Below are 55,179 nucleotides of genomic sequence, written 5' to 3' on the forward strand. Positions count from 1 at the left end.
GGGGCTCCGCGCCACGGGGTTTGGGGTGGTTGCGGCGGCCGGAAGGCACCGGCCGGGCGTCCCACGCGAACCCCTTACCCCCGGAGATGGCCGGCGGACCGCGCCGCGGACCGCGGCGGCGTGGTGTCAGACGAGGGAAGGGGAGGCGTGGAACTGGCGGGTGAGGTAGTTGGACCAGGTCTGGTGGAAGGCGGTGGCGAGTCGGGAGTGCGGGGCGATGAGGTCGAAGGCGTGGTAGGCGCCGGGGTAGAGGTGGAGTTCGACCGGGACGCCGTGGGCCCGCAGGCGGGCCGCGTAGTCGAGGTCCTCGTCGCGGAAGCAGTCGAGGTCGCCGACGGTGATGAAGGTGGGTGGCAGGGCGCCGAGGTCGGTGGTGCGCGCGGGGGCGGAGTAGGGGCAGACGTCGTCGGTGCCGGCGCGGTCGCCCAGGATCGCCTGCCAGGCGAGCAGGTTGGTCGAGCGGTCCCAGATGCCGATGTCGGTGATCTCGTGGCTCGACGCGGTGCGGTTGCGGTCGTCGAGCATGGGATAGGTAAGTGACTGGAACAGGGGTGTCACGCCGCCGCGGTCGCGGATCAGGAGGGTCGTGGCCGCCGCGACGCCTCCGCCGCCGCTCTGGCCCGCGATGCCGATGCGGGCGCCGTCCAGGCCCAGGGCGTCCGCCTCGCGGCCGAGCCACTGGTAGGCGGTGAAGCCGTCCTCGGCGGCGCCGGGGGCGGGTGTCTCGGGGGCGAGCCGGTAGTCGACCACGGCGACGGCGCAGCCGACGCTCGCGCCGAGCCGGGTGAGCCACGGGTCGTCCTGGGCGGCGAAGCCGAGCACCTGTCCGCCGCCGTGGAACCAGAGCAGGACCGGCAGAGGTCCGGGCGCTCCGGTGGGGCGCAGAAGGCGGATCGGTACGTCGGGGCCGTCCGTCCGGCTCGCGAGGTGCGTCTCGACGGTCACCGACGGGTCGCCGGGTTGGGCGTCGGCGGCGGCCTCGGCCTGGGCGCGGAACGCCGCGCGCGTTGCGGCGAGGTCTGTCAGGTCGAACGCGCCGTTGGGGGTCATGGGGACCGCGTCGAGGGCCAGGCTCAGTTCCTGGTCCATCAGTTGACGGGATGCGGGCATGGTCGTTCCTGCTTTCGGGAGAGGCGTTTCAGGGGCGGAACGAGTCGATGACGACCACACCGGTGGGTCCGTAGGTCTCCAGGGACTCCAGGACCTCGCTCGCCTCGTGGAGGCCGACGGTGCGCGAGACGATGCGGCCGGGGGCGAGGCGGCCGGCGGCGATCATGTTCAGCATCGTGCCGAAGCGCTGGCCCTGCATGCCGAAGGCGCTCAGGAACTCCAGTTCCTTGACCATCATGACGTCGACCGGCAGCGCGACGTCCCCCTGTTCCGCAGCGGTGGTGTGACCGAGCTGGAGGTGGCGGCCCCGGGTGCGCAGGGAGAGGACGGAGTTGCGGCAGGCGGCGGCGATGCCCACCGCGTCGACCGACACGTGTGCACCGCCGCCGGTGAGGGTCTTCACCGCTTCGGCGGGGTCGTCGGTCGCCGCGTTGACGGTGTGGACGGCGCCGAGTGCGCGTGCGGCGTCCAGCTTGTCTTCCGTGATGTCGATCGCGATGACGTTGGCGCCCGTCGCCGCGGCGATCTCGACAGTCGACAGTCCCATGCCGCCCCCGGCGCCGTACACCGCGACCCACTCGCCGCCGCGGACCCGCGCCTGGTCGACGACGCCGTGGAAGGCGGTCATGTAGCGGCAGGCCAGCGCGGCGACGTCGACGAAGTCGACGCCCTCCGGTACCTCGACCAGGTTGACGTCGGCGAAGCGGACCATGACGTACTCGGCGAAGGCGCCCCAGTAGGAGACCCCCGGTACGAGCGAGTCCACGTGCTCGCAGACGTGCTGGTTGCCGCTGCGACACATCTCGCACGCGCCCTCGCCGGGGTTCATCGGGAAGATGACGCGGTCTCCCTCCTTCCACCCCCGCACCTCGCGGCCGACCTCCACGACGGTGCCGGCGAACTCGTGGCCGAGGACGAACGGGGCCTCGACACGCGGTCCGCCCGTCCAGAACTCCCCCGCCCACAGGGCCCAGTCGGTCCGGCAGATCCCGTTCGCCCCGACGCGCACGATCGCGCCGTCCGGCGGGCAGGCGGGTTCCGGCACGTCGCGGATGACGAGCGGCTTGTGGAGTTCCTCGATGACTGCGGCGCGCATGGCGCGGCCTCCTCGTGCTGCGGGGGTGGCGGGAGCGGCGGGCAACCGCCCAAAGTCCACCTGTTCAAGTGGTGGACTTGAAAGCTAGCCGCTTGCCCGGAATCGTGTCAACCACTTAAAGTGGTGGACATGGACGACAGGGACGACAGGACCGGCAGCCGCGAGGGGCGCCAGCGCGCCAAGGCCGACTTCCGCTTCGACGACGCGCGACTGTGCTTCGCCTTCGCGGGCACCCTGGCCGACCGCGGCACGGACGCGCCCTTCGAACGGCTGGCCCGGCCCGAGGACTTCAGCCGCTGGGCCGTCGAGAGCGACTGCACGACAGCGGCGCCGCCCTGCACCGAGGCCGACCTCGGCCGCGCCAGGCGGCTGCGTGAGGCGATCCAGCGGACCGGCCTCGCCCTGGCGGACTCCGCACCGCCCTCGCCCGAGGACGTCGCGCTCGTCAACCGCGCCGCCGCCGAACCCCCCTCGACACCCGAACTCGCCCCCGACGCGACCACCGTGCGCTGGCACGGCGACACGGTCGCGGCGGTGCTCTCGACGGTCGCCCGGGATCTGATCGCCCTCTGCGCGTCGGAGCACCGCACCCGCGTCCGCATCTGCGGGAACCCCGACTGCGGTGTCCCCTTCGTCGACACCTCGCGCGCGGGTGCCCGCCGCTGGTGCTCGATGAAGACCTGTGGCGCGCTCGTCAAGAAGCGCGCCTACCGGGCGAGGCTGCAGACACCCGCCGACGGCGCCCGGTAACGCTTCGCGCCCTGCCGGGGCCGTTCACGACGCGCAGGGAGCCGGGCAGGTGGGTGCTGGGCCCGCCGGGGCGGTGCCGGCCAGGACGTGGACTCCGGGGAGTCCAAGTGGACGAGGCCGCGGAGCAGAGCCGCGGCGATCCGGGGCCGGGAGGGCCGGCCGCTCACACCCGGGTCTGCAGCACCCGGCCCGGCCGGAGCGATCCGTCCGATCGGAGTTCCTCGAACTCCAGGGCCGTTGTGAGGCCCAACTCCTCGTACTCGCGCACCAGGCGGCCGTCCTCACCGGCCCAGCAGTGCGTCCGGAGCAACTGCGCGCCACGCCGGACGGCCTCGGCCCGAGCGTCGGCGACGAGGGTCTCCATGGTGAGCTGCCGACCGCGCCTGCGGCCCGTACCGGCTCCGCCGGGCGGCCGGTGCTCCGCTGTTCGCCGCCCTCCCCCGGGGCTGGCAGCACGACCGACCGCGCCGAACGATGCCGGGCTCCGGCCGGCGCCCGCGCGGCGACCCGGCTCCGCGTTTCGGCACTCGGCGGCCCTGGCCGACAGCAGCCTTCCGCCCGGGGCCGGTGTTCACAACCTGTTCCGATCATGTGAGATGACTACCTGTCAGATCATTTCTGGCGTAGCGTTTTCGCCATGGGGCGGGAGGATCCTTGGCTGGCGCGCATCGAGGACACCCAGGGGCGCGTGCACGGTGCCGGGACGATGCTCGACGGCGAGTACGTGCTGACGTGTGCGCATGTGGTCGAGGAGGCCATCGCCGCCGGGCGTGAAGCCGATCGCGAGGTCCGGGTCCGGATCGCCGGACGTCCCGACGACGCCTACCCGGCGACCGTTGTCGAGAGCTGCTGGCAGCCGCCGTTACCGGACCAGCGCGGGGATGTGGCGATCCTCGCCCTGCGGTCCGTGGTGCCGGGCGCACCGCGCGCGAGGATCCGGCGGACCTGGCAGCACGACGAGATCGTGCGCATCTTCGGCTTCCCGGCGGGTACCGACAACGGCCAACTGGTCAACGCGAGGATCACCTCGTACGACTTCACCGGGGAGCGGGTCCAGCTCGACGCGGTACTGGAGCAGCGCGTCGGCCGCGGGTTCAGCGGTGCGGCGGCGCTCGCCGCGGACGGTCAGATCCTCGGCGTGATCGCGGTCGTCCGGGCACCGCTCGCCGAGAGCAGCTGGATGATCGCGGTCCGGACGCTGTACAGGTACGCGAGCGCGGTGCTCGACGGGCACCTGACGAGCCGGCCCTCGCAGGTACTGCCGGGCGACTGGCCGTCGCCGCAGGTCCCGGAGGTCCTGGACGACCCGGTGCAGCTCGCGCTGACCCGGCACCTGGTCGGCTGGCTGGCGTCCGACGGGCCGGGCGGGGTCTGTGCGATCGGCGGTGGCGGCGCGGTCGCGCTGACGTCCCGCCTGGTGGGCCTGACGGTGCCGGGCTACCGTCGGGCGGCCCCCGACGAAACCGTGAGCGGCGCCCCGCCCGGCACCGTCCCACAGCTGGGCGAGGTGGACGCCGCCGTCGACGCGACCGGGCGGACGACGGAGCAGGTCGCCCAGCAGCTCGCGGAGAGTCTGAGCCTGCTGACCGACCGTGTCAGCGATGACCTCGCCCACCAGCTGGAGGAGTTGGGCTCACCGATAGTTGTCGTGGTGAACGCGGTCGACCTGGCGGCCGACCCCGGAGAGCTGTACTACCGGCTGCTGGAACCGATCGCCGCGCGGGCGTCGAGCATCGGCGTGCGCCTGCTGCTCGCCTACCACGGCGCCCCTCCGCGCTATGTCCGCAGTGCGGTCGCGGCGAGCCTCGGGCAGCCCGCCGCGGCCGTCTCGCCGAGCGGTCGGCACGGCGGAGAGACAGAGCTCGGCGACCGACTCGGACGGCTCGACCGGTTGGTCGAGGAGGTCGACGCGGCCGAGCGCGACGCCCGGGCGTGCCGTGACTACGTCGCGCCGCGGATCCTCGGCGCACCGCCGCCACAGGTCGCCGGCGCGGCCGCGCTCGCGGTCCGTCTGCGGGTGCTGCGGGACACCGGCCCGGCCGCCGCCGGGTCCACCCTCCGGGGATGGCTGCTGGGGGAACTCGGCTCCTGCGAGGAGGCAGCCGCCCGGTCGCTGGTGCGGGCCCGGCGATTGAACGCCGAGTGCACGGCCCTGCTCGCCCGGCGGAACCGGGCCCGGGGGCGGCTGGACGCCTACCGTTCGGAGGCCGCGGCGCGCGGCCTGATCGAGGAACTGGGCGAGTCGTACGAGGCGGCCCGGCGGCTGCTCTACAGCGGTGGATGCGACCTGCCGCTCGCCGAGCTCCGGGTCGAGGAGTACCACCGGGCCGTTCGGCGCGAGATCGACGGGAGGCAGGCATGAACCGGTGCAGCCGTCCTGGCTGTGGTGGCGAACTCGACGCGACCACCTACTGCCGGCGCTGCCTGCTTCCGCCGCCGGTGGCCGCGCCGACGGGCGGTGGCCGGCTGCCGGCCGCAAGCGGCACCGGGGAGCGGGCCCCGGGGCGGTCGGTTGCGGTGAGCACCAACCGCGGCACGGTGCCGTCCGCGCGCCCCGCAGAGCCCGTACAGCCGCCGCGCCCGTTCGGCGACGACCCCTGGTGGGGACTGGGCCTCGTCACACTGCCGACGATCGCCGGACCGGAGCCGAACCGCGCGGTCAGAGCCGCTCCGCGAATCCCGGAGGAGCGCAGGCTCTGCCCCGATCCCGCCTGCCGCCGCCCCGTGGGCACGGGTCTCGACGGCCAGCCGAGCCTGTTGGAGGGGCGCTGCCCGTACGACGGGACGGCCTACTCGTTCGTGCCGAGACTCAGCCGGGGCGACCTGCTGGCGGACCGCTACCGGGTCGAGGGCTGCATCGGGCACGGGGGCTTCGGCTGGGTCTACCTCGCCCACGACGAGCGCCTGAACAACCGTCCGGTGGCGCTCAAAGGCCTGATCGACGCGGCGGACCCCGCGCGGGTCGAGGAGGCCGCCGAGGAGAAGCGGTTCCTGATCGAGCTCAGGCACGACGACATCGTCGACATCTACGACTTCGTGACACACGAGCCGGCAGGCGGGTCCCAGCACGGCTACCACGGCTACCTCGTGATGGAGTACGTACCCGGCTACTCCCTGGAGCGCCCGGAGCTGTTCGGCCGGCTGGAGACCGAGCAGGTCATCGGCTACGTCCTGCGCGTGCTCCGGGCGTTCCAGTACCTCCACGACAGCCGGTACCTGTTCTGCGACCTGAAGCCGAGCAACCTGATGGTGTACGGCTCCCGGATCAAGCTGATCGACCTCGGCGCGGTGCGCGAGGCCGGGGCAGTGGGCAGCGGAGCGTACTCGGAGGAGTACATGGCCCCGGAGCTGATGGTCACCGGGCCCACCGTCGCCACCGACCTCCACACGGTGGGCAGGACCCTGGAGTCGCTCTTCCGGTGGTACACCGCCGACCCGGACAGTGCCCGCTTCACCTCGCTGCGCCGGCTCATCAGCCGCGCCACCCATCACGATCCGCAGCTGCGCTTCGCCTCGGCAGCCGACCTGGCGGGCCAACTGAGCGGCGTGCTGCGCGAGTTGGTATCCCACCGGGACAGTACCCAGTACACCGCGCCGTCGCTGCTCTTCGCCCGCTCCACCACGCTGATCGACCCCGGGCTCGGGACGGTGCCGCCGCTCGACCGGTGGACGAGCACCGCGGCGCTGCGGGCGGCGGTCGAGGGCAGCTGCCGCCCGCTCGCCACCGCGCCGCCCACGCCGGTCATGGCGGCGGCCGGGCTGCCCGAGCCGCTGGTCGACGCCCGCGACTCCGCCGCCGGCTTCCTCCGGGCGTCGGTCAGCACCGATCCTGCGGTCGCCCTCTCCCAACTCGCCTCCTACGCCGATCCCGTCCCGGCCTCCGCCCGTGCTTCCTCGCCCGAGGTCGAGTTGCTGCGCTGCCGACTCCACCTGCGGCTCGACGACATCGGGGCGGCGCGCGCCGCGCTGGACCGGGCGAGGGGCCTGCTGCGGCCCGGGTGGCGGCTCAACTGGCACGAGGGGCTGACAGCCCTGGCCGAGCAGCAGTTCGGCGGCGCGGAGAAGATGTTCACCTCCTGCTGCCAGATGCTGCCGGGCGAGCTCGCGCCGCAGCTCGCACTGGCACTGTGCGCCGAGTACCGAGCGGCGACCGAGGAGGAGCTCGACGCCGCATCGGCGGCCTACCTGGCGGTGTGGCGGACCGACAGCTGGCACGAGAGCGCCGCCTTCGGCCACGCCCGGACGAGGCTCCGGCGCGGCGACCGGGCCGGTGCGGTCTCGGCGTTGCGGCAGATACCCGACACCTCACCGCACCATCGGGCGGCGCGGATCGCCGCGCTGCGGATCCACACAGGGCGGCTCGGCGCGGGCCCCGGGGGCCTGCCCGACCGAGCGGACCTCGCCGAAGCCGAACAGCTGCTGGCCACACTGCCGCTGGACGAACCCGAGCGGCGCCGGCTGGCCGCCCTGATCCTGGAGGCCAGGCTCGACCGCCTGCGCACCCCGCGACCGGGCCGGACCGCCTCCGACGACGGCGTCACGGAGCACGAGCTCCGGTCGGACCTGGAGAGGGAATACCGGGCGTTCGCCCACGGGGCACCCGACGCGAACCGCCACACCGTTCTCGTCGATCTGGCCAACGCCGTGAGGCCGGTCACCACGCGGTGAACCGGCAGTCCTGGACGGATCGTCAATCTTGCCCTACAGACGAGGAACTGGCACATGACCGAAGCACCGAGCGTCACCCTGGAGGCCAACTACGACAAGTACCGATCCCTGGACGAACGCGAGGTGCACGTCTACCTCAGCGTGGTCGCGAGCACCGCAGCCGACCGGCGGGCGAGCCCGCCGAGCGATGCGCAGTTCGCCGAGGTCATCCTGCTGGACCAATCGGGGTCGATGAGCGATCCGCGCACCAAGCTCCAACGTGCCAAGGAGGCGAGTTGCGCCGCCATCGACACCCTGCGCGAGGGAACCCGCTTCGCGGTGGTCGCCGGTACCCACCAGGCAACCATGATCTACCCTCGGGAGTCCTTCCTCGCCCCGGCGAACGCCGTCACCCGTGCGGAGGCGAAGCAGGCCGTCAACCGGATCGCCCCAGGCGCCCAGGGCACGGTCATCGGCGCCTGGCTCGACAAGGCCCGTGAACTGCTCGAACCGCACGGCGATCTGATCTGCCACGCGCTCCTGCTCACCGACGGACGCAACGAGCACCAGGACCGGTCGGCGCGGTCGATGGAGACCGTACTCGCCGACTGCCGTTCCGTGTTCACCTGCGACGCCCGCGGTATCGGCGCGGACTGGGAGCCCGCCGAACTGCGGCGGATCGCCGAGGAGCTCCAGGGCACCGCGGACGCGGTGCCCGACCTGGCCGACCTGGCGCCCGACTTCCGCGCGCTGATCCGCGTCGCCATGGGCCGCACGCTGTCCGACCTGGCCCTGCGCGTGCGCTGCGCACCGGGAGTGTCGGTGTCCGTCCTCGAACAGGCCCACCCGGCGCTGGCCGACCTGGTCGGCCACCGCCTGCCGCTGGCCGGAACAGCGGCGGCCGACTACCCGACCGGCCCCTGGAGCAGCGAGGCACGCCGGTATGTCGCGACCTTCGCCGTGACCGGCGACCGGACGGTCGGCGCCGACGCGGAGACCCTGGCTTCCATCGAAGTGGTCACCGGATCGATCGGCACCGAACTGGCCACACCCGTCAGCCCGGTGGAGGTGATCAGCGCGCGCTGGCTCGACCAGCCGGCCCCGGAGACCGTCCTCGGGGCCGATCGGCGCCGCCACGAGCGGGAGAAGGAGCTGTACGACCTCAGATGGCGGGGCGGGGCACTGTTCCGCCAGGGTGACCGCCACGGGGCGCGCGATGCCTGGGGCCGGGCCGTGGCGCTCGCCACCGAGCTGCGCAACGAGGACGCGCTCCGGCGGCTGGGCAAGGTCGTCCGGGTCGAGGATGCCGTTCGCGGCGTGGTCAGCCTGCTACCGGAGCTTGATCCGGACTACGTCCTGCAGGCCATGATGGGCACGGCCACCAGCACCTCGTACGGCCTCTCGCGCACCCCGACGACGAGGGCCGATCCGGCGCCCGGGTTCCCGTCGGCCCCGGGGCCCGACTGCCCGAGGTGCGGCCGGGTCGCGGTGGTCGGCGCGCGGTACTGCGAGAACCTCGACTGCGACTACGAATTCACCGGCAGCTCACCGGTGACGGGCGGATGACGGCCCCGCCCGCGGTGGCGCCCGAAGCGGTGGCGGACGAACCGGCGACGCCCTCCACGACCGCGCGCACCCTGCGCCGGCTCCGCGGGGCGCTGGTGGCGGGCAGCCTGCTGACCGGGGCGCTGTGCCTGGTGGTGTCCAGCCAGGCACACGGCGGAACCGACGCCGTCGGCGGGCGGGCCGCCCCTGCGGTGCTCCGGGCCGAGGCCGCGTACGGCGCGCTCGCGGATGCCCAACGCGCGGCGGTGCACGGCTTCCGGCAGGGCACCGTGGTCCTCGGCGGACTCGGCGAGCAGTACCGGAACGACATCGCCGCGATCAACCAGAACCTGGCGGAACTGGCCGGGGACACCGTGGCGGGCGCGACGGTCAGCAGCGATCTGCAACTCGTCGAGGGGCTCGTCGTCAACTACAACGCCGAGCTCGAACAGGCCGCCGCCGACTACCGGCAGACCGGTGAGCTCACCCGCGCCCTGCCGGCCCTGTGGTACGCGACCCTGCAGTACCGGGAGGTCTCGAACACGCTGGACCGGCTGCGGACGGAGGAGAACGCCGCGCTGGCCGACCGGCGCGGTTCGGTGTGGCTGGCGCGCACCGCAGATCTGCTGTTCCTGGTGCCGTTCGCGCTGGTGCTGGCGCTCTTCGCGCGGACACAGTCGGTGCTGCGCCGCCGGTTCCGGCGTCGGTTGAGCATCCGGTTGACGACTGCTGTGCTCGCCCTCACCGCGACGGCCCTGTTGTGCGGTCTGTCGCTCCACGTCTCGGACGGACGCCTGCGCTCGGCCCTGGACGGTCCGTTCGCCCGAGCCGTCACCCTGGCACAGGAGCAGGCGAGCCGGTCCGCCGCCCAGGCCGACAGGGACCTGTACGCCATCGTCACGCAGGCCTGCCCGGCCGCCGGGTCCTGCGGGACCCACCTGGCACCGCAGGCGTCCGGACCCGCGACCGCCGAGCCGGGGCGGACAGGTCACCACCAGGCCGAGGCCGAGGCCGCGTTCACCAGTGGTGCCACCGACGCGGAGGCCTACTCCTCCGTCCTCCTGGCACTTCTCGCGCTGCTGACCTCAGTCGCAGCCACGGCGGCCGCTCTCGCGCTGAATCCGCGCATCGACGAGTACCGGTTCGGAGGCCAGTGATGCGGCAGAGGCGACAGGCAGCTCTCCGGCTCCTTCTGGTCCTCACCCTGCTGGCGGCGTCGGCCGCCTGCCTCGGAGGCTCGTCCGGCCGGCGCGTCCTGGTCATCATGACACCCTGGACCGCCGAGGCCGAGAGGAACTCCTTCCAAGCAGTACTCACGGCCTTCAAGGCCGAGACCGGCATCACCGTCCACGCCTCCCCCACCCGGGCGCTCGACCAGGTACTGCGGACCGCCGTACAGAAGCGCGAGGCACCGGACCTCGCTGTCATGGCGAACCCCGGGGCGCTGCGCTCCTACGCGCAGCAGGGCGACCTGGTCCGGCTGGACCGCTTCCAGGACAGGGCACTCGGCAGCGGACTCGTCGATCTGCTGAGGTCCGACTACGGCCCCCCGTGGTCCCGCGCCGGGGAGGCCGTGAACGGCGATCCGTACGCGGTCATGGTCAAAGCCTCCGTCAAGAGCCTCATCTGGTACGCACCCCAGCGGCTCGCCACCCGGCCGCCCGACACCTGGGCCGGCTTGGTGGGCGTCGGCCGGTCGATGGTCCAGCGGGGCGACACGCCCTGGTGCCTGGCCCTGGCCGACCCGCCCAACTCGGGGTGGCCGGGCACCGACTGGATCGAGGACATCCTGCTGCACCAGTCGGGTGCCGACATCTACACGGACTGGGTCGACGGCAAGCTCGACTGGACATCGCCGCAGGTCAGAGAGGCCTGGCAGGCATGGGGCCAGATCTTCACCGCAGAGGGCTCGATCCACGGCGGCCCGCTGACCGCGCTCCTGACCGGCTACGGCGAGGGGGCCTATCCGCTCTTCACCGCATCGCCCGGCTGCTACTTCGAGCACGGCGCCCCCGTCACCCCGGACCCCACCGCAGTGACCAAACCCCTCCCGGGAAAGGACTACGACTTCGTCCCGTTCCCCGAGTTCCGGCCGACACCGACGCCGACGCCGGCGTACGAGGTGTCGGGAGATCTCGTCGCGATGTTCCACGACTCGCCCGAGGCGGAGCGGTTCATGGCCTTCCTCGCGAGCCCGCAGGCCCAGCAGATCTGGCCGGGCCTGCAGCCGGAGTCGGCTTTCTCCGCCAACCGCGCCGTCGCCACGCGGCTGGCGTCCGGTCACGCCACCGGCAGCGTCGCCCGCCGGATCGACGAGTTGCTGACCTCGTCCGCCATCCTCTGCTTCGACGCCTCGGACAGCATGCCCAGCAGCATGGCAGCCGCGTTCAACCGCGCGGTGCTCGACTATCTGAACGACCCGACCCGACTGCCGACGATCCTCGCCGGGCTGGACAAGGTCCGGGCCGACGCCTATCCGCCGTCGACGCAGAGCTCCGTCTGCGCACACTCATCCCCAGGCCAGGAGGCCAAGTGACAACACGTACCGAATTCGCCCTCGCGTCCGGCGGGACGCTGGTGGTCGAGAGCGAGGACACCGGCGCAGGCGTCGCGCCTGCGGGCCGGGGAACTCTGGAGAGAGCGGGCGCCACGGTGCGGGACTCGCTGCACACCGTGGTCAACACGGCATCCGACGTGATCGAAGCGTTCCGTGCCCTGCCACGCCGGCCTGACGAGATCGAGGTCGGGTTCGGCGTCAAGCTGGACGGCAGCGTCGGCGTGATCCTGGCGGGCGGCACCGCCGGCGTCCACTTCAACGTGACGCTCCGCTGGTCCCCCGAGGAACCCGCCGGCGAGGCCGACGAGGAGGAGTGACCGCAGCTGCCCGGTGCGAGTCGCAGGCCCCGGCCCCGCGACTCACACCCGGCATCGCGCGGCCACGGCGGGACGCGTCCGAGCAGGCGGCCGGCGGTCTCCACAACGAACCCCGCCCCGGCCACACCCGCTCGCGCGGTGCATCGCCCCCTCGGTGAGCCCGACTATCCCGCCTGCCGGGCCCGGTGGGCCGCGATCAGATCGCGGTACCAGGCGTAGGACGCCCTCGGGGTTCGCTTCTGCGTCGCAAAGTCGACGTGGACGAGGCCGAAGCGCTGGTGGTAGCCCTCGGCCCACTCGTAGTTGTCGAGGAGGGACCACGTGTAGTAGCCGCGGACGTCGACGCCTTGGGCGAGAGCGGCGGCGAGGGCGTCGAGGTGGCCGGCGAGGTAGTCGATGCGGAAGGTGTCGTCGAGCTCCTCGGTGGTGGAGCAGCCGTTCTCGGTGATGGTGACGGGCGGAAGGGCGGCGCCGTAGCGGTCGCGGAGGCCGGTGAGGAGTTCGCGCAGGCCGTCGGGGACGACGGGCCAGTCGAAGGTGGTGCGGGGGACGCCCTCGATCGGGGCTTCGGCGAAGGGGAGGCCCGGCTCGGTGGGGGCGGCGATGCGGGTGGGGTTGTAGTAGTTGACGCCGAGGCCGTCGAGCGGGGTGGCGGTGATGAGCTTCAGGTCGCCGTCGTGGACGCTGCCGCCGAGGTCGGGGCCGACGCCGTAGGCGGAGAGGTCGGGGTAGCGGCCGAGGAGGAGGGGGTCGGTGAACAGGCGGTTGTGGAGGGCGTCGTAGGCCTCGGCGGCGGCGAGGTCGGCGTCGGCGGACGAGGCGGGCCACACGGGGGTGAGGTTGTTGGCGATCAGGACGTCCAGGCCGCGTTCGCGCAGCGCGGCGGCGGCCAGGCCGTGGGCGAGGAGCTGGTGGTGGGCCACCGGCAGGGCGTCGAGCATCAGGGCACGGCCGGGGGCGTGGATGCCGAGGGCGTAGCCGTAGACCATGTGCACGAAGGGCTCGTTGAGGGTGATCCAGGCGGGGACGCGGTCCCCCAGGCGGTCGGCGACGATCGCGGTGTACTCGGCGAAGCGGTACGCGGTGTCGCGGTTCAGCCAGCCGCCCGCGTCTTCCAGGGTCTGCGGGAGGTCCCAGTGGAAGAGGGTGGGCAGCGGGGTGATGCCGACGGCTAGCAGGGCGTCCACCAGCCGGTCGTAGAAGTCGAGGCCGGCGGGGTTCACCGCGCCCTCGCCGGTGGGCCGGATGCGGGGCCAGGCGACGGAGAAGCGGTAGCCGTCCAGCCCGAGGCCCTTCATCAGGGCGATGTCCTCGGGGTAGCGGTGGTAGTGGTCGCAGGCCACCGCCCCGGTGTGGCCGTCGCGGACGGCGCCGGGGCGGGCGGCGAACGTGTCCCAGACGGACGGCCCGCGCCCGTCCTCGTCCACCGCCCCCTCGATCTGGTACGCAGCGGTGGAGGCTCCCCAGCGGAAGCCCGCCGGGAGGTCGAGTCGGTGCGGCATGGCCGGACTCCCTGCTCACGTGGCGATGAACGCCCATGGACGAACATGAGGGGTACTCATGTTAGTGGTCGGCGGCCGAAACGCCAGACGCGTCCGACGGGCGGCCGGCGACGTCTGGGGTGGGCGTCCGGCCGGTTGGGGTAGAAGGGGCAGGAAGTGGACGAACCGATCCGACCGTGGAGACGTCCGCCCACTCCGGGGAACGGTCACCGAACAGAGGAGGACACGGTCGTGGAGACCTTCACGGGGCGCCCGGGCCGTCGCGCAGTGCTGACCCTCGGTGCGGGCGCGGCGCTCACGGCGGCGATGCCGGCGGGCGGGGCGGCCCGCGCCTCGGGCGGCGGCCGGCCGAGCGGCGACGCGGTGATCAGGAGGCTGGCCGACCTCGAACGGCAGCACGACGCTCGCCTGGGCGTGTTCGCGCAGGACACCGTCACCGGCAGGACCGTCGGCTACCGGGCCGACGAGCTCTTCCCGATCTGCTCGGTGCACAAGACGCTCACCGCCGCCGCGGTCCTCAGGGACCTCGACCGGGACGGCGAGTTCCTGGCCCGGCGGATCCGGTACACCGCGAAGGACGTCACGGACGCGGGGTACGCCCCGATCACGGGCAGGCCCGAGCACCTCGCGAACGGCATGACCGTCGCGGAGTTGTGTGCCGCCGCCATCGCCTACAGCGACAACGCCGCCGACAACCTCCTGCTCCGCGAGCTCGGCGGGCCTTCGGCGATCACCCGCTTCGCCCGGTCCCTCGGCGACGGCGTGACGCGGCTCGACCGGTGGGAGCCCGAGCTGAACTCCGCCGAACCGGGGCGGCCGACGGACACCACCAGCCCGGCCGCCATCGGACGCAGCCACCGGGAACTGGTGCTCGGGAACGCCCTCCCCCCGCAGGACCGACGGCGGCTGACCGCGTGGCTACGGGCCAACACCACCGGCGCCGCCCGCCTCCGCGCCGGACTCCCCGAGGGCTGGTCCCTCGCGGACAAGACCGGCACCGGCGGCTACGGCACCACCAACGACGTCGGCGTCGCCCGGACACCGGACGGCACGCACGTCGTCCTGGCCGTCCTGTCCACCAAGCGGGACGCTGCCGCGCCGGCGGACGAACCACTGGTCGCGCGGGCCGCCGCCGTACTGGCGGCAGCCCTCCGGAGTCCACGGGAAGCCGCGGCCTGACGGAGCGTCATATTTGGTCCGCGCCACGACCGGAGCTTGCGTCACCCCGGGCCTCAGGAGCCGCACCCGAACCGGTACGTCTGCGCACTCCCGCACGGCGGCGAAGCCCTCTACGCTGTGCGGCATGCCTCTGTTCCGACGGGCCAAGAAGTCCGGCGACCTCGGTAACTCCCCTGTGCCTCCTTGGTGTTCCTGGCTCGGCCCGGCCGAGTGGCAGGCGTTCCAGGACGTACTGGCCGACATCTTCCTCGACGGCAGCGACTCCGGTCCGCCGATGAACTTCGGCGACCGGCAGCACCTGCGGCTCGGCGCAGCCGACGAACCGGGCATCGCGCTCGACCTCGCCGAGATCGCCCGGCTCGTCAGCGACCTGCCCCACGACCAGTGGCGCAGCGCCACCGTCGACTACCTCAACGGGCAGCTCTCCCTACGCGACCGTCGCGAAGCCCTCTACCGGGCGGGCTTCGACGAGGTGCGCCACCTGCTCATGCCCAGGCTGGTCCGCGCCGACACCGTCGGCGACCACCACGGGTTGGCGCTCTCCCTGACCGGCGATCTGGCGGCCGTCCTCGTGCTGCGCTTCGCCGACAACCTGTCGGCCGCGGTGCCCCCGGCCCAGTTCGAGTCCTGGAACCTGAGCGCGGAAGAGGTGTGGGACGCCGCTCTGGGGAACCTGCGCACCCACCCGGTCGACCTCGACAACGACGGCAAGCCGAACCCCATGGTGTCCGTGGAGGGTGAGAGCGGCTTCACCTGCACCCACGTCCTGCGCGCGCCCGAGCTGCTGGCCAGGCCCGCGCCCCTCGGCGTCCTCGCCATGGTCCCCCACGAGGAGTTCCTCTTCCTCCAGGCCGTGGACGACACCGACCTCCGTATCCAGCTGATCGCCTTCTCGATGGTGATCCGGCAGAACTGGGACGGCGCCTCCGCCGAGCACCGGTTGTCCCCGGACATCCTGTGGGTGCACGAAGGCGAGATCGAGACGGTGACCGTCGAACCCGCCCCTCCCGGCAGCAACCAGCCGGGCGTCATCAGCGGCTCCGAGCGATTCATCGCGCTGCTCTCCTCGATCCACCCCCCGGACCAGTATCCGGCGGCCTGACCGGCCGGCACGGTCACCGGCACCGGCACCGGCACCGGCACCGGCCGGGTCCCCACAGCGTGCGCCCGGACAGGCACGGGCACACGGGGCGCCGGGCGCCGGGGACGGCCGCCGTGAAGGTCGGCCCTACGGCGCGCCGAGTCCGGGCACCGCGTGCACGCTGGGCCAGACGGTGAACACCTCGTCGGTGCCGGTGACCTCCAGCAGCCGTTGCATCTGCGGGCCGGGCCCGGCGAGGACGAGCCTGGTCCCCGCCTCCTCGGCCTCCTGGCGGATCCGGAGGAGCGCGTTGAGGCAGGTGGAGTCGACGAAGGTGAGCGGGGCGAGGTCGACGACCAGCAGCACCGGACCGGCCGCCACAGCGCTCGACAGCGTCTCGTCGAGCACGTGCCGGCTCTCGTGGTCCACCTCGCCCTCGATCCGGCAGACAAGCGTCTTGACGGCGTGCTCGCTGGTGGTGACCCTCAGGCGCGCGCCACCCGCGCCCCCGGCGTCGGGGTGAGAGGCGGTCGGGCCGGACATCCGGGCTTCCTTCCGGCAGGGGAAGCGGTACGTCTCCGATCATCCCTCCGTCGCCCCCGGACCGGCCACCCCGACGGCGGCGGGGCGGTGGCGGAACGGCGGCGGGCGGCGCCGGGAGGGGGGGCGGGAGGGGGGAGGTACCGGCGCGAAGACGGGCGGCCGAACAGGGTTCCGGGCGCGCGCCCCACGTCCGCGCGGGTGATTGGCCCGACGTGCGCCGGATGCGGCACAGTGGCCCCATGAGCGCGGACACGAGGAGTCACCAGGCCCCCGGGCGGACCGGTGCCGGCCGGCGGCGGCCGGTGCAGCAGCGCAGCCAGGAACGGTACGAACGGATCCTCGACGCCTGCGCCGCCCTGCTCGACGAGGCCGGTGCCGCGGCGCTCACCACCAAGGAGGTGGCCCAGCGGGCCCAGGTGCCGATCGGCACGCTCTACCAGTTCTTCGCGGGCAAGGAGGACCTGCTGGCCGCGCTGGCCGGCCGGAACCTCGACCACTACCTGCACCGCCTCGACACCCGGCTGCGGTCCGGGACGCCCGCCGGGACGGCCGGATTCACCGACCTGGCGGTCGAGGAGTTCGTCGCGATGAAGCGGAGCGTGCCGGGCTTCGGCCAGGTGGACTTCGGGCTGGCCGGGGCGGCGGGGCCGACCGGCGTCCACGACGACCGGCATCTGCTGGACGCCGAGCTGGACAACAACGGCGCCGTCGCGCTGCGTCTCCAGGCGCTCGGTGGCGAGCTGTTCGCCACGACCGACCCGGCGGCACTGACGCTCGGGCTGCGCGTGGCGCTGGAGGCGGCGGACGCGGTGCTCAAGCTGGCCTTCCGCGGCGACCCGGAGGGCGATCCGGCGTTGATCGCCGAGTGCAAGCGGCTGGTCCGCTGCTACCTCGCCGAACACCTCGGCCCGCGCTGAGCGGCCGGCCTCCGGGCCGGACCCGCCGGACCCGCCGGCGGCGACCGGGGGCACCTTTCGGCAGCGTCTCCCTGCGTCGGCGCCCGGAAGCGGCCCCGGAGACGACCCCGGCGTCGGCCCCGGAGACGACCCCGGGCCGCGGTGCGCCGTTGCGGGCGGGCCACCCCCGCAGCACAGTGGAAGGCAGAACGGCCGCCCGTGCGGCCACCGCTACCCGAGGAGCAAGACCATGCACGCAGCGGTAGGTGACCAGCTCCACGTCCACAGCCGAGCGGTGGGTATGGTCGACCAGAAGGGCGAGATCGTCGAAGTGCGCGGTCAGGACGGCCAGCCGCCGTACATGGTCCGCTTCGAGGACGGTCACACCGGCCTGATCTACCCCGGCCCCGACTGCAACATCGAACCCCGCAAGGCGATCCACTGATCCCAGCGGCCGCCGCCCCGCGCCGCAGCGGCCCGGGGCGGTGAGTCGTGCCGTTCGCGTTCCCTCCCGCGCCGCTCACCGCGGCGACGACCACGACCGTCCTCGCGGCGGCCGACCCGGCGTTGCCCGGGCCGCTCGCGGCTCTCGCACCGCTGCTGGAGCAGTACGGTTACCCGGCGGTGGCGCTCTTCGTACTGCTCGACAACTGCGGAATCCCGGCGCCGGGCCAGACCATCCTCGTGCTGGCCTCCGTCTACGCCGGCACCGGGCACCTGAGCTTCGCCGCCGTGGTGGCGATCGCCTTCGCCGCGGCGGTGGTCGGCAACAGCCTGGGTCATCTGATCGGCGCCACCGGCGGACGCGCCTTCGTCCACCGGTGGGGACCGTACGTGCTGCTCACACCGGCGCGGATGGCGCGGGCGGACGGCTTCTTCGCGCGGCACGGCGGCAAGGTGGTCACGGTCGCCCGGTTCATCGACGGGCTGCGGCAGACCAACGGCATCATCGCCGGCACCACCGGGATGCCGTGGCGCCGGTTCCAGCCGTTCAACGTCCTGGGGGCCGCGCTCTGGGTGGGAGTCTGGTCCGCCTTCGGCTACCTGGCCGGCGCCAACATCGGGGCGGTGTACCGGACGGCGGTGCGGTACCAGCTCTGGCTGCTGGCCGGGTTCGGCCTGCTCGTCGCCGCGCTCGTGCTGCACCGGCTGCTCCGTCGACGGGGTCGCCGGGGGCGGAGCGATGACGACGCCGGGGGCGATGTCGGCGACGGCTCCGCACACCCCGAACACTCGGAGGATTGACCGGCCGCTCCGCGGCGCGACCGGTCCCGGCCGGCCTTCCCGTCCCGGTTCGGCCGATTCGGTCTCATTCGGACTCGCCTGGCCCTGATCCGACCGAATGTCGCTCCGAAAGCGAAACGCTCGGGGAGTCGGGAAATCCGGGGGTCGGGGAATCCGGCGGCCGGGAAATCCGGGAGTCGGGAAATCCGGCGGCCGGGGAATCCGGGGGCCGAAATCGAGGATTCCGGAGAGGACGCCCCCGTATCCGCCCGACCCGCCGGCAGCGGTATTCCTCCTCTTGAGGAAGGAGGAACACCGCTGCTCGCCCTTCCGTCCGCCTAACGCAGCGGGAAGACCTCGAACGGGACGGCGAACCGGGTGCCCAGCCGGGTGCCGGCCGACCGCCCGAGACTCTCCAGGAATCCGCGCGCGTCGGCCATCGCGCCGCCCAGCCCAGCCAGGTACGCCTTGTGCGCCTCCAGCGAGGCGACGCCGGCGTCGAAGTGGTCGGTGGTGTCGACCGCGTGCCGCGAGTCCGGGGAGGCCACCGCCCAGACCTGGCGGACGCCCTCCCAGGGTTCGTGGCCCTCGGCGGTCAGCTCACGGAAGACCCACCGGTTGCCCGCGTCCCGCGCCCCGTCCAGGGTGGCCCGGCCGACGGCGATGTGGTCGGCCTGGTTGAGGAAGACGCCGCCGTACGTCTCGCGGAAGTTGCTGGTGATGACGATGTCGGGGCGGTGGCGGCGGACGGCGCGGGCGATGTCGCGGCGCAGCGGCACCCCGTACTCGATCACGCCGTCCCGGTGGCCGAGGAACTCGACGGTGTCGACGCCTACCAGGGCGGCGGAGGCGATCTGCTCGGCCTCGCGCAGCGGGCCGCACCGTTCGGGCTCCAGGGTGTCGATCCCGGCCTCGCCGCTGGTGACCATGACGTAGACGACCTTCTTGCCCTGCGCCGTCCAGCGGGCGACGGCGGCGGCGCCGCCGTACTCCATGTCGTCGGGGTGGGCGACGACGACCAGGGCGGTCTGCCAGTCCTCGACGACGGGCTCGAAGGGCTCGGGTGCCTGCTGCTCGCTCATGGTGGGTGCTGCCTCTCCGTGGTGCAGGTGTGCGCAGGGATGCGTCCGGTGCGGTCGTACGGTCGCACCGGAGGCGACTCTAGAAGATCATCGGACCGCCCGATGGGCGATGACGGCCTCCACGGAGTGGCGGCGCACGGACGGCCGGTGACAGGGCGGCCGGTGACAGGACGGCCGGTGACAGGACGGCCGGTGACGGAGCGACAGCGGACGAGGCCGTCACCGGTGTCGAGGACGACGCGACGGAGAGGGACGGCACGACGGCCTTGCCCCTGACCCGCGCGTCAGGGGTTACCGTCCCCGCACCTCCGCGGCGGACCGACCGCCGCGCGCCGTCCCGTTTCGGAGTCCGCCATGTCCCTCCCCCTGCCCACCACCGCACGCGAGGTCCGGCTCGTCGCCGCGCCCTCCGGCCTCCCCCGCCCCGAGCACTTCGCGCTGGCCGAGACGCCGCTGGCCGCCCCCGGCCCCGGCCAGGTGCTGGTGCGCAACCGGGCCTTCCTGGTCTTCCCCGGCCTGCGCACCCTGATCGGCGGCGAGCTGACGGACACTCCGCTGCCGTCGATCGGGCCGGGTCAGGCGTTGTTCGGTCCGGCGCTGGCCGAGGTCCTGGCCGTGGGCCCGGACCGGCCGGCGGACGGGGCGCTCCGCCCCGGCGACCTGGTCACCCACCTCCAGGGCTGGCGGGACCACGCGGTGGGCGACGCGGCCTCGTTCACCCGTGTGGACGGCGCCGTCCCGGACCCGCTCGCGCTGCTCTCCCCCGCGTCCGCCGGGTACGGCGCGCTGACCCGCTCGGCCGAGGTCCGCGCGGGGGACGTCGTGCTGGTCACGGGCGCGGCGGGAGCGGTCGGCACGGTGGCGGGGCAGGTGGCCCGGCTGCTGGGGGCGGCCCGGGTGATCGGCACCACCGGTTCGGCCGCCAAGGCGAAGCGGCTGACCGAGGAGCTCGGCTACGACGCCGTCCTGGTCCGCGGCGCCGGGCCGTTCGCCGAACAGTTGGCGGCGGCCGCCCCGGAGGGGATCGACGTGCTGCTCGACCTGGTCGGCGGCGAGCAGCTCACGGCCGCCGTCGACGCGGCCCGGCCGGGGGCGCGGTTCGCGCTGGTCGGGGCGCTCTCCGGGCAGATGGCGCCGGACCGCCGCGGCGGCAGCTCGCCGGCCGTGGTCGACAGCTTCCGTCTGTTGTCCCAGGGCGTCACCGTGCGCGGGTTCGCCGGGCTGCAGCACCCGGACCTGGAGGCGGAGTGGCGGCAGCGGCTGGGGGGATGGCTGCGGGCCGGCCAACTCGTCGTGCCCACCACGGTCGTGTCGGGCATCGAACAGGCGCCGTCGGCGTTGCCCCGACTGATCGACGGTGACGGCATCTTCGGCGCGACGATCGTCGAAGTGTAGCCATGGCGTGAGCGGGAGGACGGACGCGCATGAGGATCGGTGACGCCGCGGCGGCGGCGGGCACGACGCCCAGGGCCCTGCGGTTCTACGAACAGCGGGGGCTGCTGCCGCCGCCCGCGCGGACGGCGTCCGGCCAGCGGAGGTACGGGCCGGAGGAGGTGGCCCGGGTGCGGGTGATCCGCGAGCTGCTGGCGCTCGGCCTGACCGTCGAGGACGTGGCCCGCAAGGCTCACCGGCTTGCCCTGCTCGCCGAGGACCCGCCGCGCGGCTGCCCGTCGACCGGCGACCGCGAGCCGGAAACCTTCACCCCGGTGGTGCAGCAGCGGCTGGCCGCGCTGGACGCCGAGATCCGCCGCCTGACCGGGCTGCGCGACAGCCTGGCCCGGCATGCGAGGACGCGCGGCGCGGGTGAGCCGACGCCGGGTCAGGAGGCGGACGGCGCAGCGTAGGGGCGGCGGACGGGGCGCGGGGGGTGATCTCCGAGCCCCGTCCCAGGGCCCGTCCGGAGCGTCCGATCAACTTACAGAGACTTCTCTGCAGACACCTCTATGCAGAGAAGTCTCTGCATCTTAGGATTCCGGCATGCCCACCGAGCGGTCCGGCGATCCCGGCTCCCCCGATGCCCGTCCCCCGGCCCCGTCACGACCCGCGGCAACCCCCTCAGCCCCTGAGGCCCCGCCGGCCCCCGCGGCCCCGCGCCCGCACCGCCGCCTCGACGCCCGCAGCCTGCGCGGACTGGCCCACCCCCTGCGGATGCGCATCTTCGAGCTGCTGAACCTCGACGGCCCCGCCACCGCCACCCTGCTCGCCGAGCGGCTCGGCGAGAACACCGGGACGGTCAGCTGGCACCTGCGCCACCTCGCCGAGCACGGGTTCATCGAGGAGGAGACCGGCCGCGGCACCAAGCGCGAACGGTGGTGGCGGCGGGTCCCCGTCCCCAACCGGCTCGACACCGCCGACTTCCGCGACGACCCGGAGAGCCACGGCCCGCTCTCCGTCTACCTCCAGGGGGTGGTCCGGCGCCTCTTCGACCGGGTCGACGAGTACATCTCCGAGGACTGGCCGGACGAGTGGCGCAACGTCGGCAGCATCTCCGACTGGAGCCACCTGCGCCTCGATCCGGCCCGACTCAAGGCGCTCAACGAGGAGTTGGCCGCCGTCGTCGAACGGTACGCCCCCGACCCGGACGCCGCACCCGACCCGGAGGCGCTGCCCGTCGTCGTCCAGCTCCAGTCCTTCCCCCGCCGTCCGCACGAGGCCGTCGGCGCCGGAGCTGCCGCCGGACCGACCGCCGCCGGACCGACTGCCGCCGGGCCGATCGCCGTCGGACCTGCCGGCGCCGAGGACGGCCCGCGCGACGGGCAGGAGGAAACCCGGTGAGCGGCGCCCGCGGCGGACTCCTCCGCCGGCACCACGACTTCCGGCTGCTCTGGTGCGGCGAGACCGCCGGCAAGTTCGGTGCCTCGGTGACCGGCGTGGCCATGCCGCTGATCGCCGTCACCGAGCTGCACGCCTCCACCTTCGAGATCGGCCTGCTCAGTGCGGCCGCCTGGGCGCCCTGGCTGGTGATCGGCCTGCCGGCCGGGGTCTGGGTCGACCGGTTACCGCGCCGCCCCGTCATGCTGACCGCCGCGGCCGTCTCGCTGCTCCTGTTCGCGGCCGTCCCGGTCGCCGGGCGGTTCGACCTGCTGAGCACCGGCCTGCTGCTCGCCGTCGCGTTGCTCACCGGCACCGCGGCCGTCTTCTTCCAGACCGCCTACACCGCCTACCTGCCCGACCTGCTCGCCCCCGAGGACCAACCCGAGGGCAACGCGAAGCTCCACGGCAGCGCCTCCGCCGCGCAGATCGTCGGCCTGGGCTCCGGCGGCCTGATCGCCCAGCTGGCGGGCGCCGCCAACGGCATGCTCGCCAACGCCGCGACCTTCCTCGTCTCGCTGCTCTGCCTGGGCCGGATCCGGCACCGCGAGACGCCGGCGGCGCGGGCCACCGACCGCGCGCTCGGCCGCGAGGTCGCCGTGGGACTGCGGCTGCTCGCCGGGGACCGCTGGCTGCGCGCCCTGGCCCTGTTCGGCGCCTCCTCCAACCTGGCGCTGATGGGGTACCAGTCGATCCAGGTGGCCTTCCTGGTGCGCGAGGTCGGGCTCGACGCCGGCACGGTGGGCGGCCTCGTCGCCGCCGCCGGGAGCGGCGGCGTCGCCGGGGCGTTCGCCGCCCGCCGGGTCGCCGCCCGGACGGGCACCGCCCGGGCGATGGTCCTCTTCGAACTCGGCCTGCCCGTGCTCGCCCTGCTCATCCCCCTCACCAGCGGCGGCGCGGGCGTCCTCTGCTACGCCGTGGGCGGGTTCAGCGTCTCGGCCGGGGTGGTGGCCGGGAACGTCATCAAGTCCGGCTTCCAACAGAGTTACTGCCCGCCCGAGCTGCTCGGCCGGCTCACCGCCAGCACCGCCGTCCTCAACTTCGGCACCATCCCGCTCGGCGCCGTCCTCGCCGGCGTCCTCGGCACCACCCTCGGGCTGCGCCCGGCGATGTGGATCGCCACGGCCGGGGTGCCCCTCGCGGCGCTGATCCTGCTCCTGTCACCCGTCGGCCGCGTCCGCGACCTCCCCACCGGGCGCCGGACCACCGACGGGGCGACCGCACGGCCGGAGGCCGCCGTCGGGGCCGCCGAGGAACCCGGCCGGCCCGCGCACCCGGCCCCGCCCGCCCGGCCCACCCGTACGGCGAACTGACCGTTCGTCCCACCCACCGGCCGGGGCCGGAGACCGGGCCGGACCACAGGCCGGACGCCGGGCCGGGGGGACAGGCCGGAGACCGGGCCCCGGTCACGCCCACCGGGCCCCGTCCGCCGACGGGCCGTAGGTTGGCTCCATGGCACGGCGCACCAGGGCCGCCCGGCTCACCCCTCCCAGCTGGCTGACCGCGGGACTGCGCCCGCACCCCGCACCCGTGCCCTGGGCGGCGGTGGCCCGCGCCTCGGTCGCGCTCTCCGCCCCGCTCGCCGTCGGCTTCGCGACCGACCGGCCCGAGTACGGCGCGCTGGTCTCGATGGGCGCGCTGTCCGCCGTCATCGGCGACACCGCCGACGCCTACCGGATGCGGGTCTTCAACATCGCCGTGCCGCAGCTCTTCGGCGCGGTCGGGGTGACGCTCGGCACCCTGGTGTACGGCGAGGGCTGGCCGGCGGTCGTGGTGCTGACCGTGGTCGCGCTGGTCTCCGGGATGATCTCCTCGATCGGCGCGGTCGCCTCCGTCTCCGGGCTGCTGCTCCTGCTCAACGCGGTCGTCGGGGCCGGCCTGCCGATGCCGCAGCCCTGGTGGAAGGCCCCGCTGCTGCTGAGTCTCGGCGGGCTGGTGGTGCTGGTCCTCACGCTGTTCGCCTGGCCGCTGCGCGGCGGCGTGCCGGAGCGGGAGGCCGTGGCCGGCACGTACCGGACCGTCGCCGGCTTCCTGCGCGCCGCCGGCACACCGGCGCACGACGAGCGGCGGCAGGCCGTCACCCAGTCGCTCAACGGCTCGTACGACCTGCTGCTCGCCCACCGCACCCGCCGGCACGGCCGCTCCCCCGGGCTGGCCCGGCTGGTCGCGCGGCTCAACGCGGTGATCCCGATCGTGGAGGCGGCCTCCGCCGCCAAGCTCCGCCCGACCCGGCTCGGACCGCTGCCGGAGGCGTACCCGGCGGCGGTCCTGACCCTGGCCGACGCGATCGGACAGGGCTCCGCCGCGGTGCCGGCCGACCTGGGTCTGCCACCGCCGACCGGGCCGTCGGAGCGGGCCCTCGACCAGGCGCTCCAGTACGCGGCGGCCGTCGTCGCCGAACCCGTGCCCGACCCGCGCGGCCCGCACCGCTCCACCCCGCACGGACCGCACCACGCCGCGCCCCACCACGCCGCGCCACCCGCGCCCGACCCGTCCGACGCGGTCCACCCGCCCGACCCGCCCGACCCGCTCGGCCGGCCGGCCGGCCCGCGGGTACGACTCCGGCGCACGGCCCGGGCGGCCCTGCTCTCCGGTGCGTCCTGGCGGTACGGGCTGCGGCTGGCCCTCTGCATCGGCCTCGCCCAGGCGGTGGTCTCGGTCCTGCCCGTACCCCGCTCGTACTGGGTCGCGCTGACCGTCACCTTCGTCCTCAAACCCGACTTCGGCTCGGTGTTCTCGCGGGCCGTGCTCCGCGCGCTCGGTACCGCCGCCGGGCTGCTGATCGCCGCCCCGGTACTCGCCGAGGTGCCCATCGGCTGGTGGGACGTGCCCACCATGGCGCTGCTGGCGACGCTGATCCCGGCCGTCTCCGCGAAGGGCTACGCCTTCCAGACGGCGGCCATCACCCCGGTGATCCTGCTCCTCTCCGACCTGCTGAACCACCAGGGCTTCCGGCTGGTCCTGCCCAGGCTGTACGACTCGCTGATCGGCTGCGCGATCGTCCTGGTGGCGGGCTACCTGTGCTGGCCCGAGTCCTGGCACACCCGGATCGGCGACCGGCTGGCCGACGCGGTCGGGGACACCGCCGCGTACGTGGCGATGGCGTTCGCCGCCGGGCCCGGCCGGGACCAGACGTCCCGGCTGCGCCACCGGCGGCGGCTCTACCGGGACCTCTCGGCGGTGCGCTCCGAGTTCCAGCGCGCGCTCACCGAACCGCCGCCCACGGCGACGCGGGCGGCGGCCTGGTGGCCGCTGGTGATCGCCGTGGAGCGGGTCGTGGAGGCCACCACCGCGACCCGGGTCCGGGTCGAGCACGGCGAACCGGCACCGCCGTCGGCCGGGGTCGGCGCGATCACCCGCGACCTGGACGCGCTCGCCACCGCCCTGCGGACCGGCACCGCGCTGCCCGCGAGCACCGGTCCGGCCGACAGCTCCGAGCCTCCCGGATCGTCCGGGCCGCCCGAGGACGCGGCACCGCAGGATACGGACGACGTGCTCGGCCCGCTGCGCCGCGAGGTCCTGGCGGCCTGCGCGATCGCCTCTCCCGTACTGCGCTGAACACCCGCCCGCCCCCGGCGCCCGCCCGCGCCCGCCCCGGACCGGGCCCGCTCAGCCCAGCCCCACCCGCGCGGCCTGCCGCTCCTGGTGACCCTCGCCGTCCTGGATCCGCCGCCACGGCCGGTCCGCCTCCAGCGCGAACGCCAGCTCCAGCAGGACCCGCTCCCCGCCGTGCGCCGCCGACAGGTGCACCCCGATCGGCAGGCCGTCGGCGGTGGCCCCGGCCGGCAGCGCGAGCCCCGGGCCGCCGGTGACGTTGTTGACCGGCGTGAACGCGACGTACCGGACCAGCCGGGCCATCAGCTCGTCGAACGCCACGTTCGGGCTCAGGTGCCCGATCGGCGGTGCGACGTGCGCCAGCACCGGCGACAGGACCACGTCGTACGCGTCGAACATCGCCGTGTACGCCTGCTCGGCCCGGCGGAGGCGGCGCAGCACGCCCGGGGTCCGCGTGAACTGGCGGTGGAAGCTGCGCCGGAGCCCGGTGGTGAGGCCGTCCAGCTTGCGCGCCTGGAAGCTCGGGTCGAGCGCCAGCTTGCCGGTGGTCGCGATCAGGAAGGCGATGTACCCCCAGTACATGGTGAAGTCGCGGGAGAACTCCTCGCCGAACGGCAGGGTGGCCGGGGTGACCTCGTGGCCCATCGACGCCAGCCGGGCGGCCGTCTCCTCGACCGCCGCCCGGGTCGGCCCGTCGGTGACGGCGAGCGGGGAGTCGACGACCAGGCCGACGCGCAGCGGACGGTCGCCCGGCCCCTCGACCAGGCCGAGCGGGGGCAGTGCGGGGTTGCGGTGGTGGCGTTCGGCGGCGGCGAGGAAGGCGGCGGTGTCGCGGACCGAGCGGGTCAGCACGCCGTCGGTGATCAGGTCGATCGGCAGCAGGCGGCCCTGACCGTTGGCGACCATCCGGCCGCGTGTGGGCTTCAGCCCGACCAGGCCGCAGCAGGCCGCCGGGATCCGGATCGAGCCGCCGCCGTCGTTGGCGTGCGCGATCGGGACGACGCCGGCGGCGACCAGGGCGGCCGAGCCGCCGGAGGAGGCGCCCGGGGAGTGCGAGGGCCTCCACGGGTTGCGCACCGGGCGGGCCTCGGCGAACTCGGTCGAGGCGTTGAGGCCGAACTCCGGCAGCCGGGTCTTGCCCAGCACCGACAGGCCGGTGCTCAGGAACTGCTCGGCGAAGCCGGCGGTGCGGCGGGCGGGCTTGGCCCGGAACGCCGAACTGCCCTGGCCGGTGGGCATGCCGCGCAGGTCGACGTTGTCCTTGAGGTAGCTGGGCACGCCGTGGAGCGGCGCGTCCCGGTCGGCGCCGGCCGCCGTGTGCGGCCGTTCGTACGAGGCGAACGCGACCGGCGCGAGGGCCGCGTCGATCCGCTCGGCGCGCGCGGCTGCAGCGGCCGCCAGCTCCGCCGGGCGGACCTCGCCGGCCCGTATCAGCGCCGCCAGCGCCACCGCGTCGTGCTCGCCCAGCGCGTCGTCCCCGAACGCGTGCACCCGGTCGTCGGCCATCCGGACTCCCCATCCCTACCAGTCGGTAATACCGCGCGAGCTGAGCAGTCTAGGGCTGGCGGGCCCCGTGGGACACCCCCACGAGAGGTGTCCCAGGGGGGTGCCCCACAGGGGGTGTCACGAGCGACTGCCGGGGCAGACGGGGGGAGAAGCCCGAAGGGCGGGGCGGCTTCGCGGCGGCCGACCGGAGATCCGCTCCGGGCACGATCGCGCCGCACCACCCGTTCGGCCCTCCGACTGCCCAGGACCGACAGCCGGCGCCGCCCGGCAGCCCGCGCACCATCGAAAGCTGGTCACCGCATGCTCGACTACGACGACACCGGATTCCGCCGCGACGGCGCGCCGCACCGCATCGTTTCCGGTGCCCTGCACTACTTCCGCGTCCACCCGGACCTCTGGGACGACCGGCTGCGCAGACTGCGTGCCCTCGGTGCGAACACCGTGGACACCTACATCCCCTGGAACTTCCACGAGCTCCCCTCGGGCGAGGTGGACTTCACCGGCTGGCGGGACATCGCCCGGTTCGTCCGGCTGGCGCAGACGCGCGACCTGGACGTCATCCTCCGCCCCGGCCCGTACATCTGCGCCGAGTGGGAGTTCGGCGGTCTGCCGGCCCGGCTGCTCGCCGCCGGCGGGATGCGGCTGCGCAGCTCCGACCCGGCCTTCCTGGCCGAGGTGGACGGCTGGTTCGACGCCCTGGCACCCGAGTTGCTGCCCCTGCTCGCCGGCCGGGGCGGCCCGGTGGTCGCGGTCCAGGTCGAGAACGAGTACGGCAGCTACGGCAACGACGCCGCCTACCTGGCGCACCTGCGGGACGGCCTGGTCACGCGCGGCGTGGACTGCCTGCTGTTCACCACGGACGGCTCCGAGGACTACATGCAGCAGGGCGGCGCGATCCCCGGCCTGCTCGCCACGGCCACCTTCGGCTCCCGGGCCCCCGAGCGGTTCGAGGTGCTCCGCCGCCAGCAGCCCAAGGGCCCGCTCGCCGCGATGGAGTTCTGGATCGGCTGGTTCGACCGGACCGGCGAGCCGCACCACGTCCGGGACGCCGAGGAGTCCGCCCGCTCCCTGGACGAACTGCTCGCCACCGGCGCCTCGGTCAACCTCTACATGGCGCACGGCGGCACCAACTTCGGCTTCTGGGCCGGTGCCAACCACTCGGGCGCGAACCCGTACGACTCCGGGTACGAGCCGACGGTCACCAGCTACGACTACGACGCGCCGATCGGCGAGGCGGGCGAGCTCACGGAGAAGTTCCACGCCCTGCGCGCCGTGATCGGCCGGTACGTGCCACTGCCCGAGGGTGAACTCCCCGAGCTCCCGGCCCGCCTGACGCCACGCCAGCTCGACCGTCCGACCGGCCGGGCCCGCCTGCTGGACTCCCTCGACGCGCTCTCCGCCCCGGTGCGCCGGACCGCGCCCGAGCCGATGGAGAACGTCGGCCAGTCCCTCGGACTGATCCACTACCGCACCCACGTCCCCGGTCCGCGGCCCGCCATGCCGTTGCGCATCGACGGCATCGGCGACCGCGCCCAGGTCTTCGCCGACGGCCGCCCGATCGGCGTCCTGGACCGCAACACCCCGGGCGAGACCGTCCCGCTGGAGACCGGCCCGGCCGGCGTGACCCTGGACATCCTGGTCGAGGCCCTCGGCCGGACCAACTACGGCCCCCAGATGGACGACCGCAAGGGCATCGGCCGCGGCGTCTCGCACGACCGGCAGCGGCTCTTCGGCTGGGAGATCCGCCCGCTGCCGCTCACCGACCTCGACGCCCTGGTCTTCGACGGGACCACCGGGGTGGACGACGGCGACCCCGCCTTCCACCGCTTCGAGACCGACCTCGAAGCCCCGGCCGACGCCTTCGTCGCGCTCCCCGCCTGGGGCCGGGGCCTCCTCTGGCTCAACGGCTTCCTTCTCGGCCGCTACACCCACGAGGGGCCGCAGCGCACCCTCTACGCCCCCGGCCCGCTCTGGCGCGCCGGCCGCAACACCCTGGTCGTCCTCGAATTCGACCGTCACGGCGAGGTCCTGGAGCTCCGCGACCGGCCCGACCTCGGCGACACCACCCGCGCCCCCAGCGCCGACTACTGACCCCCGGCCCCGCCGGGGTCGCCGAGGGTCGGCCGGGTGCGGTCCGCGTCCGGCCGCCCTCGGCCCCGACCTCCAGGCCGACCCGCGGGCCGCGCCGTCGGCCCCGGGGCGGCCGGACGGCGCGGAATCTCCCCGTCCGCCCCGGAATCACTCCACCCCCGCCGTGGTTGACGGAGCGGCAGGCCGGTGATCACGGCCTGCGGTCGCCGTCCGAGGGGGAACCATGTCCAGCAGCACCGGTGTGAGCGGGAGCGTCGCGCCCGGCTTCGAGGAGGTACGGGCGGAGTTCGCCGCCGTCGTCGCCGAGGAGCCGGAGGGCGGCGGCGCACAGCTGGCCGTCCACCTGGACGGACGGCGGGTGGTGGACCTCTGGGCCGGCGAGGGGGTGTCCGGCGATTCGCTGTTCGCCCTCTACTCCTCGGCCAAGGGCGCGGCGCACCTGCTGGTGGCGCTGCTCGTGCAGGAGGGCGTGCTGCACCTCGACGAGGAAGTGGCCCGGGAGTGGCCGGAGTTCGCCGCCGAGGGCAAGGCCGGAATCACCTTGCGGCAGCTGCTGGAACACCGGGCGGGACTGATCGGCGTCGACGGCGGGTTCACCTCCGAGGAGCTGGCGGACGACCGCCGGCTCGCCGAACGGCTGGCGCGCCAGAAGCCGTTCTGGGAGCCCGGTACCGCCTACGGCTACCACGCCTTCGTGATCGGCGCGCTGACCGGCGAGGTGGTCCGCCGACGGACCGGCCGTTCGCTCCAGGAGCTGTTCGAGGAGCGGGTCAGGGCGCCGTTCGGGCTGGACTTCCATCTCGGGCTGCCCGCCGAGCTGGAACCGCGCTACCTGCCGGTGCGGCCGGCCCGTCCGGCCCCGGGGCGGCAGGCCGACGGGCCCGCGCCCGACAGCATCACCGGGATCGCCTTCAACCTGAACGCCGACCCGCCCACCGATCTGGTGGAGTTCGCCAACACCCGCTCGGTCCGCGCCCAGGGCCCGGCCTCCTCCGGCGGGGTGGGCAACGCGCGCGGGCTGGCGGCGATGTACGCGGCGGCGGCGCACGGCCTGGACGGGCGTCCGCCCCTGCTCACGGCCGCGACGATCGCCGAGTTCGGTCCGGTCCGCACCCGCGGCACCGACCTGGTGACGGGCGAGCAGGACCACTTCGGCCTCGGCTTCGAGGCCCAGAGCTCCCGCTACGCGTTCCTCGGGCCGGAGGCCTTCGGGCACAGCGGCGCGGTGGGCGCCCAGTCGTTCGCCGACCCGCGCAGCGGTGTCGCCTACAGCTACACCCGCCGCAGCTTCAGCGCCGGTGGCGGCGGCGGTGCTGCCGAGAACCACCGCCTGGCCGCAGCGGCCGTACGGGCCGCGGCGGTCTCCCGGACCGACGCCGCGCGCAGCGGCACGGCCGGCTGACCTGCGGGCCGGCCGGGGCGAGCGGACGGGCCGGGGCGGACGAGCCGGGGCCGGGGGGCGGCCGGGGCCGGGGCGGGCCGGGCTCCGCGGGCGGTCGGGGTAGATTGCCGGGACTCCCCCGCCCCGTCCCCAGGAGCCCCGCGTGCTCGACACGACCGACGCCGCCCTCGTCCACGAGCTGCAGCGGGACGGCAGGGTCAGCTACCAACGGCTGTCGGAGCTGCTCGGCATCTCGCGCGAGGCGGCCCGGGCCCGGGTGCAGCGGCTGCTCCAGCGGGGCGAGGTGCGGATCGTCGGGATCGTGCCGCCCTCGGTCGCCGGCATCGAGACGGTGGCCCACGTGTCACTGGACGTGGCCGGCCCGGTCCGGGCGGTGGCGGCGATGGCCGCCGGGCGCCGGGCGGCCAGCTTCGTCTCCTGCACGGCCGGCCCGCAGAGCGTGATCACCGAGGTCCGGGTCGCCGACGAGGGCGCGCTGGAGCGTGAGTTCGCGGCGCTCCGGGCGGTTCCCGGCGTCCGGGGGCTGGAGGTGTTCCGGTGCGCCGAGCTGGTCCGGGACGCCTACTCCCCCGTGGTGGCGGGCGTCCGGGCGGGGCCGCCGCCCGAGCTGGACACCACGGACCGGCGGCTGCTCGGGATGCTGCAGCTGGACGGGCGGGCCAGTTTCACCGCGCTGGCCGAGCGGATCGGCCTCTCCCAGCCGGCCACCCGGGCGCGGGTGCTGCGCCTGCTGGAGGTGGGCGCGGTCCATGTGACCGGGCTGGTGGAGTCGCGCGCACTGGGGGTGCGGGAGGCGGCCGGGGTCGGCCTGGGCGTACGGGGGCCGGCCCGGGCGGTGGCGGAGGCAGCCGCCGCGCTGCCGGGGGTGAACTACGTGGCCTCCGGCTACGGCCGGTTCGACGTGGTCTGCGGTCTCGACGCGCCGGACCGGCCCGCGCTGTTCACGGGCCTGGAGGCGGTGCGCGCGCTGCCCGGCGTGACCCGCTCGGAGACGTGGGTGCACCTGGACATCGTGAAGGAGTCCTACACCTACGATCTACCCATCGACCAGGCGATCGGATCGCCCGTGACGCCACTGCGCGAATGATCCGCCGGACATCTCGCAAGTAGCAGGTGAAACGATACCGACACGTCCTTGACGCGTTCTTTTCGCCAACCTTCAATGGCCGGACACCTTCCCCCGCGAGAGAGTCCGGTCCCCGATGGCGTCCTCCCCACCCCCTCCGTCCCAGGTCGCGGCGCTGCCGCGTTCCCTGGGCGTGTTCGGCGGGGTCCTGCTGACCCTGTCCTGCGTCACGCCCGCGTCGTCGCTCTTCATCGTCGTGCCGCCGCTGCTCCAGTCGCAGGGCAGCGGCGCGGTGATCAGCCTGCTGGTCGCCGCGGTGCTCTCGCTCGGGGTCGGCCTCTGCTACGCCGAACTCGGCACTCTGGTGCCCAGCGCGGGCGGCGAGTACTCGATCGTCGGACAGGTGCTCGGCAGGCTGGCCGGCTGGCTGGTCTTCGTGATCTCGATCGTCTCGCTGCTGGTGATCCCACCGATCATCGCGCTCGGCACCGCCGGCTACCTGGGCTCGGTCCTCACCATGGACCCGGCCGTCGCCGGCGCCCTGGTGATGGTCGTGGCGGTCGCCGTCGGCGTCCTGGACATCAAGTCGAACGCGCTGATCACCGGCGTCTTCCTGGGGCTGGAGGTCCTCGCCGCGGCGATCGTCACCGTGCTGGGCCTGACGCACGTCCGCCAGCCGGTGTCGACCCTGGTGCACGCGGTCGTACCGGACGGCCAGGGCGGCACCTCGCCGTTCACCGCGGGCCTGCTGATCTCCGGGCTGGCCGTCGCGATCTTCACGTACAACGGTTTCGGCACCGCCGTCTACCTGTCCGAGGACCTGCGCGACCCCCGCCGCTCGGTCGCCCGGACCGTGCTCTGGTCACTGCTCGCCGGGGTCCTGGTGATCACCCTGCCGGTCGTCGCGATCTGTCTGGGCGTCGCCTCCCCGGACCAGCTGGCGGCGGGCGACCTGGTCGCGGTGGTCGACGACTGGGCGGGCAGCGGCGTGGGCACCTTCGTGAGCCTCTGCATCGCCGCCGCGATCCTCAACGCCGTCATCGTGATGGTGATCCAGAACGGCCGGGTGCTCTACGCCTCGGCCCGTGACCGCACCTGGCCCGACCCGGTCAACCGCGCGCTCGGCACCCTGCACCCGCGCTGGGGCTCGCCCTGGGTCGCCACCCTGGCCATCGGCCTGCCCGGCGCGGTCCTGGCACTGACCGTGCCGATCGACGCGCTGCTCGGCTTCACCGGTGTGGTGGTCGCCGTGATCTACCTGCTGCTCGGCGTCGCCGCGCTCGCCGCCCGGCGCGGGCGCCACCGCTCCACCGACGCCTGGCGGATGCCGCTCTGGCCGCTCGCGCCCGTCCTCACCACCGTCGTCCTGGGGTACACGCTCACCCAGCAGTCCGGGCGCGACCTGCTGATCACCCTCGCGGTGCTGGCCGCCGGCGTCCTCTACTGGTTCGCGTACCTGCGCCCGCGGACCGGTACCCACTGGGTGCTCAGCCTCCCCGCGGACCAGTCACCCACCACCCCCTCACCCGCCACCAGCACCGCTCCCGCCCTCGCCACCACCACCAGCCCGGAGCACCCGTGAACCGCCCCGCCGAACTGATCGTCCACAACGCCCACGTCCACACCGTCGACGACCGGCGCCCCCGCGCCGAGGCCGTCGCCGTCCGCGACGGCCGGATCGCCTGGGTCGGCGACGGCGACGGCTGGCGCGACCTGACCGGCCCCGGCACCGAGGTGGTCGACGCACGCGGCCGGCTGCTCGTGCCCGGCTTCATCGACAGCCACAACCACGTCCGGCTCGGGTCCGACGCGGCCTGCGTCCAGCTCGCCGGCGCCGCCGACCTCCCCGAGATCGGCCGCCGGATCGCCGACTGGCTGCGCCGCAACCCCGACGCCGAGTGGATCGAGGCGGAGGCGTTCGACTACTCCGCCGTCCCCGAGGGGCGGATGCCCACCGCCGCCGACCTCGACCCGTTCACCGGCGACCGGCCGGCCTTCGTCCTCAGCTACGACGTGCACACCGCCTGGCTGAACACCGCCGCCCTGCGCCGCCTCGGCATCACCGCGCAGACCGAGGAGCTCGCCTTCGGCACCGTCCGGAAGGACCCGGCCACCGGCGAGCCCACCGGGTTCCTCACCGACTTCGCGGTCCGCGGCCTCTCCCGCGACGGCCACCGGGCGCTACGCGCCGCCGGCGTCCCCTGGGCCGCGCCGGACCGCCAGTACGGCCGGCTCTGCGCCAGCCTCGACCTGGCCGCCCGGTACGGCCTGACGACCGTCGTCGAACCGCAGAACTCGCTGGACGACCTGGCGCTGTTCGAACGGGCCATCGCCGAGGGCCGGCTGCGCTCCCGCCTGGTCGCCGCGCTGTTCCACCCCCGCGGCACCACCGACGCGGACCTCGCGGAGTTCGCGGCCGCGGCCCGCCGCCACCGCGGCGACCGCTTCCGGGTCGGGCCGCTCAAGCTGTACATCGACGACGTGGTCGAGCCGCACACCGCCGCCCTGCTGGAGCCGTACGCGGGCCACCACAGCCACCGCGGCGAGACCTTCTACCCGGCCGGGGAGTTCGCCGAGGTGCTGACCCGGCTCGACGCGGCCGGCTTCCAGGCCTTCGTGCACGCCACCGGCGACCGGGGCATCCGTACCGTCCTGGACGCCGTCGAGCACGCCCGCCGGGTGAACGGCCCCCGGGACGCCCGGCACCAGGTGGTCCACGTCGAGTGCCTCGACCCGGCCGACGTGCCCCGCTTCGCCGGGCTCGGCGTGGTCGCCTGCATGCAGCCGCGGCACTGCTCCCCCGACATCGCCGGGCCGGGCCGCGACTGGGCCGAGGCGGTCGGCGAGCAGCGCTGGTCCAAGGCGTGGCCGATGCGCAGCCTGCGGGACGCGGGCGCGGTGCTGGCCTTCTCCAGCGACTGGAACGTGGCCGAGATGGACCCGCTGGTCGGCCTCTACACGGCGGCCACCCGCCAGGGGCTGGCCGGCGGGGAGCCCTGGGTGCCGGAGGAGACCGTCCCGCTGGCCGACGCCCTGCGCGGCTACACCCTCGGCAGTGCCCACGCGAACTTCCTGGAGGACCGGCTGGGTTCGATCACTCCGGGCAAGCTGGGCGACCTGGTGCTGTTCTCGGAGGACCTCTTCGCCGTGGACCCGAAGGCGTTCCTGGAAGCCCGGGCCGACCTGACGGTCGTCGGCGGCGAGGTCGTCCACCGCGCCGACTGACACCCGGGCCCGGACATGCCGAAGGGCCTGCACCACGCGGAACGCGGTGCAGGCCCTGGCTGTTCGGCGGGTGACCGATCAGCGGGTGGTACTACAGCGGGCGAATGTTCTCCGCCTGCGGGCCCTTCTGGCCCTGCGTGACGTCGAACTCGACCTTCTGGCCCTCGAGCAGCTCACGGAAGCCCTGGGCGTTGATGTTCGAGTAGTGGGCGAAGACGTCCGGGCCGCCACCCTCCTGCTCGATGAAGCCGAAGCCCTTTTCCGCGTTGAACCACTTCACGGTGCCATTAGCCATTAAAATTCTCCTTGAAAGGCAATTCCCGGAGCCCGCACCTCGCAGGATCCGCGTCGCCGCTATGAGTACCCACCCAGAAGAAGACTCCTTGAAAATCCGAAGAAATTCGAGGAAAATTCCGGAGAAACAAAAAATGCGCCAGCGGTCACAACCGGCAGGCGCACACAAAGTTCATGGGAACCGAAACTGCAACTGACATCGACTGTAGCAGGTCCCGGGGCGGAACGGCGGGTCTTTCTTCCCGGGTTCCGCCGCGCCCCGCCGTCCCGGGTTCTCCGACCCGGTCCGGACCCGGTTCGGGCCCGGACCGGCTGTTCGGTCGGCTACTCCACCGTCACGCTCTTCGCCAGGTTGCGGGGCTTGTCGACGTCCCGCTCCAGCGCGACCGCGGCGTGGTACGCCAGCAGCTGGAGCGGGATGTTGAGGAGCAGCGGGTCGAGCTCCGGCTCGCTCCTGGGCACCAGGATGCAGTGGTCGGCGAGCTTCGCGTCGGGGCGGCGGTGCGCGACGGCGAGCACCCGGCCGGAGCGGGCCTTGATCTCGCCGAGCGTGGTGAGGTTCTTGTCGAGCAGCTCGTCGTCCGGGACCAGGGCCACGGTGGGCAGTTCGGGGCTGATCAGGGCCAGCGGACCGTGCTTGAGCTCGCTCGCCGGGTACGCCTCGGCGTGGACGTAGGAGATCTCCTTGAGCTTCTGCGCGCCCTCACGGGCGACGGGGAAGCCGCGGACCCGGCCGATGAACATCATGCCCTCGGACCCGGCGTACTCGGCGGCGAGCTCGGCGATGGCGTCGCTCTGCGCGAGGACCTCGCGGATCTGGTCGGGGAGCGCCTTGAGGGCGGTGACGATACGGCGGCCGTCGGCCGGGGAGAGGTCGTGGATCCGGCCGAAGTGCAGGGCGATCAGGGCGAACGCCACGACGGTGGAGGTGAACGCCTTGGTCGAGGCGACCGAGATCTCCGGACCGGCGTGCAGGTAGATGCCGCCGTCGCACTCGCGGGCGATCGCGCTGCCGACGGTGTTGACGACGCCCAGCACCCGCCCGCCCTTGCGCTTGACCTCCTGGACGGCGGCGAGGGTGTCGTAGGTCTCACCGGACTGGCTGACCGCGATGTAGAGGGTGTCGGCCTCGATGACCGGGTTGCGGTAGCGGAACTCGGAGGCGGGCTCGCTGTGCGCGGGGATGCGGGCGAGCTCCTCGATGAGCTGGGCCCCCATCTCGCCCGCGTAGTAGGCGGAGCCGCAGCCGAGGATCTTGACCCGGCGGATCTCGCGCAGCTCCCGGGCGTCGAGGTTGAGGCCGCCGAGGTGGGCGGTGGCGAACCGCTCGTCGAGCCGGCCGCCGAGGGTGCGCTCGACCGAGCCGGGCTGCTCGTGGATCTCCTTGAGCAGGAAGTGCGCGAAGCCGCCGGTGTCGTAGGAGTCGATCTCCCAGTCGACGGTGGACGGCTGGCGGTGGGTGGTGCGGGCGTCCTCGGTGAACGTGCGGAAGCCGTCGGCGCGGACGGTGGCCAGCTCGCCGTCCTCCAGGTGGACGACCTGGCGGGTGTAGCGGACGAGCGCGGAGACGTCGGAGGCGGCGAACATCTCCTTCTCGCCGATGCCGAGCACGATCGGGCTGCCGTTGCGGGCGACCACGATCCGGTCCGGCTGCTCGGCGTCGAGGACGGCGATGCCGTAGGTGCCGACGACCATGGCGAGGGCGGCGCGCACGGCGTCCTCCAGCTCCACGCCCTCCGCGGCGTGCGCGGCGATCAGGTGGCCGAGCACCTCGGTGTCGGTCTCGGAGCGGAAGACCGCGCCGTCGGCGGCGAGCTTGGCCCGCAGCTCGTCGGCGTTCTCGATGATGCCGTTGTGGACGACGGCGATCCGCCCGGCGTTGTCCAGGTGCGGGTGGGCGTTGGCGTCACTGGGCACGCCGTGGGTGGCCCAGCGGGTGTGGCCGATGCCGGTGGTCCCCTTGAAGCGGGCCGGGACGGCCGCGGCGAGGTCGGCGACCCGGCCCTTGACCTTGCGGACCTTGAGCCCGCCGGTGCGCCCGGCGACCGCGACGCCCGCCGAGTCGTAGCCGCGGTACTCCAGCCGGGCCAGGCCCTCCAGCAGGAAGGGGGTCGCGTCCTTGGGACCGATGTAGGCCACGATTCCGCACATGGGGTGGACTCCTCGAAGACAGGGGGGCAGGGCAGGGGGCAGGGCGGGGCCCGGAGGGTCGGGCCGGGAGGCCGTCGCCGACCGCGGTCGGCGGGCCTCGGACGGAGGGCCTCGGACGGAGGGCCTCGGACGGGTCCGTCAGCCGTAGACGATCCGGCGCAGCTGCCGCGCGGAGAGTCCCGGCGCCGCGACACGGCGGGCGGGCAGCTCCTCGGCGAGCCGGGCGAAGATCCTCTCGTTGGTCAGACCGCGTGCCTGGAGCTCGCCGTGACGGCGGCGGACGTACTCCTCCGTGGTCTCGGAGAAGTAGGCCAGCACCTCCGCCACCACCCGCGCCGCCTCGCGGGGCCCGAGCGGGCTGGTCCGGGTGAGGTGGGCGAGCAGCTCTTCGTGAGGGTGCGAGGGACCGGGTGAGCTGGACACGAAGAGGGAGCCTAGGCCGGATCCGGCGCCGAGTTCAAAGATCTTGCCCGAATTCGGGCAGATCTCGCGACGTTCGACGCCCACCCGGCCCGATCCGGGCCCGCGCCAGCCTGTCGAACTAAGCATCGGACGGACGAACGGGCAGGCGAACGATCGGCACGGCGGACGCCCGGCGGGCCCGCCCGCCCCGCCCGCGCACCCTTGTGCGGGCACGTACCACCACGTAGCGTGATTCCCCGACTACGCATCGGGGGAGACGGATCAGGACACCGGATTCGTCTCGGAGATTCGTGTCGGAAGAACCGGAGGCTTGCTGATGTGCGGCATCACCGGATGGGTCGCCTACGACCGCGACCTCACCCTCGAACGGCCAGTGCTCGACACGATGACGGCCACCCAGCTCTGCCGCGGCCCGGACGCGGGCGGCGTCCACCTGGAACGGCACGCCGCACTCGGTCACCGCCGCCTCGCCGTGATCGACGTCGAGGGCGGTGTCCAGCCGATGACGGCCGAGCACGACGGCCGGACGCTGGCCGCCCTCACGTACAGCGGAGAGGTGTACAACCACCGCGAGCTGCGCGCCGAGCTGGAGGCGGCCGGCCACCGGTTCCGCACCCGCAGCGACACCGAGGTGGTGCTGCACGCCTACCTGGAGTGGGGCGAGCACCTCGCCGAGCGGCTCAACGGCATGTTCGCCTTCGCGATCTGGGACGCCCGCAGCGAGGAGCTGGTGCTCGTCCGCGACCGGATGGGCGTCAAGCCTCTGCACTACCACCCCACCCCGGACGGCGTGGTCTTCGGCTCCGAGCCGAAGGCCCTGTTCGCCCACCCCTCGGTGCGCGCGGTGGTCGACCTGGACGGGCTGCGCGAACTGCTGGCCCTGACGAGGACCCCCGGCCTCACCCCGTACCGCGGTATCTCGGAGGTGCGGCCCGGCCACGTGGTCCGGGTGCGGCGCAGCGGCGTCACGGTCCGCCGCTACTGGGCGCTGGAGGCGCGCCGGCACACCCAGGACCTCGCCACCACCGTCGCCACCGTCCGGGCCCTGCTCGACGACATCGTCCACCGCCAACTGGACTCGGACGTGCCGCTCTGCTCGCTGCTGTCCGGCGGCCTCGACTCCAGCGCCGTCACGGCGCTGGCCGCCAAGGCGCTGCGCGCGGCGGGCGCCGGGCCGGTCCGCTCCTTCGCGGTCGACTTCGCCGGACAGAGCGAGCACTTCCTCGCGGACGCGGTCCGCTCCACGCCGGACGGCCCGTACGCCGCACTGCTCGCCCGGTACGTGGGCGCCGACCACCGGGTGATCGAGCTGGACAGCGCCGCACTCACCGACCGGACGCACCGGATGGCCGCGCTGCGCGCCAGGGACCTGCCGGGCGGCTTCGGCGACATGGACACCTCGCTGCTGCTCCTCTTCAAGGAGGTGCGCCGGCAGTCGACGGTGGCGCTGTCCGGCGAGTCGGCGGACGAGCTGTTCGGCGGCTACAGCTGGTTCCACGACCCGCAGGCGGTGAACGCGGACGACTTCCCCTGGGCGGCCTCGCTGACCAGGCTCGGCGGGACGGGCGCCGGTCCGCGCGAACAGCTGATCGACCGGGAGCTGCTCGGCAAGCTCGACCTCGCCGGCTACCGGCACGCCCGGTACCGGGAGGCGCTCGCCGAAGTCCCGCACCTGCCGGACGCCGACCCGTTCGAGCGGCGGATGCGGGAGATCTCGTACCTGAACCTGACCCGCTTCGTCTGCATCCTGCTCGACCGCAAGGACCGGATGAGCATGGCCAACGGGCTGGAGGTGCGGGTGCCGTTCTGCGACCACCGGCTGGTGCAGTACGTCTTCAACACGCCGTGGTCGATGAAGCACTTCGACGGCCGGGAGAAGAGCCTGCTGCGCGCCGCCGTCCGGAACGTGCTGCCGGACGAGATCGCCGACCGGATGAAGAGCCCCTACCCGAGCGTGCAGGACCCGCACTACCCGGAGATGCTCCGCAGCGAACTGGCCGAGCTGACCTCCGACCGCGCCGCCCCGGTGCTCGACCTGCTGGACCGGCGGGCACTGGCCGACGCGCTCGCACCGGACACCGATCCGCAGTCGGTCCGGCTGGCGGCCGATCTGGCGCTGGACCTGAACGCCTGGTTGACGGAGTACCAGGTGTCGCTCGAACTCTGACCGCCCGCCGGCGTTCACCCGGACGGCGTACCTCGCCCGCTGCGCCGTCCGGGTTCACGGCGAACCGCGCGGCGGGCCGGGTGACGGGCCGGCGCCGGGCCGTGCGACAGGCCGCAGGACGGGCCGGGTGACGGGTCGTCCGGCGGTCCGGCGACCGGGGGCGGCCCGCGTCGTCGACCGGCCCGGACGTGCGATAGCGTCGCCGACACCTCCCGAATGGCGGTCGAAAACGCGGAATCCCACCCCCGTGCCGTCAGGATGGGGAGCGACCCGTCCGTCTCGATCCGCCGGGGGATCTCCGCCATGCATCCGCGAGCGTTCGCGATTCTCACCGCCCTGCTGCTGGGGGTCCTGGGCCTGGGGTCGGTGGCCGTCACCGACTGGACGCCCGCTCCGGTCGCCGCGGCGGCCGGGGAGAACACCGCGGACGGCACCGCCGGAACGGCGGGCGCCGCGCCCGCCGGCACCGCGCAGCCGGCCGTGAGCGCGACCCCGACCGGGGACCCGGCGGTGTGGACCCGCTCGACGCTGCGCAACAAGCTGATGGCCGAGATGGAGTCCACCGATCCCGGGGTCGCGCTGGCCGACCTGGACAGGATCACCAAGCAGTTGCCGTACACCGTCCGGTTCTGCCACCCGATCGCCCACGAGCTCGGGCACGCGGCGGTCAAGCGCTTCGACGCCGACTTCCAGAAGGTCATCTCCTTCCCGCACGAGACCTGCGCCGCGGGCTACCTGCACGGCGCCGTCGAGGAGATGCTGAACGCCTCCGCCCAGCCCGAGACGGACCTGCTCAAGCTCTGCGCGCCCAAGAACAGCGGCCCGTGCATCCACGGCGTCGGTCACGGCACCATGTTCGTCGCCAAGCAGGACGTGGCCAAGGCGCGGGACCTGTGCAACAAGTTCCCCACCGACCAGAACCGGATCCGCTGCTCGGAGGGCCTGTTCATGCAGCTCTTCGGCCCGGACGAGGAGGACGAGAAGGCGAAGGCGAACCTGCCCGCCGACAAGATCGCCCAGGACCCGCTCTACCCGTGCAAGGAGCAGCCCTCGCTGTTCCAGTCGGCCTGCTTCTTCTACGCGCCGACCTTCTACCTCTCCTCGCACGACTACCCGAACCACCCCGAGGTCTACGCCGAGGCGCTGAAGTGGTGCCTCAACGGCAAGGCGAGCGGCGGGTCGGTGGACTGCAGCCGGGGGGTGGGCTCGCGGACCATGAAGTACAACCTGGACCGCGAGGACTGGGCCGCCCAGCAGTGCGCCACCGCCGCCGACGGCTGGCAGCGCAAGGCCTGCGCCGAGGGCCTGGTCAGTTACTACACGGTCAACTACACGGACGGCGGTGCGGCCGGGCGGCTCTGCGCCAAGATCACCAGCTCGGAGATGCAGGGCTACTGCCGCTCCGCGGGCGGGCTCTCCTCCTCGCTCGACTGACCGGGTCGCCGGTTCGGCCGGCCGATCCGCCGACCCGGTGCTCCCTGACCCGCCGACCCGGTGCCCCGCCGGCCCGGCGGAACCGTTCCGTCCCAGGTGGTGGGCCCGCGCCGCACGGCGCGGGCCTTTCTCGTACGATCGGCCCGTTGATCCCAGGTGCGCCGAGGACGCCGCGCCACCAGGCCTCCTCCCCCACCCGCTGGAGCACCGCCGTGACCCCCGAGGACTTCCGCGCCGCCGCCCACACCGCCGCCGACCTCGTCGCCGACCACCTCGCCGAACTGCCCGGCCGCCCGGTCTGGCAGCCGATGGACGACGACGCCCGCCGCACCCTGCTGGACGCCCCGCTGCCGCGGGACGGGCGTCCGCTGGCCGAGCTGCTGGCGGACGTCGGCCGGGACGTGCTGCCGTACCCGATGGGCAACGGGAACCCGCGGTTCTTCGGCTGGGTCAACTCGGCCCCGGCCCCGGCCGGCGTGCTCGCCACCTTCGCCGCCGCGGCGATGAACCCCAGCTCCGCCGGCGGCGACCACGCCGACGTCCACCTGGAGCGGGCCGTGGTGCGCTGGATAGCCGAGCTGGTCGGGTTCCCGCACCCGGCCGGCGGCGGGCTGCTCACCTCCGGCACGTCGATGGCGACCATCGTCTGCCTGGCCGCGGCCCGCAACCGGGCCGCCCGCGAGGCGGGCCGGGACGTCCGCGCGGACGGACTGGCCGGGATGCCCCCGCTGGTCGGCTACGTCACCGGCGAGACCCACTCGTGCGTCCGCAAGGCCGCCGAGCTGCTCGGCCTCGGCAGCCGGCACCTGCGGACCGTGGCCACCGGCCCGGACGGCCTGCTGGACATCGCCGACCTGCGGGCCGCCGTCGCCCGCGACCGGGCCGCCGGGCTGCTGCCGTTCCTGGTGGTGGCCTCCGCCGGGACGGTCGGCACCGGCGCGGTGGACGCCTTCGAGCCGATCGCCGACCTCTGTGCCGAGGAGCGCCTCTGGCTGCACGTGGACGGCGCGTACGGCGCGTTCGGCGTGCTCGACCCGGCGATCGCGCACCGCTACGCGGGGTTGGAGCGGGCCGACTCGCTCGCCCTCGACCCGCACAAGTGGCTCGGCGTCCCGGTCGACTGCGGCTGCGCGCTGGTCCGCGACACCGACGAGCTCCGCGCCGCCTTCAGCCTCGTCCCCTCCTACCTGCGGGACGAGGCGGCCGGCGAGCTCGGCTGGTTCTCCGAGTACGGCACCGAGCAGACCCGCCCGTTCCGCGCGCTCAAGGTGTGGGCGACCATCGCCCACCGGGGCCGCGACGGCGTGGCCGCGGACATCGCCCGGTGCACCGCCCTGGCCCGGCGGCTCGGCGAACTGGTCGCGGCGGACGAGGAGTTCGAGCTACTGGCCGAGGTGCAGACGTCGATCGTGGCGTTCCGCCTCCGCCCCCCGGGGCTGGACGAGGCCGCGCTCGACGAGCTCAACCACCGGTTGCCGGCCGCCGTTCAGCGGCGCGGCCGGGTCTTCGTCACCGGCGCGCGCCTCGGCGAGCGCGAGATGCTCCGCGCCTGCCTCCTCAACGCGGGCACCACGGAGGAGGACCTGCTCCTGCTCCTCGACGAGGTCCGGGCCGCCGCCCGTGAGACGGTCGGTCGGCACCATTAACCGTCAGGTCACGGGGGATTCGTGACCGTGAAACACCCAGGCGGCAGATTGATGGCATGGAGCACACGGAGCAGCTGACGACCGACATCGCCCAGGACCGGAACCCGACCCCCTCCCGTGCCCAACGGCGCGGCGCCCGCACGCACCGCTGGCGCCGCGACACGGTGGAACTCGCCGCCGTCTTCCTCTCGGTGACCGCCGCCGACCTGGTCGCCAAGTTCGTGCTGAACGGCCCGGACGGCCCGGTGATGCTCGCCGCCTCGGCGGTCGTCCTGCTCGCCACGGCGCTGTTCCACACCTGGTGGTCGCACCGTCACCACCTGCACGGCCCACCGGCGCCGGACGCGCCCGCGCCTCCGCGGGCAACGGCCGGGCAGGCGACGGGATCCCTGGCGGGACCGGCGGGAGACCCCCTGCGGGGCCCGCTGCACGACTTCGAGGAGACGGCGCTCTGGCGGGTCCGCACCACGGTGCAGGACTCCCCCGGCAGCCTGGCGCGGGTGTGCACGGCCTTCGCCGGGCGGCAGGTGAACATCGTCTCGATGCAGTCCCACCCCCTGCCGACCGGGGCCGTCGACGAGTTCTTCGTCCGCGCGCCGCGCTCACTGGGCCGCACCGAGCTGGTCGCCCTCGTCGCGGCGGCCGGCGGGCACGACATCTGGACGGGCCCGGCGGACGCGCACGACCTGGTGGACGTCCCCACCCACGTGCTGGCGCTGGCCACCCGGACCGCGCTGGACGCGGCCGAGCTGCCGATCGCGCTGCGGCAGCTGTTCGGGCAGTGCAGCATCCGGCAGTACCCGCGGGCGGCCGAACGGTCACCCGCCGGGGTGGACGGGCACGTGATGCGCCTGCCGGTGCCGTCCGGGGACCTGATCGAGCTCACCCGCCCGCACCTGCCGTTCACCCCGACCGAGTTCGCCCGGGCCCAGGCCCTGGTCGAGCTGGACACCCTGCTCGGCCCCCGGGTGCCGGACGTCCGGGCCCGGCTCACCGTGCCGACCGGAGCCGACGTGACCGTGCGGCGCGCGGACGCCGACGACAAGGCGGCGGCGCTGGCGATGCACCACCGCTGCTCCCCCGACACCCTGCGCAAGCGGTACCACGGACCGGTCCGGGACGCCGACCGCTACCTGGACCACCTGCTGGACCCCCGGCACGGCCAGACGCTGGCGGTGGAGTCGGCGGACGGGCGGATCGTCGCCCTCGGGCACCTGATGTGGGACGACGACAGCGCCGAGGTGGCCGTGCTGGTCGAGGACGCCTGGCAGCGGCGCGGGCTGGGCCTGGACCTGATGCGGCGGATGTCGGCGCTGGCGCTGGAGGCCGGGGTGGAGACGGTGTACGCCGTCACGCACTCCTCCAACACCGGGCTGATCGCCACCATGCGCAAGCTGGCGGCGCCGCTGGACTACCAGGTCGACGAGGGCACCCTGGTGATCACCGCGCACCTGGCGGAGGCCGCCGAGGAGCTTCCGGTGCCCTGGCAGACCAGGCCGGGGCGGTAGGGCTGGACAGGAGGGCTGGACGGTAGGACGGGGCGGTGGGACGGGGCCGCCCGTTCCGCCGGACCCGCGCCCGGACGGGCCGGAGCGCCGGTCCCGGTGCGCGGATCCGGCGCCCAAGCGGTCATCGGAAGGTCATTTTTTCACCACATCCTCACCAAGGACCACACCCGCCCCGGGCCGGACGGCACCCCCGCCGTCCGGCCCGGGGCGGTCGTGCCCGGCCACCGGACGCCCGGGAACCGCCGGGCCCGGGAACCGCGTCCCCGACGGCGAACGGCCCCTCCGTACACCGTCGACCCTGACGTCGCGTCAGGACGTCCCGACCGGGTCCTCCGGGGGCGTCGCAGCAGGCGGCGCGGGGTCCGGAGCACCGACCCGGGTGGCGGAGTCGGTAGGCTGATCCCGTCCCCGCCGCCCGACGACCCGTTGTCCGGTCCCGGGCGGTGCCGCAGCAAGGAGGAACCACTGAGCATGGCAGGCACCGAATCGGAGCCCACAGGCGCACGCGACGCCTCGCTGCCCGCCCGCGCCAAGATCGCGGTCACGGCCGGCAAGGTGGCCGCCGCCCTCTCCCAGAAGGCGGGCCGAGGCAGCGGCTCGGTGATCGGCGGCAAGATCGCGCTGAGGCTCGACCCCGATCTGCTCGCCACCCTCGCCGACCACCTGGACGTGGTCCTGGTCAGCGCCACCAACGGCAAGACCACCACCACCCGGCTGATCGCCGAGGCGCTGCGCGCCGCCGGCCCGGTGGTCTCCAACGCTCTGGGCGCCAACATGCCGGCCGGCATCACCTCCGCCCTGGCCGGCGGCTCGGAGGCCCGCTTCGGCGTCATCGAGGTCGACGAGAAGTACCTGGCCGGTGTCGCCCGGGACACCCGTCCCAAGGCCATCGCCCTGCTCAACCTCTCCCGCGACCAGCTCGACCGTGCCGCCGAGACGCGGATGATGGCCGAGAAGTGGCGCGAGGGGCTGCAGGACACCGAGGCCGTGGTGATCGCCAACGCGGACGACCCGCTGGTGACCTGGGCCGCGTCCTCCTGCAAGAAGGTGGTCTGGGTGGCCGCCGGACAGGCGTGGAAGGAGGACGCCTGGTCCTGCCCCGCCTGCGGCGGCGTGATGCAGCGCCCCGGCGACGACTGGTTCTGCCAGGAGTGCGGCTTCCGGCGACCCAACCCGCACTGGGCGCTCCAGGGCACCCACGTCATCGACCCGCAGCGCGGCGCCTGGCCGATCCGGCTCCAGCTGCCCGGCCGGGCGAACCTCGCCAACGCCACCAGCTCGGCCGCCGTCGCCGCCGTCTTCGGCGTCTCCCCGCAGGTCGCGCTGGAGCGGATGCAGTCCGTCACCGCGGTGGCCGGCCGCTACGACGTCGTCCAGTACCAGGGCCGCGACATCAGGCTCCTGCTGGCCAAGAACCCGGCCGGCTGGCTGGAGACGTTCTCGCTGATCGACGGCCCGCCCGCGCCGGTCATCCTCTCCGTCAACGCGCTCGACGCGGACGGCACCGACACCTCCTGGCTCTGGGACGTCGACTACGAGCGCCTCGCGGGGCACCCGGTGTTCGTGATGGGCCAGCGCAAGCTGGACCTGGCCGTCCGCCTGGAGGTCGCCGGGCTGCAGTTCCACGTGGTGGACTCGCTGGAGCAGGCCGTCCGGATGGCCCCGCCCGGCCGGATCGAGGCGATCGCCAACTACACCGCCTTCCAGCAGCTGCGGAAGGTCGTGGCCGGCTGATGCCGGTCCAGCAGCCCACAGCACGCACGTCACGCACGGAAGGCCTTCGAGGATGAGTGAGAGCAGCCTGCGCGTGGTCTGGGTCTACCCGGACCTGCTCAGCACGTACGGCGACCGGGGCAACGCCCTGGTCGTGGAGCGCCGGGCCCGCCAGCGCCACCTCAACGTGACCCGGATCGACGTCCGCTCCGACCAGGCGGTCCCCACCAGCGGGGACATCTACCTGATCGGCGGCGGCGAGGACCGACCGCAGCGACTGGCCGCCGAGCGGCTGCGCAACGACAGCGGCCTGGTCCGGGCCTCGGAGAACGGCGCGATCATCTTCGCCGTCTGCGCCGGCTACCAGATCCTCGGCCACGAGTTCGTCAACGACCTGGGGCAGCGCGAGCCGGGCCTCGGCCTGCTCGACGTCTGGACCGCCCGCGGCGAGGGCGCCCGGTGCGTCGGCGACGTGCTCGCCGACGTGGACCCGCGGCTCGGACTGCCGCAGCTGACCGGGTTCGAGAACCACCAGGGCGTCACCCACCTCGGCCAGGGCGTCCAGCCGCTGGCCCGGGTCACCGCGGGCCGGGGCAACGGCACCGGTGACGGCACCGAGGGCGCCTGGCGGGACACCGTCTTCGGCACCTACCTGCACGGCCCCGTGATGGCGCGGAACCCCGCCGTCGCGGACATGCTGATCAAGCTGGCACTGGACGTCAACGCCCTGCCGCCGGCCGACACCACCTGGTACGACGCGCTGCGCACCGAGCGCATCGCGGCCACTTCGCGCCCCGCGTAGTACGTCCACGGTCCGTTCGCGACGGACCGGGTGCCCGCCATGCGGGCACCCGGTCCACAGGCGGGCCCGAACGTACGACAATGGGGCTGCCGGCTGCACACCCTCCTCGGCAGCAGGCTGCACTTCCGCGCGGGGGCGCCGACGGCGCCGCTCCCGCGTCGGCTCCTGCCCGGCCGGACGCAGGGGTCGTATGCTCGACTGCACGGCCGGTTTCGGATGTTCTGTCCGGATCGGCCGGTCCTTCACCCCACGGCCATCTCCCCGTCGATCCGGCGTGGGAGGCGGCGGTTACGGTGGCGGTTCGTCGTACCAGCCTGTAGTCCGGCCGTTCCTCGGTTCTGCTCGGGAGTTGCAAAGCAATGCGTATTGGAGTGCTGACCAGCGGCGGTGACTGCCCCGGCCTGAACGCGGTGATCCGATCCGTGGTCCACCGGGGGGTGGTCGACCACGGCGACGAGATCATCGGGTTCGAGGACGGCTGGCGCGGTTTCCTTGAGGGCCACCACCGTCCCCTGACCCTCGACTCGGTGAGCGGCATCCTCGCCCAGGGCGGCACGATCCTCGGTTCCTCCCGGGTGCAGCCGAGCCACCTGCGCGACGGCGTCGAGCGCGCCAAGCAGTACTGCGCGGACCTCGGCCTGGACGCGGTGATCCCCATCGGCGGCGAGGGCACCCTGAAGGCCGCCAAGCTGATGAGCGACGCGGGCCTGCCGATCGTGGGCGTGCCGAAGACCATCGACAACGACATCGCCTGCACCGACGTCACCTTCGGTTTCGACACCGCCGTCTCGGTCGCCACCGAGGCGCTGGACCGGCTGAAGACCACCGCCGAGTCGCACCAGCGCGTCATGGTGGTCGAGGTCATGGGCCGGCACACCGGCTGGATCGCGCTCAACGCGGGCATGGCGGCCGGCGCGCACGCGATCGTCGTCCCGGAGCGCCCGTTCCACATCGACAAGCTGACCGCGGTCGTCCGCGAGCGCTTCGACCGGCAGAAGAAGTTCGCCATCGTGGTCTGCGCCGAGGGCGCCAAGCCCGAGGCCGGCACCATGCACTGGGAGGAGGGCAGTCGTGACATCTACGGCCACGAGCGGTTCACCGGGATCGCCACCCAGCTCTCCCGCGAGCTGGAGCACCGGCTCGGCAAGGAGGCCCGCCCGGTGATCCTCGGCCACACCCAGCGCGGCGGCACCCCGACCGCGTACGACCGGGTGCTCGCCACCCGCTTCGGCTGGCACGCGATCGAGGCCGTGCACAAGGGCGCGTTCGGGCACATCACCGCCCTCCAGGGCACCAGCATCAACCTGGTGCCGCTGGGCGAGGCGGTCGCCGAGCTGAAGACCGTGCCGGCCGACCGCTACCTGGAGGCCGAGACGGTCATCTGACCGCTCCGCCCGTCCGGCCGCTCCGCCCGCGGACCGGTGCCCCGGCCCCCGAGTGCGTGCTCGGGGGCCGGGGCCTTCGCGTTCCCGGCAGCCGCCCTACCGGGAGCGGATCAGAAGCCGGTGTCGTACGTGTACAGGCTGCTGTGGTCGAGCAGTCCGGCCGGCGTGACGGTGTTCCACGGCTTCATGGTCTCGTTCAGGTCGACCACGTCGGGCGTGCCGGCCGTCGGCAGGTAGGTCGCCCCGGGGTGGCGCTTCTGCCACTCCGACCAGAGCTTGTCGACGAAGCAGTGGTGCAGCCAGAACACCGGGTCGTTGGGCGACATCCCGGTGGCCATCTGGCCGCCCACCCAGACGTGCACCCGGTTGTGCAGGTTGACGCCGCGCCAGCCCTCCAGGTTGTTGCGGAAGCCGGACGAGGAGCTGTTCCACGGCGCGGCGTCGTAGGTGGTGATGGCGAGCACCGACTCGGCGTCGGCCCTGGTCGGCAGCTGAGCCACCCCGGCGCCGAGCTGGCGCCGCAGGTAGGTCCGGCTGTCGATGTTGACGTTGAGCGGCCAGCTGCCCCCGGAGAAGGCGAACGCACCGGTGGTCACCTGGTTGTCGCCGCTCCTCCCGTTGCCGCCCAGGAAGTCCGCGCCCCAGAGGGACGAGGTGGTCGAGCGGTCGGCCGTCCAGTCCCAGTACGGCAGGTTCACGCTCGGGTCGATGGCCTGGAGCGCCCGCTCGAACTGGAGCAGGTACTGGCGGTGCCACGGCAGGAAGGACGGCGAGCGGTGGCCCGTCCGCTCGCCGTTGTCCACGTCGCTGACGATGAACTGGTTGTGGGTGGTGACGAACGGGTCGTAGCCGCCGGACGCCTTGAGTGCGAGCACGGCGTTGACGAAGGCCCGCTTCTCCTGGGCCGTCAGGGTCGCCTGGTTCTTTCGGACTGCCATGAGTCCCCCCTCGATGATGGTGTGCGGTACGGGTGGCGGACGGACTCAGGCGGTCACGATCGGGACGAGCGTGGCGCCCTGAAGATCGCTGACGGCGGCCCGGGCGAGCGAACGCGGCGTCGCGAAGGTCTGGTAGTGGTTGACGACGCTGATCCAGGTGCCGTCGGCGTTGCGCATCATGTGCAGCTCGTCGCCGTCGATCCGCACCTCGTAGCCGGTGCCGGTGCCCCCGTGCTGGTGACCGCCCCCGGTGACGGGGCGGCCCTGGATGCGGCGCCCCTGGAAGACCTCGTCGAAGGTGTCGGACGCGCCCGGGTCGGCGGCCGTGGCCGACCCGCCGCCCGGGCCGGCCACCCCGATCACGACGGTGCCGGCGGCGACCGTCAGCGCGGCCGCGGCCCCCTGCAGCATCCGACGACGGGTGAGCTCCGACGCATGGGTCTCTTCGGACATGGTGATACCCCCCTCAGGTGCCCTGCATTGTTGTTAGGGCACCGTTCACGAACGATTGTTTAATCGTTAATCAGAGGCGATTTCTTGATCGCACTCCCTGTTTCGATGCTCGCAAGGCTTTTTGACCTAGGGAACAGCCACTCGGCGGGGGTGCGGATGGTTGCGTACGAATCCAGTCAAATTTCGGTCGCGACCGAACGGACCTCGAACCGGAACGGCCGGACACCGGCGGGCCGCACGGTGCGACGCCCGTCACGTCCGGCTAGCGTGACGATGCGCCGGACCACCGCCGGCGCAGGCCACCCGGGAAGGAAACAGCCGATGAAGATCCTCGCGTACGGCGTCCAGGCGGACGAGCGACCGCTCCTGGAGGAGGCGTTCGCGGACCGGCACGAACTGCGCTGCCTGGACCTCTTCCTCAACCGCGACACCGCCCCGCTGGCCGCCGGCCACCCTGCGGTGAGCAGCAGCGTCAACGCCGAGCTGGACGCCGAGACGCTCGCCCTGCTCGCCGCCGGCGGGACCGAGCTGATCGCCCAGCGCTCCACCGGTTTCAACAACATCGACCTGGAGGCCGCCGCCGAGCTGGGACTGACGGTCGCCCGGGTCTCCTTCTACAGCCCCTACGCCGTCGCCGAGCACGCCTGGACGCTGGCCCTGGCCGTCAACCGCCGCCTCACCCGCGCCGCGAGCCGCTCGCGCGAGTTCGACTTCCGGCTGGACGGCCTGCTCGGCCGGGACGTGCACGGCATGACGGTCGGCGTGATCGGCACCGGCAAGATCGGCGAGTGCTTCGCCCGGATCGCGCACGGCTTCGGCACCGAGCTGCTCGGCTGGGACATCGCCCCCAACCCGGCCTGTCTGGATCTCGGCATGACCTACACCGAACTGCCCGAGCTCCTCTCCCGCGCCGACCTGGTCAGCCTGCACGTCCCGCTGCTGCCGGCCACCCACCACCTGATCGACGCCGCCGCGCTGGCCCGGATGAAGGACGACGCCATCCTGGTCAACTCCAGCCGCGGCGGCCTGGTCGACAGTGCGGCCCTGGTCGAGACGCTGCGGGTCGGCCGGCTCTCCGGCGTCGGCCTGGACGTCTACGAGGAGGAGACCGGCGTCTTCTTCACCGACCGCTCGATCCAGGGGATCGCCGACGACACCCTCGCCCGCCTGGTCACCTTCCCCCAGGTGCTGGTCACCTCGCACCAGGCCTACTTCACCCGCACCGCGGTCGGCCAGATCATCGACGCCACCGTCCGCAACGTGGACGACTACGCCGCCGGGCGCCGCGGCGAGAACGTCCTCGTCCCGCGCGGCTGAACCGCTCGTGCGGAACCCTGCACGGGGGGCGGCGGAGGCACCGGAGTAAGGCCCGCCTAGGCTGTACGACGAAGCAAAACGGGCGAACCGGACCCACCCCGGGGCCGCGAGGATGGAAAGCAGGACCCGCCGATGGGTGACGGAATGCCAGGAATGCACCACCACGGCGGGATGACCGAACTCGGACCCTTCTCGCTCTCCAACGTGCTGACCTGGTCCCCCGACTGGGTGTTCCTGATCGGCAGCCTGGCGGCGCTGGCCCTGTACCTCACCGGCGTGGTCCGGCTGCACAGGCGCGGCGACCGCTGGCCGGTCGGGCGCACGGCGGCCTGGGCGGCGGGCGCCGGGACGGTGATCCTGGTCACCTGCACCGGGTTGAACGACTACGGCATGGTGCTGTTCAGCGCGCACATGATGCAGCACATGGTGCTCTCCATGCTGTCGCCGATCCTGCTGCTGCTCGGGGCGCCGATCACGCTGGCGCTGCGCGCCCTGCGACCGGCCGGCAAGGGCAATCCGCGGGGGCCGCGCGAGCTGCTGGTGGCCCTGCTGCACAGCACCTACGTGAAGGTGATCTCCCACCCGGCGTTCACCATCCCGCTGTTCATCGCGAGCCTGTACGGGGTCTACTTCACCCCGCTGTTCGACTTCCTCATGGAGTACCGGCTCGGGCACATCTTCATGATGGTGCACTTCCTGGCCACCGGGCTGGCGTTCTTCTGGCCGATCATGGGCGTGGACCCCGGTCCGAACCGGTCGGGCCACGTGATGCGGATCATCGAGCTGTTCATGGGCATGCCGTTCCACGCCTTCTTCGGCGTGGCGGTGATGATGGGGAGCCAGCCGCTGGTGAAGACCTTCACCACCGAGGGCGCGCCGCCCGGGACGGACCTGCTGGCCGACCAGAAGCTGGCCGGCGGCATCACCTGGGCGTTCGGCGAGATCCCGACGGCGATCGTGCTGATCGCGCTGGTCTACCAGTGGATGCGCTCCGAGGAGCGCCTCTCCCGCCGCCGGGACCGCGCCGAGGACCGCAGCGGCGACGCCGAGCTGGCGGCGTACAACGCGTACCTGGCGTCGCTGGACAAGCGCAACCAGCGGCCCGCGCCGGCGGCCGACGCCGGCTGAGCCCGGCCCCACCGCTCCGGAACCCCCCGCCCTCGGGCGGGGGGTTCCGTCGTTTCCGGAGCCGGGCGGAGCCGGGAACGGAGCCGGAGCCTTGGCCGACCGGGGGCCGACCGGCGGCGGCCCCGGGGGGTCAGCCCGCCGTGCCGGACTGCCGGGCCAGGCCGGCGACCAGGATGTCCAACCCGAACTCGAACCGCTCGTCCCCGACGTTGCGGGTGAGCGCGACCGCCATGGAGGTGATCATCGGGTAGCGGTCGGTCGGGACGGTGTCGAAGTAGCTCCGGATCCGCTCGGTGAACTCCTCGCTGTCCCCGCCGCCGCGGGTGGACGCCTCGAAGGCGGTCGCCGTCGTGTAGAGCCCGAGCAGGTCGACCCCGTAGGCGGCGGTCTGCTCGTCGAGGCCGCCGGCGCGCAGCATGCCGAGCATGGCCTCGGCGATGTCCATCGCGTGCGGGGTCACCGGGACGTTGGCGACGACGGCGGCCCTGGCCAGATCCCGGTGCGAGAGCAGCACCTGGCGGGAGCGGCGCAGCAGCCGCTTCACCTGCTCCTGCCACGTGGCCGGGTCGGGCCGCTCCAGCTCGATCTCGGTGTAGGCGAGGTCGAGGACGAGCTCGACCAGCTCCTCCTTGCTGCCGACGTGGGCGTACAGGCTTGCGGCGCCCGTGCCGAGCTCCTGTCCGACCCGGCGCATGCTGAGCGCGTCCATGCCCTCGGCGTCGACGATCCTCAGCGCGGCCTCGACGATCCGCTCCCGGCTCAGCGGCTGCCGTCTGGGCGGAGCCTTCTCCTTCTGCCAGTGCTCGGACCAGCCGGAGCGCGGGGCGGCACTGGTCATGGGGGCTCCTTCGTGGTCGGTGACGGCTCCCAGATTACTTGACACGAACACCGTTCCATGGGAGAACACTGTTCGTTCAGGAAAACAGTGTTCGTTACAACGAACGACGTTCGCCCGTGGAATCCGGAGAGCACCCCCATGACCGACCAGATCGCCCCTCCCGACCCCTCGCCGACGGCGGCGGCCGAGAGCCCGCCGACCGGCTACCGGCTGCGCTGGGCCGGCCTCGCCGTCATCCTGGCCGCCGAGGTGATGGACCTCCTCGACACCACGATCGTCGGCGTCGCCTCGCCCTCCGTCCGCCAGGACCTCGGCGGCAGCGACGCCCAGATCCAGTGGATCTCCGCCTCCTACACGCTCGCCTTCGCCGTCCTGCTGATCACCGGAGCCCGGCTCGGCGACTTCTTCGGACGCAGGCGCCTCTTCACGCTCGGCGCGGCCGGCTTCACCCTCGCCTCGGTGCTCTGCGCGGCGGCCCCCGGCGCCGGCACCCTGATCGCCGCCCGGACCCTCCAGGGCCTGTTCGCCGCGCTGCTCATCCCGCAGGGCCTCGGACTGATCAAGTCGATGTTCCCGCCCAGGGAGATGGGCGCCGCGTTCGGCCTCTTCGGCCCCGTCCTCGGGCTCTCCTCCGTCCTCGGCCCCACCCTCGGCGGCTACCTCACCGACGCCGACTGGTTCGGCCTCGGCTGGCGGACCGTGTTCCTGATCAACCTGCCGCTCGGCCTGCTCACCGTCCTCATGGCCGGCCGGATCCTGCCCGCCGACCGCGTGACCGCTACCGCCCGCACCGGCCGGCTCGACCCGGTGGGCGTGCTGCTGCTCAGCCTCGCCGTGCTGCTGCTGGTCTACCCGCTGGTCCAGGGGCGCGAGCTCGACTGGCCGCTCTGGGTCTTCGTGGCGATGGCCGCGTCCCTGCCGGCGCTCCGGCTCTTCACCCTCCACCAGCGCCGTGTCCTGCGGCGCGGCGGCACCCCGCTGATCGAGCCCTCACTGTTCGGCAGGCGGGCCTTCGTCTCGGCGCTCGCCACCGGGCTGGTCTTCTTCGCCGCGCTCTCCGGCCTGCTGCTGGTCCTCACCCTCCACCTGCAGCTCGGCCTCGGCTGGACCCCGCTGCACGCCGGGCTCTCGATGATCCCGCTGTCGCTCGGCGTGGTCGCCGGCGCCGTCCTCTCCGGCGCGCTCCTGGCCCCGCGCCACGGCCGCCGGGTCCTGCACGGCGGCATGGTGGTCGCCGCCTGCGGTGCGCTCGGCCTCTGGTACTCGGTCGAGCACCGGGCCGCCGGCCTCACCAGCTGGGAGCTGCTCCCCGCGCTGGCCCTCACCGGCTTCGGTCTGGGCCTGATCATGGCGCCGTTCTTCGACATCGCCCTGGCCGGCGTCGAGGAGGCGGAGACCGGCTCGGCCTCCGGCGTCCTCAACGCCCAGCAGCAGCTCGGCGGTTCGGTGGGCGTCGCCCTGCTCGGCACGGCGTTCTTCGGCTGGGCCGGCACCGACGGCTTCCAGCACGCGGCCGGGCGGACGTACGGCCTCGCCGCCGCCCTGCTGGCGCTGGCCTTCCTGGTCGCCTTCCTGCTCCCCCGCCGGGCGCGCCCCGAGGGCGAGCACTGAGCGCGGCGCGCACCGCCGCCGCACCGGCCGGTGGCGGCGCCCGGCCGGTGGCGGCGGGAACGCCGGGAGGCCCCGGGGTTGGCTCCAGCGGTCAGCGCGGCCGGCCCGGGGAAAATGGCAGCGGGGCCCCCCGGTTTGGCAACCCCGCCGTTTGGGGGTGAGGAGGGCGGCCAGGGCGCGGGGGGC

Annotated in this window: 45 protein-coding genes; 32 read left to right on the forward strand and 13 right to left on the reverse strand. The window is 73.7% G+C overall.

The genetic code is table 11. The features are described from left to right. Positions 1–126 precede the first annotated feature (126 nt). Entirely contained in the window at positions 127–1,110 is a 984-nt protein-coding gene (locus tag ABZY91_RS21300) for an alpha/beta hydrolase (RefSeq protein WP_355404387.1), read from the reverse strand. Positions 1,111–1,138: 28 nt separating this feature from the next. Beyond that, the gene (locus ABZY91_RS21305; protein WP_329885066.1) at positions 1,139–2,206 is read right to left on the reverse strand and encodes an alcohol dehydrogenase catalytic domain-containing protein; all 1,068 of its coding nucleotides are present in this window, start codon (positions 2,204–2,206) and stop codon (positions 1,139–1,141) included. Between the two features lie 129 nt (positions 2,207–2,335). Here ABZY91_RS21305 and ABZY91_RS21310 point away from each other — a divergent pair, with 129 nt between their 5' ends. Further along, entirely contained in the window at positions 2,336–2,956 is a 621-nt protein-coding gene (locus tag ABZY91_RS21310) for a CGNR zinc finger domain-containing protein (protein ID WP_355404391.1), read from the forward strand. A 163-nt stretch (positions 2,957–3,119) separates the two neighbouring features. On the opposite strand, the gene ABZY91_RS21315 is transcribed toward ABZY91_RS21310, so the two are convergent. After that, the gene (locus tag ABZY91_RS21315; RefSeq protein WP_355404394.1) at positions 3,120–3,320 is read right to left on the reverse strand and encodes a hypothetical protein; all 201 of its coding nucleotides are present in this window, start codon (positions 3,318–3,320) and stop codon (positions 3,120–3,122) included. Positions 3,321–3,593: 273 nt separating this feature from the next. Here ABZY91_RS21315 and ABZY91_RS21320 point away from each other — a divergent pair, with 273 nt between their 5' ends. From ABZY91_RS21320 to ABZY91_RS21345, 6 genes are all read left to right on the forward strand, one after another. Further along, entirely contained in the window at positions 3,594–5,318 is a 1,725-nt protein-coding gene (locus ABZY91_RS21320) for a trypsin-like peptidase domain-containing protein (protein ID WP_355404397.1), read from the forward strand. 155 nt (positions 5,319–5,473) lie between these two features. Further along, the gene (locus ABZY91_RS21325) at positions 5,474–7,624 is read left to right on the forward strand and encodes a tetratricopeptide repeat protein (RefSeq protein ID WP_355404399.1); all 2,151 of its coding nucleotides are present in this window, start codon (positions 5,474–5,476) and stop codon (positions 7,622–7,624) included. 54 nt (positions 7,625–7,678) lie between these two features. Continuing rightward, on the forward strand, positions 7,679–9,169 hold the full coding sequence (locus tag ABZY91_RS21330; protein WP_355404401.1) for a vWA domain-containing protein: 1,491 nt from the start codon (positions 7,679–7,681) through the stop codon (positions 9,167–9,169). Then, the gene (locus ABZY91_RS21335) at positions 9,166–10,305 is read left to right on the forward strand and encodes a hypothetical protein (RefSeq protein ID WP_355404403.1); all 1,140 of its coding nucleotides are present in this window, start codon (positions 9,166–9,168) and stop codon (positions 10,303–10,305) included. Before ABZY91_RS21330 ends, ABZY91_RS21335 begins: the two co-directional genes overlap by 4 nt. Continuing rightward, positions 10,305–11,684 carry an ABC transporter substrate-binding protein gene (locus ABZY91_RS21340; protein ID WP_355404406.1) on the forward strand — a complete coding sequence of 460 codons (1,380 nt, stop codon included), beginning with the start codon at positions 10,305–10,307 and terminating at the stop codon, positions 11,682–11,684. The genes ABZY91_RS21335 and ABZY91_RS21340 overlap by 1 nt, the downstream gene beginning before the upstream one ends. Beyond that, the gene (locus ABZY91_RS21345) at positions 11,681–12,022 is read left to right on the forward strand and encodes a CU044_2847 family protein (protein WP_355404408.1); all 342 of its coding nucleotides are present in this window, start codon (positions 11,681–11,683) and stop codon (positions 12,020–12,022) included. Before ABZY91_RS21340 ends, ABZY91_RS21345 begins: the two co-directional genes overlap by 4 nt. 164 nt (positions 12,023–12,186) lie before the next feature. Here ABZY91_RS21345 and ABZY91_RS21350 read toward each other — a convergent pair whose 3' ends face one another. Further along, positions 12,187–13,524, reverse strand: a complete 1,338-nt coding sequence (locus ABZY91_RS21350) for a GH1 family beta-glucosidase (RefSeq protein ID WP_355404410.1) — start codon at positions 13,522–13,524, stop codon at positions 12,187–12,189. A gap of 231 nt (positions 13,525–13,755) precedes the next feature. On the opposite strand from ABZY91_RS21350, the gene bla reads away from it, so the two are divergent. After that, positions 13,756–14,703: a class A beta-lactamase gene (bla, locus tag ABZY91_RS21355; RefSeq protein ID WP_355404412.1), complete on the forward strand. Its 948-nt coding sequence runs from the start codon at positions 13,756–13,758 to the stop codon at positions 14,701–14,703. 124 nt (positions 14,704–14,827) lie between these two features. Then, a complete protein-coding gene (locus tag ABZY91_RS21360; protein WP_355404414.1) occupies positions 14,828–15,805 on the forward strand; it encodes a hypothetical protein in 978 nt (325 codons plus the stop codon). Positions 15,806–15,931: 126 nt separating this feature from the next. Here the strand turns inward: ABZY91_RS21360 and ABZY91_RS21365 are convergent, their stop codons facing one another. Further along, a complete protein-coding gene (locus ABZY91_RS21365; protein ID WP_355404416.1) occupies positions 15,932–16,327 on the reverse strand; it encodes an STAS domain-containing protein in 396 nt (131 codons plus the stop codon). 239 nt (positions 16,328–16,566) lie between these two features. On the opposite strand from ABZY91_RS21365, the gene ABZY91_RS21370 reads away from it, so the two are divergent. The 3 genes from ABZY91_RS21370 (at position 16,567) to ABZY91_RS21380 (ending at position 18,468) form a co-directional block, all read left to right on the forward strand. Then, positions 16,567–17,244: a TetR family transcriptional regulator gene (locus ABZY91_RS21370; RefSeq protein ID WP_355404418.1), complete on the forward strand. Its 678-nt coding sequence runs from the start codon at positions 16,567–16,569 to the stop codon at positions 17,242–17,244. A gap of 229 nt (positions 17,245–17,473) precedes the next feature. Then, the gene (locus ABZY91_RS21375; protein WP_329885046.1) at positions 17,474–17,668 is read left to right on the forward strand and encodes a DUF1918 domain-containing protein; all 195 of its coding nucleotides are present in this window, start codon (positions 17,474–17,476) and stop codon (positions 17,666–17,668) included. A gap of 47 nt (positions 17,669–17,715) precedes the next feature. After that, positions 17,716–18,468: a DedA family protein gene (locus tag ABZY91_RS21380; protein ID WP_355404420.1), complete on the forward strand. Its 753-nt coding sequence runs from the start codon at positions 17,716–17,718 to the stop codon at positions 18,466–18,468. 317 nt (positions 18,469–18,785) lie between these two features. On the opposite strand, the gene ABZY91_RS21385 is transcribed toward ABZY91_RS21380, so the two are convergent. Next, on the reverse strand, positions 18,786–19,529 hold the full coding sequence (locus tag ABZY91_RS21385; protein ID WP_355404423.1) for a PIG-L deacetylase family protein: 744 nt from the start codon (positions 19,527–19,529) through the stop codon (positions 18,786–18,788). Between the two features lie 354 nt (positions 19,530–19,883). On the opposite strand from ABZY91_RS21385, the gene ABZY91_RS21390 reads away from it, so the two are divergent. From ABZY91_RS21390 to ABZY91_RS21410, 5 genes are all read left to right on the forward strand, one after another. Then, positions 19,884–20,924 (forward strand): NADP-dependent oxidoreductase, encoded by a 1,041-nt coding sequence (locus ABZY91_RS21390; protein ID WP_355404426.1) that lies wholly within the window; start codon positions 19,884–19,886, stop codon positions 20,922–20,924. Positions 20,925–20,953: 29 nt separating this feature from the next. Continuing rightward, entirely contained in the window at positions 20,954–21,373 is a 420-nt protein-coding gene (locus tag ABZY91_RS21395; protein ID WP_355404429.1) for a MerR family transcriptional regulator, read from the forward strand. Between the two features lie 286 nt (positions 21,374–21,659). Beyond that, entirely contained in the window at positions 21,660–22,304 is a 645-nt protein-coding gene (locus ABZY91_RS21400; RefSeq protein WP_355404472.1) for a helix-turn-helix domain-containing protein, read from the forward strand. Then, positions 22,301–23,653: an MFS transporter gene (locus ABZY91_RS21405; protein WP_355404431.1), complete on the forward strand. Its 1,353-nt coding sequence runs from the start codon at positions 22,301–22,303 to the stop codon at positions 23,651–23,653. The genes ABZY91_RS21400 and ABZY91_RS21405 overlap by 4 nt, the downstream gene beginning before the upstream one ends. Before the next feature lie 139 nt (positions 23,654–23,792). Then, positions 23,793–25,898, forward strand: a complete 2,106-nt coding sequence (locus tag ABZY91_RS21410) for an FUSC family protein (protein ID WP_355404434.1) — start codon at positions 23,793–23,795, stop codon at positions 25,896–25,898. Between the two features lie 51 nt (positions 25,899–25,949). Here the strand turns inward: ABZY91_RS21410 and ABZY91_RS21415 are convergent, their stop codons facing one another. After that, the gene (locus tag ABZY91_RS21415) at positions 25,950–27,401 is read right to left on the reverse strand and encodes an amidase (RefSeq protein WP_355404436.1); all 1,452 of its coding nucleotides are present in this window, start codon (positions 27,399–27,401) and stop codon (positions 25,950–25,952) included. 300 nt (positions 27,402–27,701) lie between these two features. On the opposite strand from ABZY91_RS21415, the gene ABZY91_RS21420 reads away from it, so the two are divergent. The 5 genes from ABZY91_RS21420 (at position 27,702) to ABZY91_RS21440 (ending at position 35,185) form a co-directional block, all read left to right on the forward strand. Then, entirely contained in the window at positions 27,702–29,492 is a 1,791-nt protein-coding gene (locus tag ABZY91_RS21420) for a glycoside hydrolase family 35 protein (RefSeq protein ID WP_355404439.1), read from the forward strand. 223 nt (positions 29,493–29,715) lie between these two features. Then, positions 29,716–30,894: a serine hydrolase domain-containing protein gene (locus tag ABZY91_RS21425; protein ID WP_355404441.1), complete on the forward strand. Its 1,179-nt coding sequence runs from the start codon at positions 29,716–29,718 to the stop codon at positions 30,892–30,894. Positions 30,895–31,036: 142 nt separating this feature from the next. Next, positions 31,037–31,981 (forward strand): Lrp/AsnC family transcriptional regulator, encoded by a 945-nt coding sequence (locus ABZY91_RS21430; protein WP_355404443.1) that lies wholly within the window; start codon positions 31,037–31,039, stop codon positions 31,979–31,981. A 115-nt stretch (positions 31,982–32,096) separates the two neighbouring features. Then, positions 32,097–33,542: an APC family permease gene (locus ABZY91_RS21435; protein WP_355404446.1), complete on the forward strand. Its 1,446-nt coding sequence runs from the start codon at positions 32,097–32,099 to the stop codon at positions 33,540–33,542. Further along, the gene (locus ABZY91_RS21440) at positions 33,539–35,185 is read left to right on the forward strand and encodes an amidohydrolase (RefSeq protein ID WP_355404449.1); all 1,647 of its coding nucleotides are present in this window, start codon (positions 33,539–33,541) and stop codon (positions 35,183–35,185) included. The genes ABZY91_RS21435 and ABZY91_RS21440 overlap by 4 nt, the downstream gene beginning before the upstream one ends. Before the next feature lie 91 nt (positions 35,186–35,276). Here ABZY91_RS21440 and ABZY91_RS21445 read toward each other — a convergent pair whose 3' ends face one another. From ABZY91_RS21445 to ABZY91_RS21455, 3 genes are all read right to left on the reverse strand, one after another. Beyond that, entirely contained in the window at positions 35,277–35,480 is a 204-nt protein-coding gene (locus ABZY91_RS21445) for a cold-shock protein (RefSeq protein WP_042388274.1), read from the reverse strand. Positions 35,481–35,803: 323 nt separating this feature from the next. After that, complete coding sequence (gene glmS / locus ABZY91_RS21450) at positions 35,804–37,630, reverse strand: glutamine--fructose-6-phosphate transaminase (isomerizing) (protein ID WP_329885032.1); 1,827 nt, start codon at positions 37,628–37,630, stop codon at positions 35,804–35,806. A 138-nt stretch (positions 37,631–37,768) separates the two neighbouring features. Beyond that, on the reverse strand, positions 37,769–38,053 hold the full coding sequence (locus tag ABZY91_RS21455; protein ID WP_355404452.1) for a hypothetical protein: 285 nt from the start codon (positions 38,051–38,053) through the stop codon (positions 37,769–37,771). Between the two features lie 316 nt (positions 38,054–38,369). Here ABZY91_RS21455 and asnB point away from each other — a divergent pair, with 316 nt between their 5' ends. The 7 genes from asnB (at position 38,370) to ABZY91_RS21490 (ending at position 48,708) form a co-directional block, all read left to right on the forward strand. Further along, entirely contained in the window at positions 38,370–40,220 is a 1,851-nt protein-coding gene (asnB, locus tag ABZY91_RS21460) for an asparagine synthase (glutamine-hydrolyzing) (RefSeq protein ID WP_355404454.1), read from the forward strand. A gap of 303 nt (positions 40,221–40,523) precedes the next feature. Beyond that, positions 40,524–41,654, forward strand: coding sequence for a hypothetical protein (locus tag ABZY91_RS21465; RefSeq protein ID WP_355404456.1), 1,131 nt, complete (start codon positions 40,524–40,526; stop codon positions 41,652–41,654). Between the two features lie 146 nt (positions 41,655–41,800). Further along, positions 41,801–43,300 carry a pyridoxal-dependent decarboxylase gene (locus tag ABZY91_RS21470; protein ID WP_329885029.1) on the forward strand — a complete coding sequence of 500 codons (1,500 nt, stop codon included), beginning with the start codon at positions 41,801–41,803 and terminating at the stop codon, positions 43,298–43,300. A gap of 56 nt (positions 43,301–43,356) precedes the next feature. Further along, positions 43,357–44,808 carry a GNAT family N-acetyltransferase gene (locus ABZY91_RS21475; RefSeq protein ID WP_355404459.1) on the forward strand — a complete coding sequence of 484 codons (1,452 nt, stop codon included), beginning with the start codon at positions 43,357–43,359 and terminating at the stop codon, positions 44,806–44,808. Between the two features lie 471 nt (positions 44,809–45,279). Then, a complete protein-coding gene (locus ABZY91_RS21480; protein ID WP_329885027.1) occupies positions 45,280–46,542 on the forward strand; it encodes a MurT ligase domain-containing protein in 1,263 nt (420 codons plus the stop codon). Positions 46,543–46,594: 52 nt separating this feature from the next. Continuing rightward, entirely contained in the window at positions 46,595–47,323 is a 729-nt protein-coding gene (locus ABZY91_RS21485; protein ID WP_329885026.1) for a glutamine amidotransferase, read from the forward strand. A 359-nt stretch (positions 47,324–47,682) separates the two neighbouring features. Next, positions 47,683–48,708, forward strand: coding sequence for a 6-phosphofructokinase (locus tag ABZY91_RS21490; RefSeq protein ID WP_329885025.1), 1,026 nt, complete (start codon positions 47,683–47,685; stop codon positions 48,706–48,708). Between the two features lie 110 nt (positions 48,709–48,818). On the opposite strand, the gene ABZY91_RS21495 is transcribed toward ABZY91_RS21490, so the two are convergent. Both ABZY91_RS21495 and ABZY91_RS21500 read right to left on the reverse strand, forming a co-directional pair. After that, positions 48,819–49,646: a tyrosinase family protein gene (locus tag ABZY91_RS21495; RefSeq protein ID WP_329885024.1), complete on the reverse strand. Its 828-nt coding sequence runs from the start codon at positions 49,644–49,646 to the stop codon at positions 48,819–48,821. A gap of 45 nt (positions 49,647–49,691) precedes the next feature. Beyond that, on the reverse strand, positions 49,692–50,099 hold the full coding sequence (locus ABZY91_RS21500) for a tyrosinase cofactor (RefSeq protein ID WP_329885023.1): 408 nt from the start codon (positions 50,097–50,099) through the stop codon (positions 49,692–49,694). A gap of 321 nt (positions 50,100–50,420) precedes the next feature. Between ABZY91_RS21500 and ABZY91_RS21505 the strand changes: the two genes are divergently transcribed. Further along, positions 50,421–51,416, forward strand: a complete 996-nt coding sequence (locus ABZY91_RS21505; protein WP_355404464.1) for a 2-hydroxyacid dehydrogenase — start codon at positions 50,421–50,423, stop codon at positions 51,414–51,416. 153 nt (positions 51,417–51,569) lie between these two features. Then, positions 51,570–52,544, forward strand: coding sequence for a cytochrome c oxidase assembly protein (locus ABZY91_RS21510; RefSeq protein ID WP_355404475.1), 975 nt, complete (start codon positions 51,570–51,572; stop codon positions 52,542–52,544). Between the two features lie 130 nt (positions 52,545–52,674). Here ABZY91_RS21510 and ABZY91_RS21515 read toward each other — a convergent pair whose 3' ends face one another. Further along, a complete protein-coding gene (locus ABZY91_RS21515) occupies positions 52,675–53,382 on the reverse strand; it encodes a TetR/AcrR family transcriptional regulator (RefSeq protein WP_355404466.1) in 708 nt (235 codons plus the stop codon). A 138-nt stretch (positions 53,383–53,520) separates the two neighbouring features. Between ABZY91_RS21515 and ABZY91_RS21520 the strand changes: the two genes are divergently transcribed. Next, positions 53,521–54,993 (forward strand): MFS transporter, encoded by a 1,473-nt coding sequence (locus tag ABZY91_RS21520; protein ID WP_355404469.1) that lies wholly within the window; start codon positions 53,521–53,523, stop codon positions 54,991–54,993. Positions 54,994–55,179 lie beyond the last annotated feature (186 nt).

Source organism: Kitasatospora sp. NPDC002965, assembly GCF_040611255.1.
Lineage (GTDB): Bacteria > Actinomycetota > Actinomycetes > Streptomycetales > Streptomycetaceae > Kitasatospora.

Bases quoted from the DNA above. Each gene is read 5' to 3' on its own strand.
- ABZY91_RS21490 (WP_329885025.1), top strand. From the start codon at position 47,683: ATGCGTATTGGAGTGCTGACCAGCGGCGGTGACTGCCCCGGCCTGAAC.
- ABZY91_RS21435 (WP_355404446.1), top strand. From the start codon at position 32,097: ATGGCGTCCTCCCCACCCCCTCCGTCCCAGGTCGCGGCGCTGCCGCGT.
- ABZY91_RS21475 (WP_355404459.1), top strand. From the start codon at position 43,357: ATGGAGCACACGGAGCAGCTGACGACCGACATCGCCCAGGACCGGAAC.
- ABZY91_RS21335 (WP_355404403.1), top strand. From the start codon at position 9,166: ATGACGGCCCCGCCCGCGGTGGCGCCCGAAGCGGTGGCGGACGAACCG.
- ABZY91_RS21300 (WP_355404387.1), bottom strand. From the start codon at position 1,110: ATGCCCGCATCCCGTCAACTGATGGACCAGGAACTGAGCCTGGCCCTC.
- ABZY91_RS21465 (WP_355404456.1), top strand. From the start codon at position 40,524: ATGCATCCGCGAGCGTTCGCGATTCTCACCGCCCTGCTGCTGGGGGTC.
- asnB (WP_355404454.1), top strand. From the start codon at position 38,370: ATGTGCGGCATCACCGGATGGGTCGCCTACGACCGCGACCTCACCCTC.
- ABZY91_RS21305 (WP_329885066.1), bottom strand. From the start codon at position 2,206: ATGCGCGCCGCAGTCATCGAGGAACTCCACAAGCCGCTCGTCATCCGC.
- ABZY91_RS21310 (WP_355404391.1), top strand. From the start codon at position 2,336: ATGGACGACAGGGACGACAGGACCGGCAGCCGCGAGGGGCGCCAGCGC.
- ABZY91_RS21500 (WP_329885023.1), bottom strand. From the start codon at position 50,099: ATGTCCGAAGAGACCCATGCGTCGGAGCTCACCCGTCGTCGGATGCTG.
- ABZY91_RS21515 (WP_355404466.1), bottom strand. From the start codon at position 53,382: ATGACCAGTGCCGCCCCGCGCTCCGGCTGGTCCGAGCACTGGCAGAAG.
- ABZY91_RS21495 (WP_329885024.1), bottom strand. From the start codon at position 49,646: ATGGCAGTCCGAAAGAACCAGGCGACCCTGACGGCCCAGGAGAAGCGG.
- ABZY91_RS21485 (WP_329885026.1), top strand. From the start codon at position 46,595: ATGAGTGAGAGCAGCCTGCGCGTGGTCTGGGTCTACCCGGACCTGCTC.
- ABZY91_RS21390 (WP_355404426.1), top strand. From the start codon at position 19,884: ATGTCCCTCCCCCTGCCCACCACCGCACGCGAGGTCCGGCTCGTCGCC.
- ABZY91_RS21320 (WP_355404397.1), top strand. From the start codon at position 3,594: ATGGGGCGGGAGGATCCTTGGCTGGCGCGCATCGAGGACACCCAGGGG.
- ABZY91_RS21360 (WP_355404414.1), top strand. From the start codon at position 14,828: ATGCCTCTGTTCCGACGGGCCAAGAAGTCCGGCGACCTCGGTAACTCC.
- ABZY91_RS21425 (WP_355404441.1), top strand. From the start codon at position 29,716: ATGTCCAGCAGCACCGGTGTGAGCGGGAGCGTCGCGCCCGGCTTCGAG.
- ABZY91_RS21415 (WP_355404436.1), bottom strand. From the start codon at position 27,401: ATGGCCGACGACCGGGTGCACGCGTTCGGGGACGACGCGCTGGGCGAG.
- ABZY91_RS21330 (WP_355404401.1), top strand. From the start codon at position 7,679: ATGACCGAAGCACCGAGCGTCACCCTGGAGGCCAACTACGACAAGTAC.
- ABZY91_RS21395 (WP_355404429.1), top strand. From the start codon at position 20,954: ATGAGGATCGGTGACGCCGCGGCGGCGGCGGGCACGACGCCCAGGGCC.
- ABZY91_RS21510 (WP_355404475.1), top strand. From the start codon at position 51,570: ATGCACCACCACGGCGGGATGACCGAACTCGGACCCTTCTCGCTCTCC.
- glmS (WP_329885032.1), bottom strand. From the start codon at position 37,630: ATGTGCGGAATCGTGGCCTACATCGGTCCCAAGGACGCGACCCCCTTC.
- ABZY91_RS21445 (WP_042388274.1), bottom strand. From the start codon at position 35,480: ATGGCTAATGGCACCGTGAAGTGGTTCAACGCGGAAAAGGGCTTCGGC.
- ABZY91_RS21420 (WP_355404439.1), top strand. From the start codon at position 27,702: ATGCTCGACTACGACGACACCGGATTCCGCCGCGACGGCGCGCCGCAC.
- ABZY91_RS21350 (WP_355404410.1), bottom strand. From the start codon at position 13,524: ATGCCGCACCGACTCGACCTCCCGGCGGGCTTCCGCTGGGGAGCCTCC.
- ABZY91_RS21520 (WP_355404469.1), top strand. From the start codon at position 53,521: ATGACCGACCAGATCGCCCCTCCCGACCCCTCGCCGACGGCGGCGGCC.
- ABZY91_RS21410 (WP_355404434.1), top strand. From the start codon at position 23,793: ATGGCACGGCGCACCAGGGCCGCCCGGCTCACCCCTCCCAGCTGGCTG.
- ABZY91_RS21385 (WP_355404423.1), bottom strand. From the start codon at position 19,529: ATGAGCGAGCAGCAGGCACCCGAGCCCTTCGAGCCCGTCGTCGAGGAC.
- ABZY91_RS21340 (WP_355404406.1), top strand. From the start codon at position 10,305: ATGCGGCAGAGGCGACAGGCAGCTCTCCGGCTCCTTCTGGTCCTCACC.
- ABZY91_RS21505 (WP_355404464.1), top strand. From the start codon at position 50,421: ATGAAGATCCTCGCGTACGGCGTCCAGGCGGACGAGCGACCGCTCCTG.
- ABZY91_RS21370 (WP_355404418.1), top strand. From the start codon at position 16,567: ATGAGCGCGGACACGAGGAGTCACCAGGCCCCCGGGCGGACCGGTGCC.
- ABZY91_RS21315 (WP_355404394.1), bottom strand. From the start codon at position 3,320: ATGGAGACCCTCGTCGCCGACGCTCGGGCCGAGGCCGTCCGGCGTGGC.
- ABZY91_RS21365 (WP_355404416.1), bottom strand. From the start codon at position 16,327: ATGTCCGGCCCGACCGCCTCTCACCCCGACGCCGGGGGCGCGGGTGGC.
- ABZY91_RS21480 (WP_329885027.1), top strand. From the start codon at position 45,280: ATGGCAGGCACCGAATCGGAGCCCACAGGCGCACGCGACGCCTCGCTG.
- ABZY91_RS21375 (WP_329885046.1), top strand. From the start codon at position 17,474: ATGCACGCAGCGGTAGGTGACCAGCTCCACGTCCACAGCCGAGCGGTG.